General features: G+C 60.8%; 34 protein-coding genes and 1 tRNA gene. 15 read left to right on the forward strand and 20 right to left on the reverse strand.

Annotated features, from left to right (window positions below):
• A partial coding sequence (locus VIM61_08940) for a 3-deoxy-7-phosphoheptulonate synthase (protein ID HEY8900525.1) occupies positions 1-1,033 on the reverse strand: 1,033 nt, incomplete at its 3' end.
• Positions 1,034-1,148: 115 nt separating this feature from the next.
• Here VIM61_08940 and VIM61_08945 point away from each other — a divergent pair.
• The 3 genes from VIM61_08945 to VIM61_08955 are packed head-to-tail and all read left to right on the forward strand — an operon-like array spanning position 1,149 to position 6,524.
• Complete coding sequence (locus VIM61_08945) at positions 1,149-4,772, forward strand: ATP-binding cassette domain-containing protein (GenBank protein ID HEY8900526.1); 3,624 nt, start codon at positions 1,149-1,151, stop codon at positions 4,770-4,772.
• Between the two features lie 25 nt (positions 4,773-4,797).
• Positions 4,798-5,613 (forward strand): MBL fold metallo-hydrolase, encoded by an 816-nt coding sequence (locus VIM61_08950; protein ID HEY8900527.1) that lies wholly within the window; start codon positions 4,798-4,800, stop codon positions 5,611-5,613.
• The gene (locus VIM61_08955) at positions 5,610-6,524 is read left to right on the forward strand and encodes an NAD(P)-dependent oxidoreductase (GenBank protein HEY8900528.1); all 915 of its coding nucleotides are present in this window, start codon (positions 5,610-5,612) and stop codon (positions 6,522-6,524) included. The genes VIM61_08950 and VIM61_08955 overlap by 4 nt, the downstream gene beginning before the upstream one ends.
• Here VIM61_08955 and VIM61_08960 read toward each other — a convergent pair.
• On the reverse strand, positions 6,507-7,274 hold the full coding sequence (locus VIM61_08960) for an exosortase-associated EpsI family protein (GenBank protein ID HEY8900529.1): 768 nt from the start codon (positions 7,272-7,274) through the stop codon (positions 6,507-6,509). The two genes, VIM61_08955 and VIM61_08960, sit on opposite strands and share 18 nt — an antisense overlap.
• A gap of 9 nt (positions 7,275-7,283) precedes the next feature.
• Complete coding sequence (locus VIM61_08965; protein ID HEY8900530.1) at positions 7,284-8,279, reverse strand: exosortase/archaeosortase family protein; 996 nt, start codon at positions 8,277-8,279, stop codon at positions 7,284-7,286.
• Positions 8,280-8,414: 135 nt separating this feature from the next.
• On the opposite strand from VIM61_08965, the gene VIM61_08970 reads away from it, so the two are divergent.
• The gene (locus tag VIM61_08970; GenBank protein HEY8900531.1) at positions 8,415-9,671 is read left to right on the forward strand and encodes a hypothetical protein; all 1,257 of its coding nucleotides are present in this window, start codon (positions 8,415-8,417) and stop codon (positions 9,669-9,671) included.
• Positions 9,672-9,776: 105 nt separating this feature from the next.
• Positions 9,777-10,466 (forward strand): WecB/TagA/CpsF family glycosyltransferase, encoded by a 690-nt coding sequence (locus VIM61_08975; protein ID HEY8900532.1) that lies wholly within the window; start codon positions 9,777-9,779, stop codon positions 10,464-10,466.
• Between the two features lie 29 nt (positions 10,467-10,495).
• Here the strand turns inward: VIM61_08975 and VIM61_08980 are convergent, their stop codons facing one another.
• The 9 genes from VIM61_08980 to VIM61_09020 all read right to left on the reverse strand — a co-directional run bounded on the left by VIM61_08980 (position 10,496) and on the right by VIM61_09020 (position 20,583).
• Entirely contained in the window at positions 10,496-11,806 is a 1,311-nt protein-coding gene (locus tag VIM61_08980) for a glycosyltransferase family 4 protein (protein HEY8900533.1), read from the reverse strand.
• The gene (locus tag VIM61_08985) at positions 11,779-12,804 is read right to left on the reverse strand and encodes a glycosyltransferase family 9 protein (protein HEY8900534.1); all 1,026 of its coding nucleotides are present in this window, start codon (positions 12,802-12,804) and stop codon (positions 11,779-11,781) included. Before VIM61_08985 ends, VIM61_08980 begins: the two co-directional genes overlap by 28 nt.
• A gap of 12 nt (positions 12,805-12,816) precedes the next feature.
• On the reverse strand, positions 12,817-13,719 hold the full coding sequence (locus VIM61_08990; GenBank protein HEY8900535.1) for a glycosyltransferase family 2 protein: 903 nt from the start codon (positions 13,717-13,719) through the stop codon (positions 12,817-12,819).
• Positions 13,709-14,395, reverse strand: coding sequence for a class I SAM-dependent methyltransferase (locus VIM61_08995; protein ID HEY8900536.1), 687 nt, complete (start codon positions 14,393-14,395; stop codon positions 13,709-13,711). Before VIM61_08995 ends, VIM61_08990 begins: the two co-directional genes overlap by 11 nt.
• A gap of 133 nt (positions 14,396-14,528) precedes the next feature.
• On the reverse strand, positions 14,529-16,028 hold the full coding sequence (locus VIM61_09000) for a hypothetical protein (protein HEY8900537.1): 1,500 nt from the start codon (positions 16,026-16,028) through the stop codon (positions 14,529-14,531).
• Positions 16,025-17,191, reverse strand: coding sequence for a glycosyltransferase family 9 protein (locus tag VIM61_09005; GenBank protein ID HEY8900538.1), 1,167 nt, complete (start codon positions 17,189-17,191; stop codon positions 16,025-16,027). The genes VIM61_09000 and VIM61_09005 overlap by 4 nt, the downstream gene beginning before the upstream one ends.
• A gap of 105 nt (positions 17,192-17,296) precedes the next feature.
• The gene (locus VIM61_09010) at positions 17,297-18,244 is read right to left on the reverse strand and encodes an FkbM family methyltransferase (GenBank protein HEY8900539.1); all 948 of its coding nucleotides are present in this window, start codon (positions 18,242-18,244) and stop codon (positions 17,297-17,299) included.
• Entirely contained in the window at positions 18,241-19,596 is a 1,356-nt protein-coding gene (locus tag VIM61_09015) for a hypothetical protein (GenBank protein HEY8900540.1), read from the reverse strand. The genes VIM61_09010 and VIM61_09015 overlap by 4 nt, the downstream gene beginning before the upstream one ends.
• A gap of 3 nt (positions 19,597-19,599) precedes the next feature.
• Positions 19,600-20,583 carry a hypothetical protein gene (locus VIM61_09020; GenBank protein HEY8900541.1) on the reverse strand — a complete coding sequence of 328 codons (984 nt, stop codon included), beginning with the start codon at positions 20,581-20,583 and terminating at the stop codon, positions 19,600-19,602.
• 429 nt (positions 20,584-21,012) lie between these two features.
• Here VIM61_09020 and VIM61_09025 point away from each other — a divergent pair, with 429 nt between their 5' ends.
• The 4 genes from VIM61_09025 to VIM61_09040 all read left to right on the forward strand — a co-directional run bounded on the left by VIM61_09025 (position 21,013) and on the right by VIM61_09040 (position 27,267).
• The gene (locus VIM61_09025) at positions 21,013-22,962 is read left to right on the forward strand and encodes an O-antigen ligase family protein (protein HEY8900542.1); all 1,950 of its coding nucleotides are present in this window, start codon (positions 21,013-21,015) and stop codon (positions 22,960-22,962) included.
• Positions 22,959-24,386 carry an outer membrane beta-barrel protein gene (locus VIM61_09030; GenBank protein HEY8900543.1) on the forward strand — a complete coding sequence of 476 codons (1,428 nt, stop codon included), beginning with the start codon at positions 22,959-22,961 and terminating at the stop codon, positions 24,384-24,386. The genes VIM61_09025 and VIM61_09030 overlap by 4 nt, the downstream gene beginning before the upstream one ends.
• A gap of 84 nt (positions 24,387-24,470) precedes the next feature.
• On the forward strand, positions 24,471-26,630 hold the full coding sequence (locus VIM61_09035) for a polysaccharide biosynthesis tyrosine autokinase (protein HEY8900544.1): 2,160 nt from the start codon (positions 24,471-24,473) through the stop codon (positions 26,628-26,630).
• Between the two features lie 13 nt (positions 26,631-26,643).
• The gene (locus VIM61_09040) at positions 26,644-27,267 is read left to right on the forward strand and encodes a polysaccharide biosynthesis/export family protein (protein HEY8900545.1); all 624 of its coding nucleotides are present in this window, start codon (positions 26,644-26,646) and stop codon (positions 27,265-27,267) included.
• A gap of 3 nt (positions 27,268-27,270) precedes the next feature.
• Here VIM61_09040 and pgsA read toward each other — a convergent pair whose 3' ends face one another.
• Entirely contained in the window at positions 27,271-27,840 is a 570-nt protein-coding gene (gene pgsA, locus VIM61_09045; GenBank protein ID HEY8900546.1) for a CDP-diacylglycerol--glycerol-3-phosphate 3-phosphatidyltransferase, read from the reverse strand.
• Between the two features lie 205 nt (positions 27,841-28,045).
• Between pgsA and gnd the strand changes: the two genes are divergently transcribed.
• Both gnd and VIM61_09055 read left to right on the forward strand, forming a co-directional pair.
• The gene (gnd, locus tag VIM61_09050; GenBank protein ID HEY8900547.1) at positions 28,046-29,500 is read left to right on the forward strand and encodes a decarboxylating NADP(+)-dependent phosphogluconate dehydrogenase; all 1,455 of its coding nucleotides are present in this window, start codon (positions 28,046-28,048) and stop codon (positions 29,498-29,500) included.
• 148 nt (positions 29,501-29,648) lie between these two features.
• Positions 29,649-31,283: a right-handed parallel beta-helix repeat-containing protein gene (locus tag VIM61_09055; protein HEY8900548.1), complete on the forward strand. Its 1,635-nt coding sequence runs from the start codon at positions 29,649-29,651 to the stop codon at positions 31,281-31,283.
• Positions 31,284-31,484: 201 nt separating this feature from the next.
• Here VIM61_09055 and VIM61_09060 read toward each other — a convergent pair whose 3' ends face one another.
• The 5 genes from VIM61_09060 to VIM61_09080 all read right to left on the reverse strand — a co-directional run bounded on the left by VIM61_09060 (position 31,485) and on the right by VIM61_09080 (position 35,153).
• A complete protein-coding gene (locus tag VIM61_09060) occupies positions 31,485-32,315 on the reverse strand; it encodes a hypothetical protein (protein HEY8900549.1) in 831 nt (276 codons plus the stop codon).
• On the reverse strand, positions 32,312-33,238 hold the full coding sequence (locus VIM61_09065; GenBank protein HEY8900550.1) for a histone deacetylase: 927 nt from the start codon (positions 33,236-33,238) through the stop codon (positions 32,312-32,314). The genes VIM61_09060 and VIM61_09065 overlap by 4 nt, the downstream gene beginning before the upstream one ends.
• Positions 33,235-34,071, reverse strand: coding sequence for a hypothetical protein (locus VIM61_09070; protein ID HEY8900551.1), 837 nt, complete (start codon positions 34,069-34,071; stop codon positions 33,235-33,237). Before VIM61_09070 ends, VIM61_09065 begins: the two co-directional genes overlap by 4 nt.
• A 32-nt stretch (positions 34,072-34,103) precedes the next feature.
• Positions 34,104-35,024, reverse strand: coding sequence for a hypothetical protein (locus tag VIM61_09075; GenBank protein ID HEY8900552.1), 921 nt, complete (start codon positions 35,022-35,024; stop codon positions 34,104-34,106).
• Between the two features lie 55 nt (positions 35,025-35,079).
• Positions 35,080-35,153: transfer RNA gene (locus VIM61_09080), tRNA-Gln, on the reverse strand.
• Between the two features lie 118 nt (positions 35,154-35,271).
• On the opposite strand from VIM61_09080, the gene VIM61_09085 reads away from it, so the two are divergent.
• Positions 35,272-35,739 carry a hypothetical protein gene (locus VIM61_09085; protein HEY8900553.1) on the forward strand — a complete coding sequence of 156 codons (468 nt, stop codon included), beginning with the start codon at positions 35,272-35,274 and terminating at the stop codon, positions 35,737-35,739.
• Positions 35,740-35,741: 2 nt separating this feature from the next.
• Here VIM61_09085 and VIM61_09090 read toward each other — a convergent pair whose 3' ends face one another.
• A complete protein-coding gene (locus VIM61_09090; protein HEY8900554.1) occupies positions 35,742-36,800 on the reverse strand; it encodes a sugar phosphate nucleotidyltransferase in 1,059 nt (352 codons plus the stop codon).
• Between the two features lie 19 nt (positions 36,801-36,819).
• Entirely contained in the window at positions 36,820-39,399 is a 2,580-nt protein-coding gene (locus VIM61_09095) for a valine--tRNA ligase (GenBank protein HEY8900555.1), read from the reverse strand.
• Between VIM61_09095 and VIM61_09100 the strand changes: the two genes are divergently transcribed.
• From VIM61_09100 to VIM61_09110, 3 genes are all read left to right on the forward strand, one after another.
• Positions 39,398-41,005 (forward strand): N-acetylmuramoyl-L-alanine amidase, encoded by a 1,608-nt coding sequence (locus tag VIM61_09100; GenBank protein ID HEY8900556.1) that lies wholly within the window; start codon positions 39,398-39,400, stop codon positions 41,003-41,005. The genes VIM61_09095 and VIM61_09100 overlap by 2 nt on opposite strands.
• 270 nt (positions 41,006-41,275) lie before the next feature.
• Positions 41,276-41,635, forward strand: a complete 360-nt coding sequence (locus VIM61_09105; protein HEY8900557.1) for a hypothetical protein — start codon at positions 41,276-41,278, stop codon at positions 41,633-41,635.
• A gap of 675 nt (positions 41,636-42,310) precedes the next feature.
• Positions 42,311-45,571: an HNH endonuclease domain-containing protein gene (locus tag VIM61_09110; GenBank protein ID HEY8900558.1), complete on the forward strand. Its 3,261-nt coding sequence runs from the start codon at positions 42,311-42,313 to the stop codon at positions 45,569-45,571.
• Positions 45,572-45,822: the final 251 nt, after the last annotated feature.

Here is a 45,822-nt window from a genome sequence, read left to right on the forward strand (position 1 = left end):
AGGCGTCCGTGATCGAGACGCCGTATTTCAACCCCGCCGGGCCGCCTTCGGAAGGCTGGGCGCCGAGGTGAATGTTGCTCTCGAGCATGGCGCCGATGATGGCGTTGTCGCTCTCGCGCTGGGCGAGCACGCTTTCCCAGACGAGGTGCTGGCGGAGCGGATCCTTGCCGGAGTTCGCATGGCTGCAATCGATCATGATCGCGTCGGGCATGCCGGCCTTGCGGAGCTTTTCGACGGCGGTAGCGACGTGGTGCGCCTCGTAGTTCGCGCCGTCGCGGCCGCCGCGGAGGACGACGTGACAATGCGGGTTGCCGGTCGTTTTCACGATGCTCGTGGAGCCATCCTGATCGATGCCGAGGAAGCTGTGCGGCGTGCGCGAGGACTTCATCGCGTCGATCGCCGTCTGCACGCTGCCGTCGGTGCCGTTCTTGAAGCCGACCGGCATGGAGAGACCGCTGGCGAGTTCGCGATGCGTCTGCGACTCCGTCGTGCGGGCGCCGATGGCGGACCACGAAATGAGATCCGCGATGTATTGCGGAATAATGGGGTCGAGGAATTCGGTGGCGGCGGGCAGGCCGAGCGCGGTGATGTCGAGCAGGAGCTTGCGGGCGAGGGCGAGGCCGTGCGCGAGGTCGCAGGAGTCGTCGAGGTGCGGATCGTTGATGAGGCCCTTCCATCCAACGGTCGTGCGGGGCTTTTCGAAATAGACCCGCATCACGATCTCGTAACGATCGGCGAGTTCCGTGCGCAGGGTGGCGAGGCGGCGGGCGTAGTCCAGGGCGGCCTCGGGATCGTGAATGGAGCAGGGGCCGACGACGACGAGCAGGCGGGAATCCTCGCGCTGGAGAATGCGGCGGGCGGCGTTGCGGCCGGCGAGCACGGTCTGCAGCGAGGCGTCGGAGGCAGGGAGCTGCTCCTTGATCTGCGTGGGCGTAATGAGGCGCGTAAGCCCGCGGACGCGCAAGTTTTCCACGCGATCGGCGGCGCCGGCCTGGGCGCTGGCGGTCGCATGGTCAGTGAGGCTGGTGGTCATAAAAAGCCCGTCACTATTCCGTGGAATCGCGTTTCGCGCAATCCTCCACTTGTAAATCCCCGCCGACTGGCAAATTCTTTGCGGGCGGTTTTTAGGCCGTGCTATCGTCCAACCCGTGGAAGTCACTGCCAAGGCCCCCCAGAAACCGCTGCACAGCTGGCTCGAGGGAGTTTTCCGTTTCGTCACCCGCACCCGCACGGGCACCCGGCACCTGTTCCGGCGCCTCATGCGGAAGCCGCGCACGGTTTCCGAGAGCCCGAACCTGCTGCCGACGCTCATCAAGGTGCTGGCGGCCTTCGCGCGTTCCGAGAGCGAGGTGCTCGAGGAGGAAATCGACTCCAGCCTCGGCTTCCTGCGCTACGACTATCCAGACGCGATCTACTCCGAGCTGCGCAAGCTCTTCCGCGACGCGCTCCACGAGCAGCAGGATCTCAACGCCATCGCGCAGAAGCTGGCGAACCAGCTCAGCGACGACCGCAAGATTCTTCTCGGCGTCCAGCTCTACGATCTCATCTCGAAGGCCGGCCTCAAGCAGGAGCAGGTGATCGCCTACTACTCGTTCATGTCGCAGCTCGGCATGGCGGCGCAGGCGATCGACATCGTTTACCAGCTCAATGCGAACGAGCAGGGCGACGCGCAGATTTATCAGCAGGGCGCTTCGCCGCTGGAGGCCGTGAGCTTCGGTGCGCCGGGGAAATCCGACGTGACGGTGAAGGAGTTCCGCGACGACGAGCGCCTGCTCGCCTACCGCTACCACGAGCTCATCATCCTCAAGAACATGAGCGGGCGGAACCTCATCGTGCAGGGCCGTCTCCTCAAGCCGAACGACTTCTGCCGCCTCTATCCGGGCCAGCGAATCATCGTCGACGAACAGGTCATCGCTCATCAGGAACTCGTCTTCTACTTCAATGCCAAGAAGAACGTCTCGCTGCCCCAGCTTTATGTGGCGGTGAACGATGACGACGAGGTCCGCCTCGAAAAAAACAAGACCCGCGACAGCTGCCTCGAGGTGACGTTCGGTCTCAAGGTCAAGGTGCGTGCGCTCCGCAATGTGGATGCCGTGCTGAATGGCGTGCGCCTCACGTCGGGGACGGTCGTCGATGCCTCGCTCGAAGATCGCATCATTTTCCATGACGACAGCGAGCTCGAGATCGACGATCTCCGCCGCCGCGCGCGTTCCTACGGCGGGCGTTTTCAGCTCAAGGCCTCGAAGTCCGAATACCTCGTCTCGAACAATCCCGGCCTTCTCAACGAAGGCGATATCCTGCTCTCGCCCGGCACCGGCGGCGACGTCCTGCTGAAGATTTACTGCGATTACGACCGTAAGGTCGGCCGCGTCGAGGTGCTCCAGGCCGATCGGCCGATTCTCGTGCGTGGCAACCCCGTGCGCAATTTCACGACGCTCGCCGACGGCGACACCATCCGCGTGGATGCCGGGCAGGTGCTTCGCTGCAACTTCGCCGAGCGGCTCATCGAGGAGGAGCGAAACATCATCCGCACCATGGAGGTGCGCGACGTCACCTGCCGGTTCCGGAACAACGACATCGCGCTCGACGGCCTGTCTTTCACGGTGCAGCGCGGCGAAATGGTCTGCGTGATGGGCGCGAGTGGCTGCGGCAAGAGCACGCTCATGCGCATGCTCTCGGGGCAGTTTCCGCCTTCGCACGGCGAGTTGCTCTTCAACGGCCGTTCGCTCTATGCGAACTACGAAACGCTGCGTCGCTACGTCACCTACGTGCCGCAGTATGACGCTTTCGACGAGCAGCTGACCATCGAGGAGAATCTCGATTTCGCTGCCGCGATCCGCACGCCGCATCTGTCCCGGCGCGAGCGCCTGCGTCGGATCGACGGCAAGCTCGCGGAGCTTGGCCTGAACGAACGCCGCGACAGCGTCGTCGGCAGCGCGCAGAAGAAGACGCTCTCCGGCGGCGAGCGCAAGCGCCTGAACATCGGCCTCGATATGATCAGTTCGGCGGACATCTTCCTGTTCGACGAGCCGACCTCCGGCCTGTCCTCGAAGGATTCCGAGCACGTCATCGAGATCATTCGCGGCATGTCGCACAACAAGATCGTGCTCGTGACGATCCACCAGCCGACCTCGCGCATCTTCTCGATGTTTCACAAGGCGCTGCTGCTCGATAAGGGCGGCAAGATCGTCTTCTTCGGCACGCCGCACGAGATGCTCCAATACTTCGCCGACGCCGAGCACGTGCAGCACTACGGCACCGCGCTCGGAAAAACCGATGTCGGCGACACGGCGCGGCCCGAGTTCATCTTCGACGTCATGGAGACGCCGCTGCGCGACCTCTCCGGCGACATCATTTTCGAGGAAAACAGCCGCGGCCAGCTCGTGCCGGCGCGGCGGTATTCCCCGGACTACTGGCGCGACAAATACGAGGCCTACCGCCTCGTGAAGGACGTGCGCGCCACGCCCGTCGCCCGGGACCCCGCCGCCGTCACCTCGGTGAATTCGGCGCCGCCGCCGTTTCAAAAACGCCGCGAGGCCATCCGCTGGCGCGAGGAATGGAGCCAGTTTGCCACGCTTCTCCAGCGCGCCTTCATCAGCAAATTCCGCAACCGCGCGAATCTCCTCACGACGATCGTTGAGGCGCCGTTGCTCGCATTGCTCATCGGCGCCGTGCTGCGCTACAGCGAAGGCGGCACCTACGATTTTGCCTCCGCCTACCACATTCCGACCTACCTGTTTCTTGCGCTCGTGGTCGCGATGTTCCTCGGCCTGACCAATAGCGTCGACGACATCATTCGCGACCGCGCCATCCTTCTGCGGGAGCGCAATCTCAATGTCCGGCTCGGTTACTACGTCACGGCAAAGGCGCTCACGCTGACGCTGTTTGCGATCATCCAATGCGCGGCATTTGTGATCCTCGGGAATTGGCTGCTCTCGGTCCGCGGCATGTTCTGGATCGATTTCGTGGCGATGATCCTCACGGCCGTGAGCGGCATCGCCATCGGCCTCATCATTTCCGCCATCGTGCCGGAGGGAAAGACCGCCGTGAACATCATCCCGGCGGTGCTCATTCCGCAGATCATCCTTGGTGGTGCGCTCATCAAATACGAGGAGATGAATCGCAACCTCGACTTCGTCTACACGGTGCAGACGTGGTTCACGAATCATCCCGAGAGCGCGCTTCCGCCGCGCAGCGACCTGCAGGTGCCGTTGATCTGCGAATTCATGCCGATGCGCTGGTCCTACGAAGCGCTCATCTACGCCCAGGCAAAGCTGAACCCGCTCACCCGCCGACAGGAGCAGATCCAGAGGGAAATTTCGGCCCTCGCCGCGAAGCGCGCCGCCAGCGAAGCCGAGGAGCAGCGTCTCGACGACCTCAAGGAACTGCTCGCGCTCGTCTCCGGCCTCCAGGGCAAGTCCCCGGGCGAGATCGACCGCGCTCTCGGGATGATCGACCGCGTCATCCACGGCGGCCCCTATGATCCCAAGGCCATCGGCGCGCACTCCGGCCCGATCACCGCCGAGCAGATCTACGTGAACCAGAAGGTCACCGATCTCGTGTCGAAGGCCGAGATGGAGCAGCTCGATTACCGCCTTGATGAAGGGCGCAAAAAGCACCTCAACGTCTTCTTTGGCCCGATCAAGCAATACTTCGGCATTCGCGCCAGCGTTCTGCTCTTCAATACCGGCATCCTCCTCGTCACGACACTCGCCGGCTTCTTCGCGCTCTATTTCATCCTGCGCTACCAGATTTCCGTGCGCGGACCGTAGAAACCTCCGCGAGCCGCTTTCTTTTATGATTCCACTCGAAGACGCCTACAACGACGTGCTGGGCAAAGCCCTGCGCGGCACCGGGAAAACGCCCGCGGACATCTCCGCCGCCAGTGGCGTCTCCGTCGAACAGATGCGCGCCGTGATCGATGGTGCATTCGATGCCACGGTCGTGCGGGCGATTGCCGCTCCGCTCGGCCTCGCTCCGGATCGCCTCGTTGCCCTGGGCGAGGGGAGCTACAGGCCGGCTCCGGTCGAGGTCGAGGGTTTGAAGCAATACAACACGCCCTTCGACGACATGCTGGTGAATGCCTTCCTCGTCTGGAATGCCGCCTCCGGATCCGCCGCGATGTTCGACACCGGCTCGGACGTCAGCGAACCGCTCGCTGACGCGGCGAAGCTGGGCGTGCGCATCGAGCAGGTCTTCATCACCCATTCGCACGGCGACCACATCTACGATCTCGATCGTCTTCTCGAGAAAACCGGCGCCCGGGCATTTACCCCGGTTGGCGAGGAAGTCACCGGCGCGGAAACCTTCGCCCCCGGCCAATCCTTCTCGATCGGCAGACTCACCATCGAAACACGGCTCACCTGCGGGCACGCCCGCGGAGGCGTCACCTATGTCGTGCGAGGACTCGCGCAATCGGTCGCAATCTGTGGCGACGCGATGTTTGCCGGTTCGATGGGCGGCGGCATGGTTTCGTATGCCGACGCGCTCCGCACGAACCGCGAGGCCATTCTCTCCCTGCCGGCGGAAACCGTTCTTGCTCCCGGCCACGGTCCGCTCACCACCGTCGGCGAACAGCGCCGGCACAACCCCTTTTTTCCGGAAGCGTTATGAGTATTCGTATGGGAATCGTCGGCGTCGGCCGCATGGGCGCCAACATGGCCCGCCGCCTGAAAGACGTGGATTACGAGGTCAGCGCCGTCTTCGACGTTCACGGGCCCAGCGCTGCGACCCTGGCCGAAGAACTCGGGTGCCTTCACGCGCCCACGCTCGCCGCAGTCACCGCGGCCAGTGACGTCATTTTCACCGTCGTGACCGACGACGCGGCCATGCGCACAATTTTCTCGGGAGGTCCGGATTCGTTGCTCCAGGGCGCCGCCGGAAGGACCTTCGTGAATTTTGCCACGGTCACGCCGGCCGTGCATCTCGAAGTCGAGGCGCTGGCTGACCGCGTGGGCGCTCGCACGCTGGAGGCCTGCATGGCCTCGAGCATCACCCAGGCCCGGGAGGGCACGCTCTACCTGATGGTCGGCGGCAATTCGGCGACCTTCGAAACGGTGCGTCCCATCCTTGAAAAACTCAGCGCATCCCTTCGCTACATCGGGCCCACCGGATCCGCGGCAAAGGTGAAGGCGCTCGTGAACATGGTGATGAACATCAACACCGCCGGCCTCGCGGAGGGGCTCGCCCTCGGCGACGCGCTCGGGCTCGACCTCACGATGCTGCGCGAGGTTTTCAGCCAGACCGGCGCGAATTCCCAGGTGCTCAAAACGGATGGGGAGGACATGCAGAACCGCGACCACGCCTGCTTTTTCTCCGCCGGGCACGCCGCCAAGGACTCCGGCATTGCCCTCGAACTGGCCCGCGAAGCCGGCGTCATCACGCCACTCGCCGAGGCGACCAAGGCCCAATACGACGCCATGGTCGCCGCCAACCTGGGCGAACTCGACAAATCCGGGATCGCCGAGCTGACCTTCAAATCCCGCCGGCCCCAGGCGTTGGAAGGTTCAGGAAGCGGCGGTTGATCCCGCTCCGGCTGCTGGCGGCGATGAGGCCTTCATTTCCCGATATTGAAAAGCGGGCACGCTTTCCCGAATGAAATCCTCGATCAGTTTGAGAGTTTCGGCGCGATTGCGGCCGCCAGGGGCCCAACCTTCGAGGACCGGAGACATGACGATTACGTAGGCCCATCGATTGGCCTTGTTATGGAGCAGGAGGTCCAGGTTTGTCCGCAGCACGCGTTCGAGGTGGTAGGGAGTTTCCCGGTCGGCGCTGACGAACCAGTAAGCATAAAGAGCGTTCAACTCCCGGCCTTTGTCCGCGGGCCCAGAGGGACGCGCAATGTCGAGCACCATGACGGGCATCAGGGCTCCTGACTTGAGCGGCACTTTCACCACCTCGCCGGCCCGGACCCGCCAGCCTTGGCCGGGCAGGCAAATTTCGGGACGATGAATGCTTCGCCGATCCGCTCCGCTAAGCACGATCTGGAGATTGACGCTGTCGGCGGCGCCGCCGGTATATAGTTTTTTGACGATTTCCGTATCTTCGGGAAGCATCACCTTCTCTCCTTCCGAGATCGGCTGATCCTTGCCGGCGAATCCCAGGATCGTGGCGGGTAGCTGCATTTTCACACCGGGTTGCTCGATCTCCGGGGGAGGCGGCCCCCAGACGCAGATGAAGAAAACCACGGCCGCCAATGCGCCAAAGGCAAGATACTTAACGACCGGACGGGAAACGCGAGGATGGGTGTCTCTAAGAGCAGTTTCGCCGGACATAAGTTGGGATCAATAGAGATCAGGCGAAAGCGAGTCGCGCTCGCGCCTCGGTTTTATTGCGCCGATTTCGGGGGCGTTTTGCGCAAAACCTCGCACTCTCCGCACGAAAGCGTGGATTTCACCAGACTTGAGTTGGAGCAGCGAGGCCACGCCAAACATACCGCCGAGGGCGATCACGAAGACAACGTAGCCGGCCAGAAGGTGGAAAATTGTCGGGTTCTCCAGAGTGCCGATTGCGACTTTGGGACCCAGAACAATCGTGCCGAGCGTGAGGCACAAAATCCGCGCGAGATTTCCGGCAACGGCCAGCGGAACCGAAGCGAGAAACAACAGGCCACGCTGCCACGGCGTTTTCAACACGAAGCAGCCGTAAAGCGCCGAGATCATCATCAGGGCGAAAAGTGAGCGGATCCCGCTGCAAGGGTCCGCCACATCCACGGCAAATGCGCCCCCCGCGGCCATGCCCATCTCGGGACGGGCGGCCGAAACAATGGCGGTGCCTTGCTGCACGGCGTCCACGCCGAGAACCTGCAAGGTGAGCACACTCGCGTTCGACATCAAAAGACGCAGCGGAAACGTGATCAGGCCGTCCAAAAAGGGCATCGGCCAGGCGAACACGAGAAATGCCAGCGGAAACGTGAGCGCCCGCAGCCATGCCCAACCCAGCAGCCAAAGCACTGCCGAGGCAAAGTAGAGCTGGATCGAAAAAAAGCCGATATACTGGTTGTCCACCCGACGTCCCGCCCAAAAAACGACGAGTGCAAAGGCGAAGGCGAGAACCCCGGGCCACCATCCGGTGATGGGCAGCGTCGCAAGTTGTCGCCGTCTCGTGTAAATGATGAATGCCGACAGGACCGGCACGAGCATGCCGTGCTGGAAATCGGGAAACCTGGTCCACATCACCCACAACGCTCCAAAGACAGAGGTGAGGTGCATGAGATGACTGTGGGTGTATGGCACCACGCCATACAGCAGCACGAAGGCAGATCCCACGAGCAAGCCCATTGGGAGAAGCTGCTTTGCTGGGGAGGAATCCAAGGTCATCCGAAAGAGTATCGGTAATTTACAAGCGGCTGCAAGGCCGTGAATGCGAGGCTTTTTGGACTTTCATGCAGGGGCCGGGAACCGCATCTTTTCGCGATGTCCGCCCTCCGCTCGCTTTCGGCATCGTCCAGATTATCCGACTCTGCGTTTCGCGCGGCGGCGACCCTTTTTGTGGCGGCATTCCTGGCAATCTCGGCAATCCTGAGTTTTCGACACCAAGGCGGGATCGTTTTTCCGGATGAGCACGAATATTACGAGCTGGCCGAAAACCTTGTAAAATACCGCATGCTCACATGGGACGGTATTACGCCGACGGCCGCGCGCCCGCCCGGCTTTGTGTTCTGGCTTGCGATCGGCAAGGCGATTGGCCTTGGATGGAGTGCGCTGGTCTGGCTGAACGCGCTGCTCGTGACGGCGGGGCTCTGGGTGCTGACCGGCGCCTGGTTTTCGGCCTCGAGACTCTGGGCTGGTCGGGCCGTGGTGTTTGCCCTGTTGTTCTGTTATCCGGTTTCTCTTTACGTCACTTCCACGCTGTATCCCCAGGCTTTCTGCCTCGCGCTGATCGCGTTCTCGCTGGCGCTGATGATGAAAGGCAAAGTCTGGGCCGGGGCCTTGGCAGGCGGGCTCATGGCTTGGTGTGTGCTGGCTGCGCCAATTTACGCGCCATGGGCGGGAATCGCCGTCCTGATCTCGATTTTTCACTGGCGCTTGCGGGGTTTCGTCTCCGCGGGAACCTTCGTTCTGCTTTTTGCCGTCGTGATCGCGGCGTGGGGCATTCGGAATGAGACGGTGCTGGGGAGATTTGTGCCCTTTTCGACCAATAGCGGATTCAATCTCTTGATCGGAAATTGCGAGACCACCCGCCCGAACGCGGGGCTGAATATCGACGTCACAAAATACACGAACGAAGTTCTCGCCCGTAAACTGGGGGAGGCTGATGCCGATGCCTTTTACGCCCGGGCTGCCAGGGAATGGATTGCCCAAAACCCCGCAGCGGCAGTCTCCCTGTATTTCCAAAAGGTTCTGAACTACTTCAACTTTCGCAACGAGCTCGTTACGGCTTCCGCCGCGTCGCCAGCCCGCGACGCTGTGATGTTTCTCACGTATTATGCGCTGCTGGCCCTTCTGCTCGCGCGCATTGTCTTCGGGAGAGCAAGCAATCCCCTCGAATGGCGCGATTGGCTGATCCTGGGAGGCTATCTGGCCTGCGCCCTGTTTACTTCGATCGCAACCACTCGGATTCGTTACCGCATCCCCAACGACATCCTCGCGATGCTCGTCGCGGCGCCGTTCGTGGCGGATCTGGCCCGGTTCGCGTTCGACCGGACGGCAGCACGGTTTCTTCGGAAATAACCACCCGCGCCGATCCCTTTATCTGCGATGACTCCACAGCCAGATTTCCGTGAAAGAGTCGAATGGCTGGGGCCCGTGCGATGTCACGACATTTCCCGGGAGGAATTGATCCGGGAACTGGTCCGCTCCGGGGATCGCGGGGCGCCGCCGCGCTTATTCTTCAACCTCAACGCGCATGCGCTGAATCTGGCCCTGAAAAACTCCGCGTTTGCGGCGGCGTTGAATCGCGCGGAGGTGACGTTCTGCGACGGCTTCGGCGTGCTTTTGCTGGCTCGCATTTTCGGAGATGGGCGGCTGCGCCACAGAATGACGCCGCCGGATTTCGTGCAAGAGATTTACAGACGTTTCCACGAAGACGGGAAACGGATTTTCCTGGTGGGCGACGAGCCCGCAAACGTGGAAACCTACGCCCGGAGCGTGGAGGCGAAATTTCCGAAGCTGATTGCCGGCTGGCACGACGGATTCTTTGAACCGGGAAGCTCCGCGGAGAGCGCCCTGATCGAAAAGATCCGGGCGGAGAAGCCGCACCTGCTTTTACTGGGGATGGGAATGCCCCGGCAGGAGCTGTGGGCGGACGTCCACCAAGAGCGGCTCTTTTGCAAAGGCATCCTGACGGTGGGTGCGCTGTTTTCGTGGGGAATATCCACTCGTCGGCGCGGGCCGCGCTGGGCTACCGACCGCGGACTCGAATGGTTGTTTCGTCTCTTTCTGGAGCCGAGCCGGGTGTGGAAGCGCTATTTGATCGGGCTTCCGGAGGTGGTCTTCCGGTTGTTGCTAGCATCCCGTCGCGATTGAGAACCGGAGGCATGGTCCGAGGCGCCCGTTCAAACGGTTTTCAGATTTCGGGCCAGGGAATCCAGAAACGCCGGCAGCGAATATCGCTCCAGAAAACTTTGGCGAAGTTGCGCGAAGTCGGAAAAATCCATCGCCGCTTTCAACTGCCTGGAAAGATCCTCCGAATTTTCGGGAATCGATAGCGACGGAAGATCCCGTCGAAGAATGTCTGAAGTTCCGCGCCATTTGGTGGCGATCACCGGCAAGCCGAATGAAAGGGCTTCCACCATTACGAGTCCGAAGGTTTCGGGCTGAAAAAACGTTGGAAAAATCAGGGCGTCACATTCGGCAAGGAGGACGGCTTTCCGCTCGGAGTCGACATGCCCGACATACATAAAAGGGGAGTGGTTGCTCACGTTTTCGAGGGAGTTCGCCCGTCGGTGAAACTCGGCTCGCTCCGACTCATTCTGGAACTTTCCTGCAATGACCATTCGCACGCGAAGATTCGCTCGTTGTCGAACCAGGTCTTGATTGACCGTTTCAACGGCGTCCATGGCGACGAAGAGCCCTTTTTCCCGCGTGCAGTGGGAGAGGAAAAGAAGATCAAAGGTGGGCGCGTCTCGTGAAACGGACTGGGGGTGGCCTTCGGACGACGGGATTGCCTTTTCCTGGCGATCCCTGAGTCGGGCAAGCCGCCTTTCGAGCACCAACGGGAAACGATCGCCGCATTGATCGGGAATCCCGTTGGGAACGACCACCGTTTGTTTCGGAGCGAGAGCCTCGGCGTCGGACACGTTGTAGTCCGTGAGTGCGATGGAGAGATCGCAGCCTCGATACGACAAACGCGTGAGGTATCGAGCGAAAGGGTCGAAGATTCCGAAAAGAATGGGCGGCGGACAGGTTTTGTATCCTTCCCCGCCGGGGCTTTCCACGAGCGATCTCGCCCAGAAGCCAACGCCAAAAGCATGCCAGTGAAGGACGACCTTCTTGAAGAAAGGCCGAAGGGCGGCAAGGACCAGCCAGTCTCTGATGATCGCTGAAGCTTTCGCCGGGGCGGGCACGTAATACAGCGTGTCGATTCCGAATTCCTTTCGAAGTTGCAGTGCCTCCCGACAGGCGTTGCACAGGCGTTTGAGCTTCGAGCCACGCAGGCTTCCGATGTCCTCCAGATCGTCGGAAAGCTGAACGTTGACGTGGTAACATTCGATTCCGTATTCGGCGGCAGGCACTGCGCTCGGCAACTTTTGATCGCCGCCAAAACCCTCGAGCATCAGCTGCACCATGTAGCTCTGGCCGTGATGCGGCGGGGGCGTGTGGGCGAAGACCAATAGCTTCATGATTTGAAGGGCTTGTTTATCCATTCGATCGCCATGCGAGCAACGTCTTCCACGCTCCAGGATTTCATGCAGCCGAGAGGGAATTCTGGATTGGTGCAGTGATTGAGCGGTCCGCTGGAGGGATCACAGCCGATGCACGGGAGGGATTCCTTTCGGAGAAGGAGAAAGCGATCTTTGTTCCAATAGGGATTCCAGATTGGATGACTCGGACCGCAGAAAATCAGAGACGGCACTCCCAAAGCGCTCGCCAGGTGCATGGGGCCGGAATTGTTGCCAATGAAGACGCGAGAGGCCGCGAGACTGCTCACGAGACTTGAAAGATCGGGAGTGCGGATAACTTCGACAGTCGAACCCGCAAAGTCGGGAAGGGGGATTTCGCTTTCAAGCCAACCCACCCGGAACGATCGGGATAGCTGTTTCGCGAGGAGAAAAAATCTCTCCGGAAGCCATCGTTGGTATTCCAGACTTGCTCCTGGATGGATCAGAAAATCGAAGCTCCTAGCGGCCGATTCCTTCAGAAGATGAGAGACATCTGGAGGTGGTGGGAGGTCTGGCCAGGGGCGCCCGAGATTGGCCGCTAGTCGACACCCGAGAGCCCACGCTCGTTCGGCGGCGGGCAGGTTATCCTCATAGGAAATCAGATCGGTCACCGAACCCGGAACCTTGAGGAAATGGGGTCGACTCCCGATTCGATGAGGAATTCCGGAAGCTAGGGCGAGAAGATGGGCGGTATTCCCCTGATCGTGAGGAATAAGGCAATGGGTCGCTCCAATCCGACGGACCCGCGAGACGAGGGGAAGGATTTTAAGCGGATTCTTCCAAGCGGCATTGAACTCGGGCCGGGAAATGATCTTGCGAGTCACTCCGGGCAAATTCGAATCGTAAAGCGGCTCCGCGAGGGGAGTTGTCCACAGCTCGATCGAGGAGAACATCTGCGATCGTGCCAACTCCTGAACAAGCGGCAGAAATACCACGTTGTCCCCGAGTTGAATGACCTTGAAAATCAGAAGGCGAGATCCCATGCGGCACTCAGATTAGTTCCGGACGGACGGACGTTTGACGGATCGGCGCAAAGTTCGCAACGCCCCGCGCCCGAAAACGGCCGAGATCGCCCACATTACGAAAAATCGAGCATAGGGCCACAATGCGAGAACGGAACCCCATCCCCATCCCCAGTGCTTTCGAAAAAAGTGCGCCCGGGTAGGCCAATACAGCAGGGACTTGGGGCTGCGCATCCCGGCGAAAAGCGTCCGAAACGGAAGGGGGCTTTCTGTCCAGCTTCCAAGCGTTGCGGTTTCGTTCGCTTCGTTGTCGCAGATCAAAAAATTGAGAATCACGCTTTTGAAACCCGCAGCGCGAATGCGAAGGGCATAGTCGGCATCCGCCCAGTTATGAAAAAGTCGGGGATCCATTTCACCGACGGCTTCGACGATGTGCCGAGGAAAGGCCACGCAGTTTCCTCCGAACGAATCAATTTTGACGATTGATGAGGAGTCCGGGGCGACTTGGCAGAGTCCCCAAGCGGTCCTGATCCATCCTCCATAAAAAAATCCGGATGGAGCCACCGAAAGGGCTGAGGCGACACATCGATTCTTAAGCGCATACGCACGAAGCGCCTGGAGAACACCCGGGCGCGGGCGGCAATCATTGTTGAGCCAGATCAGACAAGGCGTTCCCGGGTCGGCAATCCTCATGCCCAGGCGCATCGCCCCCCCCCACCACAGGTTTCCATCTCCCGACACAATTTTTATCTGAGGCCAGATTTTCTCCACCTCCTCGACGGTCTTGTCGCTCGATCCGTCATCGACGAGGATGATTTCGGCCCAGTCGAGGACGCCCTCCCTGGCAAGATTATCCAGACAGCGGAGGGTGATGTCTTTTCGGTCATACGTGGCGATAACAATGGACGCCTCATAGGGGAAATTTTTAAGATCCACTTTTGACGGCAATAAAAACAGCCTGGGTATTTTGCCAATTCAAGAGTTTCGAGAGGGCCGCGCCAATGCCTTCCCAAATTTGCCCTCCTAAAAGAGTCGCGGGAATTCCCATCCCCAAACCCAGCCCCTGAGTGAGCAAGCGATTTGTGGACTCGTTCGCATAGAAAGGTTGGACGCGGTAGCTCCAAGGGTCTCGCTCCTCATAGTCTCGGAGAGAAAGATTAGCATTGGCAACCCAGCCCGATACCATGTCCCGGTCGACTTTCCAAAAGTGGTGCGCATTGTCTTCCAATTCATTGATTGGAACGAGCCCGAGAAAGCAGCCTCCGGGGGCAAGGGTCTTTCGCAAAACTTTTAGAAATGCGACCGGATCGGGAAGATGCTCGAGAACGTGGCTACAGATGACCAGATCGTAAGTTTGCTGAAGCAGTGGATGGTCCTGCCACGAATCGACATCGATAACCTGCATATTCACATGCCTGTGACCTCGATTTTGAAGCATCTGCTGGACCTCTTCAACGGTCACAGGATCCTGCTCCACGCCGTAGAGTTCGGCTGAGAACGGGAGATAGCGAAAAAAAGTGCCTGCTCCGAATCCGTAATCCAAAATCCGTCGATTTTGGAGTTCGATTCGATTCTTCTTCAAAATCTGAAGCGCGGGGAGAACCTTGCCCATTCGCATGTAGGACATGTGATGGAGGGAGCTTTGGCGCCCCCGATAGCAGGTTTCGAAGAGTTCCTGGGAAGGGGGAGGATTCATAAGATTACCCCGTGGCGAACCCGGTTAGCAGGAAAGCGTTCGACCCGGTTCATGTCGCTTCGAGCTCGTAATCGAAAACCTTTTCGGACTCCTCCTCAATTCGACCCGAGACAGTTGCCTGCTCCCGCCGGGCTAACTCCAGCAGACACATCGCGATGACGAAGAACGGAAAAATACGGTCAAAAAAACCAGTATACCAGAATGGAGGGTTTGCGGTGAGGAACATGATCGCGATCCACAATTGCCAGGGGCGCGCATTCTCGCGATTTCTCAGAATAACGAACGCATTCCAGATCCCTCGAAGGCATCCAGCGACGAAAAAGAGCGTTCCTACTACGCCGACGAAATCCAAGGTGCTCACCAAGCCCGAGTGGTAGTTTTGAATCGCCACGAAATATTGAATGTTGAGCGTAGGGTCGTTCATCATCCATTGCATGGCATCGATGCGTTCGTCGTAGGCAAGGCCGCGGCCGAGCAACCATGTCTCGGGAAAAATTCGGGCAAAATAATAGTCTCGAATTTGCGCGCGCCAGGCAAAGCCACCATCCGCATCATCTTTGGTGCGCCAGTCCCAGTCACCGGGCAGCCACGAAAGAGCGCGTTGCATGGGAAGGGGGAGTTCGGCGACCTGCTGGTGAATGAAAACCAGAGTGCCTATCCCCAGAAGTCCGCACAGGCACACCAGAAGGAAAGTGGCCTTCGACCGCGCATACGCTGCGATAAGGGTGCCTAGGGCAATTTGGGCTACGTAGGCGCGATATCCTGAGAGCGCTGCGAGGAGAGCTCCCATCAAGGTTCCGCCAGCTTGGGTTAACAGTCGCCGAAGATGTGGTGCTCGCTGGCAGGCGAAATAACTTAGGCTAAGAAAGGCGATTCCGAGACCCAGCTCACGAAGGCCCGCAATCCGGATCATGGAAAGTTGCGCCCCTTGGAAGGCCGCCATCAACTCAAAGTTCTGATCGTTGTAAATAAAGAATGTAATCGGCAAGGCGGACGGAATAGCCAGGTTGATCAGATCGAATCCAGCCGTGATGATTCCCGGCACCACGCCGATCCACGGAAGAAGGGGAAGCTTGCTCAGATCCAGTTTGCCTGACAGCAGGAGATAGCTGAGGCCAAGAGATGCGATCGAGAGCACGGCCAATCGTCGGCCGACACTTTCTCCGATGCCAACGAGGGCCGGAAATCCGTGGAAAAAGAGGACGACGGTGAATCCGGTGATGCATATGAAAGTCCATTTGCCTTCGATCTGGCCGAACAATCCTCCGTGGAAAGGAACGGTCAGGCACCAGCGAATGATAAGTGCCAAGGCGAAAATTTCCCAATAGCCGACTCCCAGGCCGGTTCGTCCGGTCAGCAAGCTACAGACAATGCAGATGATCACCAGCCAGGAGGGAAAGGAGGACGTGATGGCGAGCAGGACGATCCCGGCAAGCACAAAGACCGGCATCATGGAGTCGGAGGTCAAAAGCGGCCCCATGGCCAGCGCGAAAATGCACGCGGCGGCGATGACGGCTCCTCGAATGAATGAAGTGAAATTGATGTTCACGAAGCGACTGTAGGGAACGGGTGGGGGGGGAAAGATTCAAGAGTTGATTGAATCACCTCGATGATCCGCGAAGGCGCGATCTCCGTGATGCATTTAGCCTCATCGAAAATGCATTTCCAATTGCAGTGATAACAAGGAAGGGGCCGATCGATCCAGTGCTGACGCGGGGGAGAACCCCATGGGGCGAAAATTCCGTGATGCCCCCCCCCGAGAATGAAGATGCCGGCCTTGTCGAGTGCGATGGCCAGGTGGGCTGGTCCCGATTCCATCGAAAGAACCATCCGGGAACCGGCGATCAGCTTCGCTGCGCATTCGATATTTGGCGTGATGGACATGAGCACAGAACAGCCCGGTTGGTCAGCAAGCGAATCAACCAACGACATCGCGGCGGCTTCGTCCGCGTTGCCCGCACAAAATCGGATAGCCGTGAAATTCATCTGTCTGGCCGCGCGGAGCACGTCAAGCAGGCGATCCGGCGGATAATTTCGGACGAAGTCGCTCCCGTAGGGAAAAACCAGCAGCTCCCCGTTGTCACGGGTTGGAAAAGTCGTCAGTTTGGGGGCGATTTCCTGAGGCGAGCATGGTTGTCCCATCAGAAGAGACGCAACCCGGGCATGCGCCTCCAGTTCGAGGGGGGTGTCTTTCACGTCGACGGGATACGACGCCGAAATAACCCTTCTCCAAGGATATTGTGGCGGCTTGGCCGGCATCAGCGGGCAATCGTCAAGCAGGATGATCGTAGCCGGTGAGAGCCAGGCAAGAAGCAGTTCGTGCACAACGAATCGTTGGTGTCGTAAGCAAGCGACTTGTCGACCGCGCAGAGGAAGAAGCCTTTTTCGGAGGGCAAATAAGACTTGGAGAAAGTGGGGAACGTTCTGACTATCGTCGTAAATTTCACTGACAATCAGGGGGAGTTCCGGAAATTCGCGAGCCGCCAGCGATCGGGAAACTTCAGAAACAATGAGGGTCGCAGGAGCCTTCAACGTCTCCCGGGACCAGCGATCCAGGCGGCGAATGCAGCCCGTCGCCAATATGAAATCGCCCAGGCGATCAGGTTTGAAGATGATCAATCCTCCGGAAACCGGCGTTTGCGTCGTTACTGCCAGTCTTTGCAGAATTCGAAGAGTTTTCCGCATGAGCCACTGGCGAAGATCGGCTTTCATTTTCGCCAAGTATTCTAGGAAGGATGCTTGCACGAGCCGTTAGGAAATTTGCCGGCGGCGGCGCCTTCTCGTGAGCGATCCGAGCTGGTGTCGCAAAGTCATCCGTCAAGGTAATCTCCGAATGACACATCGATTCCTCTCCGAGATGCGAAACTTATCATGGACATCCCGGTCTATCGAAGCGAATGCAATGACATCCCAATAAAGTGATTGAATAGAGTTTAAGTGATAGGAAACGAGGTCTCGAAAACCGTCTTGTTGATCCCGATCGAGCGAAATGAGAAAATTACCAAAATTATCATAAATCATGAACTGCTCATAGTTAAGCGAAACCAGAAAATCGAGAAGCGCATGGGCGTCTTCCCCTTGCTGGCCAAGCAACTTGGGGTCGACTTCAAAAAGCAGCACGGGTTGAGTTCGCGTGAGATAATCCCTGGCCGAACGGAGAACCGTCCCGTCAAATCCGTCCGTGTCGACCTTCAGAAATTTGGCATCCGCGAATTCGGGGAATTTTTTCAAAATTGTTTGCATTGTTGCCAAGGGAAGCGAGTGATCGGCATTCCGGTTTCGACGGATGGACGCGCTCCCCGGAGTGTGTTCAATTTCAAAAGCGACCGCGCCGTTCTCCATTCCAACAAAGGTTTCCGCTAGTTGAATGGTTCCCAATCGAGAAAGGTTCCGCTTGAGATACGGGAGGATTCGGGGATTACCTTCGATGCACAAAACGGGAATATCGGTCTCAGCTTTTGCCAATGCCGCAGTGTCGCCGATATTCGCTCCGACATCAATCATCCGAAGATCGGGATATTTTTTCCGAAGGCTCGCCACTAGTGGCGTGATTTGCCGATCGTAAAGGGGAAAGATTTCCAAATTGATCGGGAGCGGATGAGAAAGCGGGAGGCTAAGCGTGACATTAGCAATCTCGCGACTCACGGCGGGATCCCACCAGCGCGTCAGCCACCTTTTTGAACGACCGAATGCGCTGCGGACCTCTTCCCCGACCTTTGCTCGGCGAAGAAAAAGTTCCAGATTGCTGATTTGCTGGGCAATCATTTTTTAAAAGGAGAGTTTTTGGCGAGGGCCAAGCAGACATCGACGCTATTTGCCGGAAGGACAATCACCAGATAGCTAAGACACATGCTCATGACGACCCCGGACGCCCCGAAGTATTTCGCGGCAATCGGCATGGCAACTACCGTCGCAACCATGTTTAGAGATCCGTAAACGAGGACACCTTTCAGGCGGCTCAATCCGTTGAGGAGATAGGCCATGGGAACTCCAATTCCGGTGAGAAAGAGCCAAGCGGAAAACCAGTTGATGAGCGCAGGACTGGGAAGTTCGGAGGAAGAGCCCGTCCAAAATTCGATGAGCGCGGATCCAAATTGGGAGAATCCGAGCGCCGCCAGCGCGAAAATGGCAACTGACCCTCCGAGGCTTATTCCAAAGGCCATTCGAATCCATTTGATGTCCCCGGATTGATGAGCTTCGGAGTAGGCTGGCCAAACCGGGGTCAGGGCAATTGTTTGAATCTGCTGGAGAACGCCAACCACCCGTTGGCACAAATTAAATGGCGTGACGGCCGCCGCTCCCAGGGAATTGGAAACAATTAGCTGAGGAGCAAAGGCAAGCACCGACGCTCCGATTTGAGGAATGAGAAATTGCCAGCCCAAATGCGCGAGAGATCGCAGTTCCATGAGAGAAAACATACTCCGCTGAGGACGAACAAATGGAAAAACACGATGCATCCAGAGGTAAGACGCCAGATGCACCAAGGGGGTGGCGATTGCAATCAGGCCAATAAAAAACAAAAAATCGAGTTTGAGTCTGGCACAGAAGAGGATGGCGACAATGGTCCAGATGGAAATAGTCAAATTGATAATTCCCTGTAGCCAGCCTTGTTGAATTCCTGCGAGTAGCCTCGGTATCGTGGAAAGCGGAAGCCCCATGGCAAACCCAATGACGAGCAGAACGAGGGCGAACGAAGTCTGAGAGCGTAGCGCAGGGGTGTTAACGTGGAATAGGCTCGCCCAGTTGAAAAAAGGAACAACCATCCACGAAATCAGGAAGACAAGTGCTCCCACTCCGGCCAGAACAATGGTTGCAGTCCAGAAAACGCGATTTATTTGGTATTCATCATTACGGGCAAAGGCCCCCGCGATTCGATTCTGCATGCCGTTGGTGATTCCAAAGTCCGCGAACGACAGCAGGGCCACCGTGGCTGTGAGAGTCACCCACAACCCGAAACCCTCTTCGCCAAAGGCGTGAATGGCAATCGGCACCTGAGCCACGGATAAGAACATCGAAACAGCCTTGGTGCTGCCAGTGCTCCAGATTGCCAATATCAACCTTCGGGTTCGTCGTCCCGCCCGGGTCTTTGCAAACAGGCTCGAAGTGATGGACTTCATGCGTCAGGCTGAGTCTGGCCTCTCCAACCAGAGAGGCAAATCAGCCAGTTTTAAAACGGTGCCGTTTTCCACGTCGACGACAGGAAGTGAAGCAATGAGTTCCATGCTCTCAAGCGCATTCAAATAATCTAATTTTCCTTCGGTGTTTCTCGATTGTCTTGAAGGGGTCAGAACAAACCCCTCCTCGGCGGAAAGAGTGCGAAAATCCCTAGAAACGTCTCGACGAACAAAAAAGGCATTGGACCCCATTCGATTGCATCCGACGAAGACATAACCTTTCTTCTGGGCGAGATGGCACAGAGCGTTGAGGGAACATCCGAAATAGAGATTCGAATAATGCGCGTGAACTCGTTGGAATTTTGAATTATATGGAATTGATATTTTCGCAGTGGGACCAAACAGGGAGTTATATTCACAGATGACAATCCATGGCTGGAAATCAATTGCTTCCCAGACCCAGTAGTCATTTCCATCGATATCGATGCTGAGAAGCCCGGCCTCGCGAAAACCCTCGAGAGCGGGCATGATGTTGTCTCGATCGATGAAGAGTTGTCGGGCTTGCAAATTCCGTTGCCAATAGATCTTGCTGGATCGAATTCGCGCGATCTGCGCTTCGGAGCCGTCAATGATCAATCCCTGCCAGTAGTCCGAGAGAAGAAGATAGCGAGTGTTTGCCTCGGTGTAATCCTCCACTCCGAATTCGATGAAAATTTCGGGAATGCATGGGAGATGGCGAACGAGGTTTTGAATGATGCCATCTTCTCCAGCCTGGGAGAAAACACTCATCTCGTGTGCCGCGAGCGGCTGGGCAGGGAGATGGGAGAGTTGCTCAAGACGACAGGCCGCGGTGAGGAGGAGTTGAGCATGCTGAGGGGAAACGAGCGCTTCGATTCCCAGCAAGGGTTCGAGGAGATGTCGAATCGCCTCCGAAGGGCCGAACGCTCGGGCGTGGGCGGCGAACGCCTTTAGGCGATCTCGTAACGACATGACAATGACATGGGAAGGTGGGTGAAGCCGGCGAGGATCGCCTTGGGTGCAGTTTCACTGCTTGGCATGAGAAGGTTCTTTAGAAAAGAACTTCTTTGAGCGCGGCTTGCCTGATGATGGATCGAGCGGAGGAAAAGATTGCGACAGCCGATAGAAGGACCGATTGGAGGGCAAGAGGCTCGCTTCGTCGGGGACTTCCCGATGAATGCACATCGCCTCGACTTTTCGCGGTCAGTGGTAACAAGTAGGGGATAATTCCGAATGATGTCTGGTAAAAATTTTCGTGCATGACTGCATGGGGCTTACGAGAGTATCGCGCTCCTCCCGTCCATGAGGTTTCTCTGCGCTCTCTTTCTTGGTCTGGCAATTGTTGCCGCACAGGTATTGCACGGTGGCCTGCAATGGCCCGCGTTTCTCCTGCCTTCGAGCGTGCTTTTGATTCTCGCGGGAGTGATGACCCTTTTCGCGGTGGTAAGAAATCGAGCCCCGGCGGCTCCGGGGGCGGTGATCGGGGTCGCTGTCTTTGCTGGCTACGTGATCTGGAGGTGCGTGCACGGCCTGGATCTTTACCTGAGTCGGGTCGAGCTGCAGCAGACCCTCCTTGGGGCGCTGGCCTTTTTCGTCGCCAGCAGTGGGCTGGGGGATGCGCGGTCGCGATTTGCCTTTCTGGGAATCCTGCTCGTCGCGGCGACCGGGCAGGCCATTCTTGGATTCGTGCAATTCTCGCTCGGTGGATTCTCGGCTCCGCTTGGCTGGTTTTCTCTGAACCTGAAAGCCGAATATGCCGGGCGATTCCTCACCCGATCCCACGGGCTGTTCATCAATCCCAACCATTTCGCGTGGTTCGAAACCTGGGCTGCGTTGTTTTGCGTGGCGCTCGCGTGCTGGGCCCGCACCGGCGTGGTGATGCGCATTCTTCTGGGGTATCTGGCACTGATGTTTCTTGTGGCGGGCGTGCTCTCGGGCAGCCGCGGCGGAATGGCCGCGCTGATGGCGGGCTTGATCACCTTCGGGCTCGCGAGCGGCGCGGCGGTGTGCTTGACAATTCGCCGCGGGGGGCTGCCGATCGTCCTTGGAGTGGGCGCCCTGCTTGCCGTATGCGCTGGCGCGATTTTCACGGTGTATTCCGGGAATTGGGTGGCCCAGGCCCGCGTTGATTCCCTCCAGAGCGTCGATGTGCGCGAATACTACCTGAGGGAAGCCTTTCGCCTGTTTCAGACCTTTCCGTTGCTGGGAGCCGGACCGGAAGCCTTCCGCTACGCGGCGCGGTTGTATCGGGTGGATCAGGACAACCTCTCGGGCGATGCGCTTTTCGCCCATGACGACTGGTTGCAAACGCTCACGGAATATGGCGTCGTCGGGTTCGGGCTCGCCTTGCTCGCGGTCGCGATTCTTCTCGGCGGCGGCCTGGTTCGGTTTCTGCAAACCGTGCGGTTGCGGGCGCTCGGCGGAGATCGGCCGTTCAGCAATTCCGGGGCGATCCTCCTCGGGGCGCTGTCGGCCACTGTGGCGTTCTGCGTGCACAGCCTGACTGATTTCAATCTCCACATTCCCGCAAATGCGATGCTGGCCGGCGCCACGCTGGGACTTCTGGCCAGCACGCTTCCCGGGGAGCGCAAGGGCGCGGCGCGGCTGCCGGTCGTGATTCTGCGAGTTCTGGGAGGAGTGGGGACGGCGACGCTGGTCGGTGCACTGGCACTAATGACGTGGCAACACGGCCCCGCGGATTACCAGAGCCTCGCCGCGGCAAATGCGTTTGCGGTCGGCAACGTGAAGACCGCCCTGGCCCACACGGAGCGTGGCCTGCGGTGGCAGCCGGACGATGCGGCGCTACTGGCGACGAAAGGCCGCGCGCTCTACGCTTTCGAATCTGCCCAAAGCTTCGAGGGGACGAACGCGCTTTCCGAGGAAGCGGTGATGGCACAGGCCGCAAAGGAGGAAGCCCTCGAAGCGCAGAAGGGCGACGCCGCTGACGACGAGGAGGAAGCAGAAGAGGAGGAGAACGTGCCGGCGATCAAGGAGTTGACGCCGGAAGAGCGCCGGAAGCTTTACCAGTCTTCCGCCGATGCCTTCGCCGCAGCCCAGAAGCAGCAGCCCGCGGAGCGCGCCTTTTATGTCGAACGGGGCAAGGCGCTGGCCGAGACCGGCGCGGAGGCAGAGGCCGTGCGCCAGTATCTTGCCGCCATCGAGCTCGATCCGCGCGCGGATTTCACCTACGGCGCCCTGGGGGACTACTTTTACGAGAAAGATCAACTTCCGCGCGCCCTCCGCATCTTCACCCTTGGAGCGCCCCTGATGTGGGAAGGGTATTGCGCGACCCGGGAGAAGGACGTGGCGGAAGAACTTTTCCCGCCTCCCGATGCAGGAGATTCCCAATGATCATCCACGCTTCTCAACGGGTGCTTGGTCTTGCCTTCGCCTTCGGCATTTTGGGCTGGGGATTATTCCTGGCGCCAATTTCCGCTCCGGCCGCGGAGACGTCTTCTACCCTCATGCTCGAGAGTGTTCCCGCAGAGCCGTTCGCGGATGCCGCTGACGAAACGGATGCGGAGCCCGTCCCGACGCCTTCGTCTGCGACCGGCAGTTCCGCGACGGAGAAGCCAATGGACCTGCTGAGTCCTCCGCCAGTCACGGAGCGAGAGTCCCCCCTCGTATCACTCTGGGATTTCGTGACGCAGGCGTTCGAACTGAGTGGTCCTGGGGATCCCAATCACCCTGACAGGCTGCGACTCACCATCGCCACGAATGTCGGTTACGACGACAACGTCCTGACGACCAAAAACGACCCCATTGCCAGCGGCACGGCTGGCCTGAACGGGACGATCTCCTACAACCTGGGCTCGGAGCGCCTGAAGATCGCCAGCTCGCTCGCGCTGGGGACCACCTATTACGATAACCGGCCCGGCGACAGCACCGATTACAACGGCACTTTTGGCGGGCAGATTTCGTATTACGCGACCAGACGGCTTCTCCTCTCGGGCAATTTCTCGATTTCCTATCTTTCCCAGCCGAATCCGACCCTCATTGGCGGTGTCTCCCGGTTTCAGGGTGACTACTGGGCAGCGAACATCGGTATCGACATCAGTTACAACATCCGCCCCCGGTTGTCGGCCCGGCTGGGATTCAGCTTCAGCGGCATCCAATATACCGATGAAGTCATCAACCAAGGCTCCGGATTTTATCAACAAACCTACCGGATCGGGCTCGATTACCTCGTCTCTCCGCGGGTGACCCTCACGACGGAATATCGCTATAGCCCGCTTTCGTATTACGAAGCCGATCAGGATTCGACCGGTCACATCCTGACTGTCGGCTTCATCACGTCGATCACCCCAAAATTGAAATGGACGCTTCAGGGCGGCGTGGAGGCGCGACAGCTTCAGAATGAGACCCAGGGTGGCTCCTCGGAGTATCTCGGGCCCTTCCTGGAAACGGATCTCGCATACACCTTCGCGCCGAACTCGTCCCTGGTGGGCACCCTGCGCTACGGCACTGAGCCTTCCGGGGTGGCGGGCATCTCGGTGCGCGAGACATTGCGCGGCAGCCTTGGGATCGCCTACGCATTCACCGGCCGGCTCACTGGCAGCCTGTCGCTGTCCTATCAGCATGACAATTACGATCAGCCCGGCGACCAGAGCGATTTCGCCCAGCAATTTACCACGGCCTCCGTCGGACTGGCATTCCGCATCAACCCAGCGATCTCCGTGAACGCCAATTACACGCGTTCTGCGGTGCAGTCGGATTTCGAAGCCGATGAATATACCCGGGGCGTCACGACTCTCGGCTTGGAAATCATTTTTTAGAATCTAGGTTATCCCGCTCTCCCCTTGGTCCGATTGACAATCGACATCGCCGCACGTAACGCTGACACTCCCGTTTTTTCTGCAATGAACGAACCTCCCGCAAACAAGCTGCACCTTCTCGACTACCTGCGCGTCGTGCGAGTGCGCTGGCCGATCATGCTGGTGATCTTTCTTCTGGTCGTCACGACGACCGTGGTCATCACCTTGCTTTTGCCGAAGCAATACGAGTCAACGGCGCTGATCCAGGTTCAGGAAAACAGCAACTTCGAGATCTTCCAGCAAGGTGGCATGCGCGGGGGAACGGACCCCCGCTTCACGAGCACGCAGTTCGAGATTCTCCAGAGCAAGGAGGTCCTCAATCCCGTCATCGAAAAGCTCGATCTGGCCAAGAAATGGGAGGAGCGATACGAGATCAAATCCAAGGAACTCGTCTACAGGAAGCTCAAGCGGATGATGTCTCTCAAGGAGGAGCGCAATACCGATCTCATTTCCATTTCCATCCTGAGCCCCAGCAAGGAGGAGGCCGCCGACATCGCCAACAGCCTCGCCGAATCCTATCAGCAGGCGCGCATTCGGGAGCAGCAATCCTGGGTCAGCAAATCTCTCTCCACTCTCGAAGCCGAGGTCGAGAAACAGCGCGACAAGACGGAGAAGCTCCGCGGGATCGCGGCTGATTTGCGCGTGAAGTCTCAGATCAACGACCTCAACCCCGAGAGCGTCGAGGATCCCATGCAGGCCAACGAGCGCGTGCTCATGAGCGTGGAAGAAGAGGTGAGCACGCAGCGCCTGAAAACAGCAGCATGGGCGGCCAAATACGACCAGATTTCCAAGATGTCGGACGACCAGATCATGGCCAGCATCGCCACGCTGGAAGTGGAGGACGACACGATCAAGACAATCCTGCCCCTCTATCAGGAGGCCTCTTCCGAAGAAGCGCGTCTGATCAAGGGCGGTTACGGCGCCGAACATCCCATGGTGAAGGCGCAGACCGCCAAGAAGGATACCTACTGGAAACAGCTTTCCGGAAGAATCGAAGGCCTGCGCACTGCGCTGCTGGCTCGCCTGAACACGGAAAAGGACTCGTTGAAGAATCTCGAGGAAAAGCTCGCCGAGAGCCGCGAGGAACAACAGGAGTCCAAAACGAAGGCGAGTTCCTATTACGAGGCGAAGAACAATTACATCCAGTCGAAGAAGGTTCTCGAGGCTGCGGAAACACGGTTCTGGACCGAGATGATGCAGCGCAGCATGCCGCTGAATCCGGCCATCATCTGGGAACGCGCGGAGCAGGCGGAGTTTCCGGCACGGCCCCGAGTCGCCCTGAACGTCGCGCTAGGAATTGTCTTCGGCCTGATGCTCGGCTTCGGCGTCGCGTTCTTCATCGAGTATCTCGACACCAGCGTGAAGACAATGGAGGACATCGAGACATATTTCGGCCTCCCGGTCCTCGCGGTCGTGCCGCGTGGCGTGGGCGTGCTAATGGATCTTCCGCCCGGGGCGCCCGATGCCGAACCCTATCGAATCCTGCGCACGAACGTGGAGTTCAACCGGAAGCACGCGGACGCGAAGGTGATGACGATGGTCAGCGGCGGCCCGGGCGAAGGCAAGTCGACCACGCTCGTGAACCTTGCCTACACGTTCGCGCAGTCGGGATTGAAGACGATCGTCGTCGACGCGGATCTGCGCCGCCCGACTCAGCACAAGATCTTTGGCGTCAACAACGCGAAGGGGCTGACCGACTATCTCTCGAAAGGCGTGCCGATCGACGAGCTCATCCTTTCGACAAAGGTCGAGGGGCTGAGCATGGTGCCCAGCGGCAAGCTGCCGGCCGGGGCGATCGCGATGCTGAATTCTCGCCGCATGGTCGCGCTCATCAGCGAACTCAAGACGAAGTTCGACATGATCCTGATCGATGCGCCGCCGATTCTGGGCGTGAGCGATTCGTCGGTCATCGTTCGTGCGGTGGAACTCACAATTATCGTGATCCAGCATCGTCGCTTCCCGCGGTCCATGCTGCTTCGCGTAAAGAACGGGGTGATCAACGCCGGGGGCAACCTGCTCGGCGCGGTGCTCAATCAGGTCGATGTCCGACTCGACCAATACTACCAGTATCAGACCAATTACTACGGCTACCACGAGGATGCCGAAAAGGAGGCCAGGCAGACTGCCAAGGCCGCCAAGAATGTCACGCCGCCGCTGGCTGTCGCGAGCAAGTCCGCCCGCCCCAGTTCCCGTGACGAATACTGAGGCTTCTTCACTTATGCATTTCCGTTTTGTTTCGGCCTCGTTTTGCGCGGCCCTGCTCCTCCTCGCCGGCTGCGCCACCAAGAGCAACCCGGATGTTCCGACCCTCGCTGCGATGGCCGAAGATTCCGACAATCAGCTCAACGACGCCATTCGGTTGCGCGCCGGTGATTCGATCGACATCCGTCTCGGCGGCGTCCCCCGGGAGGAGATCGAGCAAGTCTCCGGATCCTACACGGTCGATACCGAAGGCTACGTGAACGTGCCGCAGGTCGGCCGAATCGAAGGCGCCGGACTCACGCAGCAGGAGCTCCAATCCGCGATCGAAAACGCTTTCAAAGGCAAGGGCGTCTATACGAATCCGACTGTGACGGTGAGCGTGCCGCTGATGGCTCGCTTTGTGAATGTCGGGGGCGAGGTGCGTCTGCCGCAACGCGTGCAATACACGCCCGACCTCACCGTGCTCGCCGCCATCACGGCCGCGGGCGGCTTTACCGAATATGCCTCGCAGAGCCGCGTGCGGCTTTATCGCGGCATGGAAGTCGTGCAGGTCGACATGCGCAAGATTCGCCGCGACCCGGGTAACGACATTCCGCTTCAGCCCGGCGACACGATCGAAGTGATGCGCAGCTTCTTCTGAGGCCTACGCGTTCTCGATGAGCGCCCGGTTTTTCCAGAAATAGCCCATCCCGGAATAGACGGTCAGCACAGTGGTGATCGTCACCATTACCGGGCCGACCGAGCTCCACGCGACGGGCACCCAGGCGAGACGACTGGAGCTCCAGTCACTCAACGCCAGCAGCAGCAGGAAGAAAATGATCGTGGCCATCTGCCACGCGGTCTTGTGCTTGCCGAGTTTTTCGGCCGGGAGCACCACGCCCTTTGCTCCGGCAAGCAGGCGCAGACCGGTGATAAGGAACTCGCGCGCGATGATAATGATGACTACCCATCCGGGCATGGCTCCGAAGGGGAGGAGGCAGATGAACGCCGCCGCCGTGAGAATCTTGTCAGCGAGGGGATCCATCAACTTTCCGAAATCGGTAATCAGTCCGTGACGGCGCGCGATCACGCCATCGAGGTAATCGGTAATGGTCGCGATGAGAAAGAGGACCAAGGCCGCCGTGTGACTGAAGGGAAATTTCACCGACAGGCACGCCACGAAAAAGACGCTCAACACAAGGCGACCGACGGTGAGTTGGTTCGGCAGATTCATGGTGCGGTGGAGTATCTAGACAACCTCACGCGTCGGGGCAGCGCAAGGTTCCCGCGAAGAAAAGACCGCGAGGATTCGCCGCGAAATGAAGCGGCTTCATGAACTCGACCTGAAGATACCATCGTTCCTCGCGGTTTTCGCGAAATGCCGATTGCCGGTCGCGGGACGGAGAAGATACGATCGCGGTTTCTCAGCTTCTACAATCATGAGCAACTCCGATATCGGTCTAATTGGCCTCGCCGTCATGGGCGAGAATCTCGTCCTCAACATGGAGAGCAAGGGCTTCTCCGTCAGTGTTTACAACCGCACCACCGCGGTTACCGAGAAGTTTGCCGAAGGCCGCGCGAAGGGTAAAAACATCCTGCCGACGAAGACGCTCGAAGAATTCGTCGCCTCGCTCAAGCGCCCCCGCCGCGCGATGATCATGGTGAAGGCCGGCGGCCCGGTTGACGCCGTCATCGACCAGCTCATCCCGCTCCTCGAGGAAGGAGACATCATCATCGACGGCGGCAACTCGCTCTGGACCGATACCCAGCGCCGCGAGAAGGCCCTCAAGGAAAAGGGCCTTCATTACGTCGGCACCGGCGTCTCCGGCGGTGAGGAAGGCGCGCTCAAGGGCCCGTCGATCATGCCCGGCGGCTCGAAGGAGTCGTGGGACGCCCTCGGCCCGATCTTCCAGAAAATCTCCGCCCACGTGGACGGCGAGCCCTGCTGCCGCCACATGGGTCCCGACGGCGCCGGCCACTACGTGAAGATGGTCCACAACGGCATCGAATACGGCGACATGCAGCTCATCTGCGAGGCCTACGCGATCCTCAAGGCGACGATCAACCCGACCGCCGACGAGTTCCACGAGATCTTCGCCGAGTGGAACAAGGGTGAACTCAACAGCTACCTCATCGAGATCACCGAGCAGATCTTCGCGAAGAAGGACGAGGAGACTGGCACGCCGATCGTCGACCTCATCCTCGACAAGGCCGGCCAGAAGGGCACTGGCAAGTGGACCGTCGGCAATGCCGTCGAGCACGGTGTCGTCCTCTCGACCGTGAACGCCGCCGTGGAGGCCCGCATCCTCTCGTCGATGAAGGCGAAGCGCGTCGCTGCGAGCAAGATCCTCCCCAGCTGGACCGGCACGCCTTACACCGGCGACCGCCAGGCGATCATCGACGCCGTCCGCGACGCACTCTATGCGAGCAAGATCGTGAGCTACGCGCAGGGTCTCGACCTCCTCGGCACCGCCAGCAAGTTCTACGACTGGAATCTGAACTTCGGCGACATCGCCACGATCTGGCGCGGCGGCTGCATCATCCGGGCGGCCTTCCTCAACCGCATCAAGGAAGCCTACGAGACGAACCCCGGCCTCGAGAATCTCATGCTGGCGCCGTTCTTCACCGACGTCTTCGCCAAGTCGCAGGCCGGCTGGCGCAAGGCCATCTGCGCCGCCGTCGAGGCTGGCGTGGCGGCCCCCGCGTTCACCGCGAGCCTTGGCTACTACGACAGCTACCGCACCGAGCGCCTGCCCTCGAACCTGCTCCAGGCCCAGCGCGACTTTTTCGGCGCGCATACCTACGAGCGTGTGGACAAGCCGGCCGGCGAGTTCTTCCACACGAACTGGACGGGCCAGGGCGGCTCGACAACGTCGAACAGCTACAACGCCTGATTTCTTGCTCTCTCGCTGCGAGGAGAATGCGCACGAATCGAGCAAGTGTTTCCGGACCGCGAGGAACTTTTCCTCGCGGTCTTTTCTTTTGCAGTGCGCTCCGAATACCGCGCTTGGCGAAAGCGGAAAATCACGCGACTTTTCGCGCGTGGCAATTCTTCAGCGATCAAGATTTTCCCTCGTCGAGGTCGCGCTCTCTCTAGCAATTATCTGCGTCCTCGGGATTTCCAAATCGTTTGGAGCCACCCTTTGGGTTGACCAAAGCTTCCAAGACACCGAATCCAAGGGAACACGAGGAGAGATCTTTCGCACCATTCAGGCAGGGGCCGATCGTGCCAAGCCGGGCGATACCGTCATCGTCAAATCCGGCGTATATCGAGAAAGTATTCGACTTAAGCATGGGGGGAATGCCGGTCAGCCGATCCGGTTTCATGCACAGGGAGCAGTGATCGTTGACGGAGCGGACATCATTGCTCCGCAGAAATTTCGAGAAGTCACCTCGGAAGAGGAAAGACGATCCGGAGTGCGCGTCTGGCGCTGGGACGGTTACCAGGCTCGGTTCCGACTGAGTCCGGGAGGGACGGCGGAGAACGACGCCACTCGGGACGGTTGGGCAAGTCTGGGACCAGCGGGGGTCGAGCAGATCGAAAGATACGCTCGCGCAGACATGCTGTGGATTGACTCCCGGCTGGCGTCAGAAGTGCGACAACGCGGGGCGCTTAAACCATCGCAATTTTGGGTCGAGGTCGATGGCGCGGCAAAAGGGCTCTATCTCGCGCTGGCGGAGGACGATCTTCCCGAGAATCACGTGATCGAAGTTTCGGTTCGCGAAGTTCTTTTGAGTGGCCAGGTTTCTCATATCATCGTTGAAGGGTTTCACTTCACCCGAGCTTCGAACTGGTGGGATTCCGGCGCAATTACGCTACCAGACAACGCGAACGACTGGACGATCACCGGGAATCGCATCGATTGGAACAGCTGGAGCGGGCTGCATTTGCACGGAACCGGTCATCGGATAATCGGGAACGATTTTTGCGACAACGGCGCGCAGGGGCTTTCCGGGGCGAACGTTTCAAACGTCCTCTTCGAACGAAACCAGACATCTCGAAACAATTGGAAAAAATTTCGATGGGAGTTTCAGGGCGGTGGAATGAAGCTCTGCTGGGCGAAGGGAATCCGCGTAATCGATCATGTAGCCGGGGAAAACCTCGGCCCGGGAATCTGGTTCGATATAGACTGCGAAAATATTTCGGTGGAGCGCAGTCGCGTTCATCACAACACCTACGCGGGAATTTTTTTCGAACTGGCAACCGGGGGCGCCGTGGTGCGGGACAACTATTGTTATGCGAATGACGGAGCCGGAATTTTTGTCGCGGAATCTCGAGACGTGAAAGTGGAGCACAATCTCCTGTTCTCGAACAAAAGGGGGCTGGAGCTTCGAAATATCGTCCGCGACGTATCTACTCAGGACGTGCAAATTCATGACAATTTTTTCGTGGATAATGGCATCGGGGTTTTTGCTCCTGACGATCTGGTCGCATTGAGAACCAATCGGAACCTCGACTCTTCCCGGAATCTCTTCTGGGGAAATCTCGCATGGGGCACATATTCGGCGCGGCCATGGTGGGACTTCTCCAAATATATTTCTCAACCCACAACAGGACTTCGTTCCTTCGATCTGGAGGCAACTACGAAAGAATTGGGATTCGAGAAGGATTCCGTGATCCGAAATCCTCACTTCGACCCCGTGCTGAAAGCAACTTATGAGCTTGTCTGGCCTTAGAGAGTCAGGTTCCTCCCCACGGAAATCAGCCGAAAGCGATGACGGTGTTACGTGGGCTTGCCCGACCTGTGAGGTGTGCCCTTTTGTAGCCAACGGCCAGCGCCTGACTCTGTCCGCTGGGCGTTGTGACGCGCACGGTAAAAATATTCGGGGCCGCGGGGGATTCGTTTCTCGCGGCCTCGAACCGTTTCGGGCGAAGCCCTATTCCAGCACTGGCTCGTGGAACGGACTCGAGAGAACGGGGACGAAAGTGATGCGGAAGGTGTGGGCGGGCTCCCAGCGGTTGTCGTTGAGGGCAGTGAAGTCGTATTCGAGCATTACCTTCACCGGCAGCGACCCGAGGTGAACGATCCTGGCGACATCGAGGCCGACGGGAATCGTCCATCCGCCGGAGCCGTTGCGTTTCCAATTGTATTCGACAACGGGGCGGCCGATGCCGACCTGGGCGCCGTCGCCGAAGAAATACTGCGCGGTGTATTGGATCTGGAGCGAGCCGGCGGGGTCGCCCGGGCCGGAGGTCGTCCAGCCGGATTTTATGATGGCGGCGGTGAGAAAGGTCGGCGCGCGCCAGCCGAGGACGCCGCCGCCGCCGAACTGCCACTGGCTCGGGGCGAGACGGGTGTCGGTCGCGGCGGGCAGGGAGGCGTAGGGTCCGAGTGCCCAGGTGAAGCCGAACTCGCGATGGACGGGGCTGAGCGCGGCAAGATAGGAAAAACTCGTGATCCCCGTGATCTGCGCGCCGCTGGGGGTGCCTTCCGAGTTCAGGACGAGCTCGGGAAAATTCAACACGCGCCAGCTGCGGGTCAGCGTGACGGGAAGGGTGGGCTGAAACTCGAGGGTGAAGCGATTGGCCTGCGCGAAGGGGGGGGCGGGCGTGGTCGAGAACTCCGCATCGGTGAAGAGCGCCCAGAGGTCCGAGGTCGGATCGCTTGTGGCCCGGGCGAGGGCGGTGTTCGACATTTCGGATTGCGCGAAGGCGGCCGAAATCGTGCCGAGGAAAAGTGCGGCGATGCCGGGGAGGCGGACGTTCATGCCGCGAAGACCTCGGCGCAGGCGCGGGCGGTATTCACGTGGACGGCGGCGACTTTCGATGTGTCGGGCGTGTATCCGCCGGCGAGGACCCAGGCGACGGGGAGGCCGGCGTCCCGGGCGAACTCGAAGACGCGGCGGTCGCGGGCCATGAGGTCCTCGGCACCGAGGTCGAGCGGGGAATAGGGATCGTCGCGCAGGGGATCGGCCCCGGCCTGATAAAGCAGGATGTCCGGCCGACCACCTTCGAGCAGACGCGGGAGCTGCGCCTCGAGGATGGCGAGCATTTCATCGCCGCGACAGCCGTTCGGAAGAACTGCCGACGCGTGGTTGTCGCCCTCCGGATGGCGCACGGTTGCCACATCGGCATAGGGCACGTTCTGCCAGTAATCGTTCCCGTAGATCGAGAGGGCGAACATCCAGTCGCGGCTCTCGGCGAGCGAGGCCGTGCCGTTGCCGTAATGGAGGTCCATGTCGAGCACGGCCGCCCGCCGGATGCGACCGCGGGCCCGCAGTTTTTCCAACGCAACGACGAGGCCATTGAACGTGCAAAAGCCTTCGCCGTGATCGGCGCACGAGTGGTGGAATCCACTGGCGAGGGCGGCGGAAACCCGCGTCTCGAGCGCGGCAAAGGCTGCGGCGTAAACTCCGCCGCTGGTCAGGAGCACCGATCGAAAAAGCTCCGGCGACCACGGGAATTTCTGAGACTCGGCAAGGGTGCGCGGCTCGCCGGTCCGCACGGCCTCGATGTATTCGACGGAATGGACGTGTCGGAGATCGTCGATCGTGACGGGCGCCGGCTCGTGCAGGTCGAGGCCCGGCTCGTTGCGCAGGGCCTCCGCGACGAGGCGGAACTTGCGAATCGGCATGATGTGCTCGCCAATCGGCGCCTCGTAGCCGGGATGAAAATAAATCGGGATGCTCACGTCGTGGGGAGAATGAGGGGAATCGGGGCGGCGCCTTTGCCGAGGCGATCGAGATTGGCGAACAGGGGGGCCATGTCCGCCGCGCGAAATTCGACCGCATACATTCGGTAGAGACTCTCGACGATCCCGCGCACTTCGTCGGTCGCGATGGATTCCCGGGCCTCGTTGCCAACGAACCGCACGAGCAGCGAAAGCGGCACCGGACGGGGACCGCCGGAAGCATCGATCTCCGCGGGCGAGCGAAAGTCGGGTTGGAGATAGGGGAGTGCATCGGGCGCGATCTTCCTGTAGCCGGCGCGTTCGTAAGCGGTGAGGCGAATGGTGCGCGGTTCGTTGGTCGGATCGGCGAACTCCATCTCGGCGACGAGGACGATCGGGCCGTTACTCGGGATTCCGGCGGCTTCGGCGCAGGCGCGAGCGGTGCCGGCGGGCAGGGCGCGCAGCCAGCCGGCGATGCCGCAACGGCGCCATTCGGACGCGACGAGGTTGTGCGAGAGATGGACGACGGCAAGGGGAAAGCCGGGGCGCACAATGGCCGTGTGATCGCGCACGGCGACGAATTGCCCACCGTGCGTGACCAGCAGGAGCTCGTAAAGCAGGGCGCAGCCGTTCACGGGCTGGTGCGGATCCCATTTGAGCCGGCGCTCCAGCACGTCGACCTGTTCCATTTCGCCGGCGGCGCCGAATTCCTGCCAGAGGGCGTCGTAGGCCGTGCGGAAATGCGGATCGGCGACCGAGCGAATGCGGTGAAGTTCAAACCCGGTCCAGTCGCGCGTCGCGCACTTCGCGTCTCCCGGGGCAAGATCGGCGGGATTCATCCACGGCTGGAGCATGCCGCGATTTTAGGCCCGGCGGGGAGGCGGGGTCATTTCAATTCCTCGTCGATCCACTCGAGAAGCTGCGGATAGACAAGATCGATGCGGGCGCCCGGCTGGGCGGGATCGACGGAATCGTGCGGCACCTGCCAGTCCGCCGGGAATTCGCGCGACTCTGCGCGGTTCTTCCACAAGGCGCCCAGTTCGCGGACGCGGGGCAGGCTGATGGCCGTGTCCGCCGGGCTGGTGACGAGGAGAATGTGCGGCGCGGCCGGCGGAGACTTCCGGGCGAGCGCAAAGACGTCGAGGCCGAGCGCCATCACCTCGCCGATGGAGTGCGTGGCAAAGCGCGGATAGCTGTAGGGGCTGCCGGGCAGATCGGCCTTCACCCGCGGATCCCACCAGATGAAGCCATTCGGCACTCGGCGCAGGAAATTCGCAAGCGGCGAGATTCCCCAATCGGGCAATCCGATCGGCGCGAAAAATGGAGCGATGGCGACCACGAGGGACACGTCGGAACGCGTCTGCGCGATCCAGGCGGCGCTCACTCCGCTCACCGACAGACCGATGACGATGACGCGCTCGCCGTAGCCCTGGGCAAGGTCGACGGCCTCGCCGGCGGAGTCGACAAGATCCTGAGCCGTCAGCAGGGCGGAGTCCGTCGTGAGGCGATCGCGGAGGCCATGATGCGGAAGCCGCAGCATGAGGACATTCGCGCCGCGGGCGTAAAGCTGGTCGGCGAGTTTGCGGAATTGCGCGGGACAGTTCGTGAGGCCGTGCAGGAGCACGTAGGCGTCGCGGGTGCGCTGCCCGTGATCGAGCACAAGGCTCCGGCATTCCTCGCGGACCTCGGGAGGTGGATTCGCCAGGCGCTCGGCGACGCGGGCCCGGGCGGCGGCGTAGTCGGGAAATGGTTTTCCGGCGGGAGGAGAGACGGACCGGGCCGGCCAGAAGGCGATGATGGCTACCACAAGGAGCAGCAGCGCGAGAACGATCCGCCCGATCCGGGGACGGCGTCTAGGAGAGTGGCTGCCTCGCATAGATTCGAACTATGACAAACAGATCCAGAATCTGCAGTGCTACCATTACACCACGAGGCAATGAACTTTGCGTCGCGCAAAGCGGACGGTGACTATCCCCGGCCCGCCGTCGAAACTCAACTCCTTTTCTCGCAAAAATGCAGGTCGCTTTGTTTTCCGCCTGTGCTACGGAAGTCGGATGCTTCGACGTTGTGCGATCTTTGGTGCGTTGGCGGGTCTGTTGATGGGGGGTGGTTGCTCGAGCATGGGCGGAGGAATGCCGAATGGGCAGGCGCAGGTGATGGTGACGGGCGTGAGCGAGGCCCAGATCGAGACGAAGGCCGAGGATGTCTTCCTGCGGCATGGGTTTGATTTCAAGGGGGCGGGCAGTGGGCGCATCGAGTTCGAGCGCGCGGGCGGCACGATCAACAATCTGCTCTACGGCAACTGGCAGGAAAACGACGTCACGACGAAGGTCACGGTGTTCGTCATTCCGAAGGGACCGGGGACTTACGCGCTGCGCGCGCGTTCCGTCGGCGTGCGCCACACGTTTGGCGCGGATTCGGATACCGAGATGTTCGACGTGCAGGGATCGCGCTACGGCGTGATCCTCAAGAAGATCGCGAAGGAACTGGCCGAGGAGAACGGCGAAAGCCCGCCGCGCTAGCGTCAGCGCAGCTCCTCGGGCAGCAGCGGCTGGAGGTTCTTGATGCGCTGCACGTCGTTGCGGTGGCAGACGAGCACGGCATCGTCGGTCTCCACGACCACGAGATCGCTCACGCCGCAGAGCGCGACGGTGCGGGAGTTCGAAATGATGATGTTGTTGTGGGCGTCGAGCACGGCGCTGGGGCCGTTGATCGTATTGTTCGCCTTGTCCTTGCCGAGATGGGTGGGCAGCGCGGTCCAGGTGCCGACATCGTCCCAGTCGAACTCCGCCTGGATGGCGAGCACGCTCTCGGCCTGCTCCATGATCGCGTAGTCGACGGAAATCTTCGGGAGTTTCTCGAATGTCTCGGCGAGATACGCGGTCGGGTCGCCGGCCGGGAAATCGAGAATGAACTTCGCGAGATCCGGTTGCAGGCGCTCGCATTCGGCCACGAAGCTGGCTGCCCGCCAGAGGAACATGCCGGCATTCCAGCCGTAGTTGCCGCTGGCGACGTATTCCTCGGCGGTGTCGACGTCGGGTTTCTCCACGAAGCGCTCGACCGCCTTGATCTGGCTGCCTTCGGGGGCGGGTGACAGTTCCTCGCCGAGCTTGAGATAGCCGTAGCCGGTGGCGGCGAAGGTGGGCGGAATCGAAAACGTGAGCAGCGCGGAATCATCGTCGACGGTCTGCGCGGCGTCACGGAGCTGGCGCTGGTAAGTGAGCGTGTCGTGAATCACGGAGTCCGCCGGCAGCAGCGCGCAGATCGCGTCGGGGTTGCGGGCGCGGGCGAAGCCGGTGGCGCAGGCGGCGGCGGGCGCCGTGTCGCGCTTGGCGGGTTCGGCGAGGAATTGCGAGGCGGGCAGGGACGGGACGGCTTCCCGGCAGGCTTCGATCTGGTCCTTGTTCGTGAGGACGAAGACGCGCTCGGCGGACGCGACGCCGATGGCGCGCAGGACGGCCTCTTCAAGAAGCGTGCGCTTGCTCACGAGCCGGAGCAGGTGCTTCGGCGTGCGTTTGCGGCTCATCGGCCAGAAGCGTTCGCCGGTGCCGCCGGCCATGATGAAGATGAAGAGATTGTCCATTTGTTCGTGTGAAGGATTATCAGCCGAGAGCGGCGCGAGCCTTGGTAATCGCGTCGAGGCGATCTTCCCAGTTTTTTTGTCGTTCGCGGTGCTCCTCGACGACGGCGGCCGGCGCGTTCTGGACGAAGGTTTCGCTCGAGAGCTTGGCCTTCACCTTTGCGATCTCGCCCTCGATCCTGCCGAGCTCCGTCTGCAGGCGCTTGCGCTCGGAATCGGCGTCGATCACGCCCTCGAGCGGCAGGAAGATATCGCCGATGGGGGTCACGCAAATCGCCGCGCCGGCGGGCGCCGTCTCCACGAGGTCGAGCGGCTCGGCATTGAGGAGGATCTTCAGCACGGCGTGCTCGCCGGCGACCCAGGGCGCGGCGGGGCGCAGAGCCCACGCAAATCTCCGGTTCGGCGGCAGGTTGTAGGTCGAGCGGAGATTGCGAGCCTGGGCCACAGCCGCGTGGAGGGCGTCGGCATTCGCGTTGCCATGCACGCCGGTGGCGGCGGGCCAGGGGGCGAACTGGATCGTCTCCGTGCCGAAGCCGAGGCTGTGCCAGAGCTCCTCGGTGAGGAACGGGCAGTAGGGATGCAGCAGGCGCAGCACGCGGCCGAGCGTGTAGTCGATCGCGGCGAGCGTGCCGGCCTTGCGGGCGGTGTCCTCGCCATAGAAATCGGCCTTCGCGACCTCGATGAACTTGTCGCAGAATTCGCCCCAGACGAAGTCGTAGAGCGCCTGCGCGACCTCGTTGAACCGATACGCGCGATAGCCTTCCTCGACGCGGGCAATCGTGGCGTCGAGCTTGTGGAGGAGGTCCTCGGCGAAGATCGAGAGCGCGTGCGCGGCGGGGTCGGCCTCGGGATCGATCGCGCCCTGCATCGTGCGGAAGCGGCAGGCGTTCCACAGCTTGTTGCAGAAGTTGCGGCCCTCCACGACGACCTGCTCGTCGAACTTGATGTCCTGCCCCTGCGGCGCGATGCGCATGAGGCCGAAGCGGAGCCCATCCGCGCCGAATTTCGCGATGAGGTCGAGCGGGTCGGGCGAGTTGCCGAGCGATTTGGACATCTTGCGGCCCGCCTTGTCGCGGATGATGCCCGTGAAGAACACGTCTCGGAAGGGAATCTCGCCGGTGTATTCGAGGCCGGCCATGATCATGCGGGCGACCCAGAAGAAAATGATGTCCGGCCCGGTGACGAGCACGCTGGTCGGGTAGAACTTCGCGCGCGTCGCGTCGTCCATCGTGTCGTGCGCCCACAGCCACGAGGAGAACCATGTGTCGAGCACGTCGGGATCCTGTTCCCAGCCGTCGCCGGGCGACTCGACCTGGCAGCACACCTCGTCGCCGCGCGTCCAGACGGGCACTCGGTGGCCCCACCAGAGCTGGCGCGAGATGCACCAGTCCTGGATGTTTTCGAGCCAGTAGTCGTAGACCTTCTCCCAGCGGTCGGGGAAGAAACGGATGAGCCCGTCGCGCACGGCGGCGCGGGCCTCGACGGTCCTTGGGTATTTGAGGAACCACTGCTCGCTCAGTCGCGGCTCGATCGGCACGTCAGCGCGCTCGCTGTAGCCCACGTTGTTCTGGTAGGGCTCCTCCTTCACGAGAAGCTCCAGTTCGGCGAGCAACTCCACGGCGCGTTTGCGGGCGGCGAAGCGATCCAGGCCGGACAGATCCGCGCCGGCGAGATCGTTCATCGTGCCGTCGGGATTCATCACGTCGATCACCTCCAGGCCGTGGCGGGCGCCAATCTCGTTATCCACCTTGTCGTGGGCGGGCGTCACCTTCAGCACACCGGTGCCGAACTCGAAGTCCACGGCCTCGTCCGCGACGATCGGGATGGCCGCCTCGTTCTCGAGGGGCAGGGGACGCCGCACGGTCTTGCCGATGAGGTGCGCGTAACGCGGGTCCTTCGGGTTCACCGCCACGCCCGTGTCGCCGGGGATGGTCTCCGGCCGCGTGGTCGCGATTTCCAGGAACGTGCCGGGCTGCTCGATGACCTCGACTTGGAAATGCACGAGCGTGCCCTTCTGCGATTTCGGGATGACCTCCTCGTCGCTGAGCGCCGTGAGCGAGGCCGGGCACCAGTTCACCATCCGCTTCCCGCGGTAGATCTGGCCCTTCTTATAAAGATCGACGAAGACCTCCTGCACCTTCGCGGCGTAGGCGGCGTCCATCGTGAAGCGCTCCCGCTCCCAGTCGCACGAGCAGCCGAGCTTCTTGAGCTGGTTGATGATGATGCCGCCGTGCTTGTCCTTCCACTCCCACACCCGGGCGAGGAACTCCTCGCGGCCGAGGTCGTGCCTCGTCTTCTGCTCGGTCTTGCGCAGCGTGCGCTCGACGACGGTCTGCGTCGCGATGCCGGCGTGGTCCGTGCCCGGCAGCCACAGCACCTCGTGGCCCTGCATGCGCGCGCGACGGGCGAGGATGTCCTGGATCGTGTTGTTGAGAACGTGGCCGAGCGTGAGGACGCCGGTGACGTTCGGCGGCGGAATGACGATGGAAAACGCGGGCTTCGGCGAATGCGGATCGGCGTGGAAGACGCCCGATTCGAGCCAGCGGGGATACCACTTCTCTTCAACCGCCGTCGGCTCGTAACTCTTGGAAATCTCGACCATGGAACCGAGCACTGTGCGGCAGGAAGCCGGGGCCGTGCAAGTGATCTGTCTGGCCGTTCCTGCCGCCCACGCCCCGTCCTCCTTCCGCCGAGTCCTCCGCGCAAACCCCAGAAACCCCTTGCGCCGCGCCGCCCTCGTTCCCACCTTGTCACCCCGCATGTGCCGTCGTTGTCCAGGGCTCCCCGCCATTCTGCTGTCCATCCTGCTCGTCCGCTTTGCCGCGGCCGCGCCGGCGACCACTGCGCCCGCGAATACCTGGCACATCGTGAAGATGGACCAGCGGAACTACGTCCCCGTCGCCGACGTCGCCCGCTTCTACCGCATGGTCCGGCTCACGGCCGACGCCAAGAAATTCCGCATCACCTCCGTCAACCGCGTCATCGAGGGCACGGCCGGCACCAGCGAAGTCCGCATCAACGGCGTCAAATACGTCACCTGCTTCCCGCTGCGCACCCGCGGCGACACCGTCTACCTCTCCGCGATGGACGTCACCAAGATCATCGAGCCGCTCATGCGCCCCGGCAAGATCAAGGGCGTGGATCCCATCCGCACCATCGTGCTCGACGCCGGCCACGGCGGCCACGACAGCGGCGCCGTCGGCCGCTACGGCCGCGAGAAGGATTACACCCTCGATGTCGTCCTCCGCGCCCGCGCCCTGCTGCTCCAGGCCGGCTTTCAGGTGAAAATGACCCGCGCCCGCGACGTCTTCATCCCGCTCGAGGAACGCGCCGCCTTCGCCAACAAACAAAAGGGCGCCCTCTTCGTCAGCGTCCACTTCAACAAGAGCAACTCCGGCGGCACCGGCATCGAGACCTACGCGCTCGCCCCCCGCGGCGTCCCCTCGATGGACGAGGCCAGCCTGCGCTACAGCGACTTCCGGCAAAACCCCGGCAACGCCCGCGACGGGGAAAACATCGCCCTCGCCGCCGCCATCCATTCGAACATGGTCCGCTACCTCCCGCTGCCCGACCGCGGCATCAAGCGTGCCCGCTTCGTCGTCATCAAGAACATCACCATTCCCGGCGTCCTCATCGAAGGCGGCTTCGTCGACAACCCCCTCGACTCCCGCTACATCGCGCTGCCCGCCTACCGCCAGCGCATTGCCCAGGCCATCGTCGAGGCCGCCAAGGCCTACACCCGCACCATCACCGGCGCCGCTCCCCAGCCCAGCGCCGTCATCACCGTCGGTCCCGACCCGAACGCCCCCGCCCAGCCCACTCCCACGCCAGCCCCGCCCGAGCCACTCACCCTCGAGCAGACCCTCGACGAAGCCGACAAGGCCCAGACCGGGAAAGCCGCGGCAACGCCCGGCCCCACCGCCATGCCGGCCTCGACGCGCCCGCCCTACCGTCCCAGCGGCAGCCCCGCCAACGACGCAAAGCCCGCCTTCAACCCCGGCAATCCCGCCTTCGGCCGCCTTCCGGCCCCCTTCGACCACTGGAGCGTCCCGCCCACGCCAGTCCCGTTCACCACGGTCAATCCCGCCGCTCCCGCCGACATCTCGCCACCCGCCCCGCGACCGGACGCCGAAAAGCCCTCCGCCGCGAAAGACACGAAGGACGACCCCAAAGCCAAACCGGCCGCGGATGAATCCACGGAACCCTAGGCTGGCTCGCGGCGAGCACCCGTCTCGGCGACCAGTCACGGCAATCTCTCCTCTCCCCCCCGTGGCTTCGCCCTCCGCACCGGTCTTCTCTGTCTCCTCACTTCGCCCGATGGAAATAGGGAGACCGATGGATGGGGGCCAGAAAGACAGGCGAAATATGGCATCGACACCTCCCCATCTTTCTCATAAGGCTCCGGGGTCGCGTGCGGCCAGTTGTCTCGTGAAGTCGGCGTGGCAAATCATTCCAACCACGAAGAAAGCTCCACTCGCATGTCCGACCTCACCGACGCCGATAAGAAATCCTTCATCGACAAGATCATCGCCAGCCTCGGCTCGAACGCCGCCGCGCTCACGGCCGCCGGCTTCGATCCCGCGACCCGCATTACCAACCTCAAAAACGGCGTCACCTCCGTGACGAACGACGAAGGCCTCGTCGCCCAGCTCGACGTCGCTCTTGCCTCCGCCGTGGCTACCCGCCGCACCGACCTCGAAAACAACTACGCCCTCGCCAGCGCCACGGTAAACCTCGTCGAAGGCGTCCTCGGCAAGGACGCTCCGCTCGTGCGCGACCTGCGCCAGATCCGCAGCGGCTTCTCGCAGGAAGCCAAGCCCGTCCCGGCGGTCAAATAAGCCTCATCCGCGCGGCGGGACGACGCGCGGCGCCACCCCGGCGACTTCCGTCGTTCCGCCCGCGACCTGTTCCGTTTGCCCTCCGACATGTCCCGTCCCGCAAACGACCAAAGTCGTCTCCTCGACGCCCCGTTCCGCCCGACTCACGACCCAAGTCGCCGCCTCGCCGGGAGAGGTCGCCGGCCTCGCGACATCCGTCGTTTGCCCTGCGCCCCTGATCGTCGAAGCAACGACGCGCGTCGTTTCGCAAACGACCCTGGTCGTCTGGCAAATCAGCCAGAACATCAGCAAGTTACGAAATTCCCCAAAGCCCGAAAAACAAACGAGCGGAGCTGTGAAGCCCCGCTCGTTTTGAAAGAAAACGCTTTTGAGCACGATGTATCCGCCTGGCGGATAGGGAAGCGGCTTGCGCTATCTAACTTTGTCTTGAATCCGAAGGAAGCTACGCACATCGGACTGAACTGGAGCAAGGGAAAATAAAAATACTTTACAAAAAATTAACTAAATGCCATATAGCCCTCGCTTAAGCGACGCTGCCTTGGCCGATCAAAACCTGTCCAAAGGGTTCCCGGGGCCAAGGCAGCGCTCTGAGCGCGAAAGCATTCTAAATGCGCTTTGCCTATTGAGATCCGTGTCACGAGGAGCAGTGTCACTGCTCCTCGTGATTTTCGAGCTATGAACAACTCCCTCCACTTTGCCTTCGACATTGGCCATAGCAGCATCGGCTGGGCTGTGCTCCGTAGCCTCGATGCCCACGATGCGAACCTTCTTGGTTGCGGCGCGGTGATTTTCCAAGCGGACGATTGTCTTGCCTCCGAACGGCGAGGCTTTCGTCGCCAGCGTCGGCACGTCCGGGCCACGCGGTTGCGCATTGCTCGATTGAAAAGCCTTCTGTCGCATCTCGGAGTTCTTTCCGAAACGGAGCTGAATGCGGTCACTTCGTCGAGTCCGTGGCTGCTCGCTGCACGCGTGCTGCGGGGCGGGCCTTCGCTTTCGTGGCGGGAACTCTGGGATGTGCTGCGCTGGTATGCGCATAACCGCGGCTACGATGGCAACAAGGCCTGGAGCCGGCAGGAAATCGACGCGGCGGCGGAAAGGGAGGATGCCGAGAAGGTGCAGAATGCGCGCACGCTACTAGACCAATACGGCACACGCTCCATGGCCGAGACCTGGTGTGCGGTGTGCGGGCTCGATCCGCTGGGAACGAGGGCGTCGTGCGCGCTGCCCGGCGACAAGCGGCCGAAGGCGCTCAATGCAGCCTTTCCGCGTGAGATCGTGGAGGGGGAGGTCGCCCGCGTGCTTCGGTCACACATCGGCGTGCTGCCTGGAGTCGACGAGTCGCTTGTCTCGGCCGTGATGACGGACTGGACGGCGTTGGCCTGTCCGGCGATCCGCTTGCCACTGCGGTATCGAGGCGGCCTGCTTTTCGGGCAACTCGTTCCGCGGTTCGAGAATCGAATCATTGCCCGCTGCCCCATTGCCTACGAGGCCATCTATCGATCCGTGCTCGACGATACGGGCGACATCGCCGCGGCAAAGGCGGCGGCGGACAAGCAGGCGAAGGTGCCGGCCGCGAATTGCCCCGAGTTTTTTCGCTATCGGTGGGCCATGCAGGTGGCAAACGTGCTCCTCACCACGCCCGGCGGCATGCGGCGACTCACCGCCGAGCAGCGCCGGGCTCTCGACGAGACGATGCGCGACCGCGGGGGAATGACTCGCGGGGAATTCAAGGACGCCGTGCGGGCGCTCACCGGCGGAGCGCCCGATAATCTCGACCAGATGCTTCTTCACGAGGACGCCGACAAGGCGCTCGTGCTCGATCCCGTCCGGCGCGCGATGCGGCGCAAGGAGGTGGCGTCGCTGCTCGACACGCAGCCAGAGCGCCTGCTCAAGCGGGCGGCCGGCCAAATGCGGCGAGGAAAACGGCTCACGCTGGGTGCGATCCGCGTCTGGGCGGGAGAGGACGGAGGGGCCTTCGACGCGGAGGTGGAGCGTCAGCTCGATGCGGCCAATACGAAACGCGGGCGCAAGACCGCGCCGCCGACGCGCGAGGGACTGCTTTCCACGGAGCTGCGGGTGGAGTTTCCCGGCGGCCGCGCGCCGCACAGCCGCGAGGTGATGCGTGCCGTGGCCGATTTTGTTTTTGCGGGCGAGGGGCATCCTGCCGAGGAAGGCGGCCCGCTTTTCCGCAGCGAAGCCATTCGCAAGGCTCAGCTCCAGCGGGCCATCGACGAGCAGACGAACAACCATCTCGTGCGCCACCGTCTGCGCATTCTGGAGCGGCTCCATCGCGATCTGCTCGCGACGTATGCGAAGGGTGAAGACGTCACCCGGGTGACGATCGAGGTGAATCGGGATCTGCGAGAACTCTCTGGAAAAAAGGCGAAGGAGATCGCGCAGGACATCGGCTTGCGCCTCAGCAATTTCAAGAGCGTTGCCGCGAAGTTGGAGCGGGAGCTGGTCGGGAAGGGGATCGCGATCACCCCCGGGCTCATTCGCAAGGCGCGCGTGGCCGAGGATCTGGGCTGGACGTGCCCCTACACCGGACAAACCTACGACGTGCTCGACCTCGTGCATCGTCGCGTGGACAAGGACCACATCATTCCCCGCAGCGTGCGGCCGAGCGACGGACTCGACGCACTCGTCATTACCTTCAGCGAGGTGAACCGCATGAAAGGCAAGCGCACGGCCGTGAAGTTCATCGAGGAAGACGGCGGAAAAGCGGTCGAGGGCCGGCCGCAACTGACGCTGCGCACGCCGGGTCTCTACTCGGAGGCGATCAGGAAGCTGGAAACCTTCAAAGGCCATGAGGATGACAAACGCCGGAAGCGGAATCGTCGGCGTCTGCTCGAGCTGCGCGACTACGTCGAAAAGGAGTTCGTGCCACGCGACCTCACGCAAACCTCGCAGCTCGTGCGCCTGGGCGCGCAGATTCTGGAGCGGGAATACGAGGGGCGGGAGATGAAACCGGTGATCACTTCGCTGCCGGGAAGCGTGACGGGTGCGGTGCGGCGGTCATGGGATTTGCTCGGCTGTCTCGGCGCGGCGAATCCTCTGGTGATGGACCCCGCGACCAACGAACCGCGCACGAAGACGGAGATTCGCGATATCACGCATCTTCATCACGCGCTCGATGCCTGCACGCTCGCCTTCACCTCGCTCGTGCTGCCCGGAAAAGGACGCGACGGCAGCGCGTGGGAATTGCTGGTGCGGAGGAGATTGAATGCCGAGCAGCAGACGAAGGCTCGGGAGTTATTCAAGAACTGCGTGGAATTCGAGAAGGATGGCACGCTACGCCTCATCGATCTTCCGAAGGCGTTCAAGGAACAGATTCGACAGCGCATTGCCGAGCGGCGGGTCGTGCAGCATCTGCCCTCCGACATGTCCGGCCTGCGCGCGGAACTCAATGCGTGGCGAGTTGTCAACTCGATGCCGGATGAAGATGGAAAACTTCTCCTTCGCCAGCGCATTCGTCAGCCCGACGGCAGGCGTCCGTTCAAAGAGCGCCGTGAGAAGCCTGAAAAGCTCGTTGGCCTGCGTCCCGGGAAGCTGCAAAAGCTCAAAGGCGCACTCGTGATCGGCGATAACTACGGCCTCGCACTGGACCCCGAGCCAACAATCATTCCTTTTCACAAGGTCTGGAATCGTCTGCGGGAGCTTCGAGAAAAGAACGGCGGCAAGCCGGTGAGAGTGCTGCGCAACGGAATGCTCATCGAGGTGCCGTCCGGTCGTTACGCTGGAGCTTGGAAGATATTTTCCGTCAAGAACAACACCTCGGGAATCGCGGTCGATATGGCGCGACCGGATGTCGTGCGTCCCATGAACAAGACGGAAAATAGTCGCATCAACGTGCTCCTCGCCTCGCTGCTTCGAGACGGGATGAAACTTCAACCTGTATCGCTCTGCGGAATTGCTCCGAAATCTGAGGCGGTGTAACTTATGGCCGATGAAACTCCGGTTGGATTTGCTGAAGGAGCTGACCGCTCAGGACATCCTGGAGGAAGCGGCGGCGAACCAGCACCGTTACAAAGCCGAGCCCACTTTCTCGAAAACTGGGACTGGGCATCTCTCACCGCGATCAATCGAGGACTCTGTGCGCGAGGCGGCGCGCAGCACGGCCTTGGGCGAGAAACTCACGAAGCGGTTGCCCGAGAGTGGGAACAAAAGCGGCGGGAAGAGCTAAGCCT

Source organism: Chthoniobacterales bacterium, from assembly GCA_036569045.1.
In the GTDB taxonomy this organism is placed as follows: domain Bacteria; phylum Verrucomicrobiota; class Verrucomicrobiia; order Chthoniobacterales; family JAATET01; genus JAATET01.

Bases quoted from the DNA above. Each gene is read 5' to 3' on its own strand.
- VIM61_08950 (HEY8900527.1), top strand. From the start codon at position 4,798: ATGATTCCACTCGAAGACGCCTACAACGACGTGCTGGGCAAAGCCCTG.
- gnd (HEY8900547.1), top strand. From the start codon at position 28,046: ATGAGCAACTCCGATATCGGTCTAATTGGCCTCGCCGTCATGGGCGAG.
- VIM61_09035 (HEY8900544.1), top strand. From the start codon at position 24,471: ATGAACGAACCTCCCGCAAACAAGCTGCACCTTCTCGACTACCTGCGC.
- VIM61_09095 (HEY8900555.1), bottom strand. From the start codon at position 39,399: ATGGTCGAGATTTCCAAGAGTTACGAGCCGACGGCGGTTGAAGAGAAG.
- VIM61_09090 (HEY8900554.1), bottom strand. From the start codon at position 36,800: ATGGACAATCTCTTCATCTTCATCATGGCCGGCGGCACCGGCGAACGC.
- VIM61_08980 (HEY8900533.1), bottom strand. From the start codon at position 11,806: ATGGATAAACAAGCCCTTCAAATCATGAAGCTATTGGTCTTCGCCCAC.
- VIM61_09060 (HEY8900549.1), bottom strand. From the start codon at position 32,315: ATGAACGTCCGCCTCCCCGGCATCGCCGCACTTTTCCTCGGCACGATT.
- VIM61_09010 (HEY8900539.1), bottom strand. From the start codon at position 18,244: ATGATTGCCCAGCAAATCAGCAATCTGGAACTTTTTCTTCGCCGAGCA.
- pgsA (HEY8900546.1), bottom strand. From the start codon at position 27,840: ATGAATCTGCCGAACCAACTCACCGTCGGTCGCCTTGTGTTGAGCGTC.
- VIM61_08965 (HEY8900530.1), bottom strand. From the start codon at position 8,279: ATGGGCTTGCTCGTGGGATCTGCCTTCGTGCTGCTGTATGGCGTGGTG.
- VIM61_09085 (HEY8900553.1), top strand. From the start codon at position 35,272: ATGCTTCGACGTTGTGCGATCTTTGGTGCGTTGGCGGGTCTGTTGATG.
- VIM61_09100 (HEY8900556.1), top strand. From the start codon at position 39,398: ATGGAACCGAGCACTGTGCGGCAGGAAGCCGGGGCCGTGCAAGTGATC.
- VIM61_09040 (HEY8900545.1), top strand. From the start codon at position 26,644: ATGCATTTCCGTTTTGTTTCGGCCTCGTTTTGCGCGGCCCTGCTCCTC.
- VIM61_09105 (HEY8900557.1), top strand. From the start codon at position 41,276: ATGTCCGACCTCACCGACGCCGATAAGAAATCCTTCATCGACAAGATC.
- VIM61_09070 (HEY8900551.1), bottom strand. From the start codon at position 34,071: ATGCTCCAGCCGTGGATGAATCCCGCCGATCTTGCCCCGGGAGACGCG.
- VIM61_08960 (HEY8900529.1), bottom strand. From the start codon at position 7,274: ATGTCCGGCGAAACTGCTCTTAGAGACACCCATCCTCGCGTTTCCCGT.
- VIM61_09015 (HEY8900540.1), bottom strand. From the start codon at position 19,596: ATGAAGTCCATCACTTCGAGCCTGTTTGCAAAGACCCGGGCGGGACGA.
- VIM61_09110 (HEY8900558.1), top strand. From the start codon at position 42,311: ATGAACAACTCCCTCCACTTTGCCTTCGACATTGGCCATAGCAGCATC.
- VIM61_09020 (HEY8900541.1), bottom strand. From the start codon at position 20,583: ATGTCGTTACGAGATCGCCTAAAGGCGTTCGCCGCCCACGCCCGAGCG.
- VIM61_09005 (HEY8900538.1), bottom strand. From the start codon at position 17,191: ATGAAAGCCGATCTTCGCCAGTGGCTCATGCGGAAAACTCTTCGAATT.
- VIM61_08985 (HEY8900534.1), bottom strand. From the start codon at position 12,804: ATGGGATCTCGCCTTCTGATTTTCAAGGTCATTCAACTCGGGGACAAC.
- VIM61_08970 (HEY8900531.1), top strand. From the start codon at position 8,415: ATGTCCGCCCTCCGCTCGCTTTCGGCATCGTCCAGATTATCCGACTCT.
- VIM61_09030 (HEY8900543.1), top strand. From the start codon at position 22,959: ATGATCATCCACGCTTCTCAACGGGTGCTTGGTCTTGCCTTCGCCTTC.
- VIM61_08995 (HEY8900536.1), bottom strand. From the start codon at position 14,395: ATGGGCAAGGTTCTCCCCGCGCTTCAGATTTTGAAGAAGAATCGAATC.
- VIM61_08955 (HEY8900528.1), top strand. From the start codon at position 5,610: ATGAGTATTCGTATGGGAATCGTCGGCGTCGGCCGCATGGGCGCCAAC.